Consider the following 55,059-nt stretch of genomic DNA (forward strand, 5'->3'; position numbering starts at 1 on the left):
TTTCGATCCCGCAATCGCCTCTTGCGCAATGGCTGATCTCAGGCTAACAATTTTTCATGATCAAGTCCTTGAACATTGCTGTTTGGTGGTGGGTTCGCTAAGGCGGCCTCGACCAATCGTGTCCAAAGACGACGAGTGAGCCGCCCGAAACTTCGAGGCGGCTTTTTTGTTTTATGGCCGCCTGTCGTCCGGGCCCCGATAACGGAGTGGAACAATGGTAACGATCCTGCGGGATGATGGTGCGGAAATCTACGAGACCAAGGGCGGGATATCCGTCACGCGGCAGCGGCGGGCGATTCCCTACGGCGATGCGGTCTCTTCCTATGTCGACAAGCTCGACGAGCGCCGCGGTGCGGTGTTCTCGTCGAACTACGAATATCCGGGCCGATACACGCGTTGGGATACTGCCGTCGTCGATCCGCCGCTCGGCATCTCCTCCTTCGGGCGCGACGTCTGGATCGAAGCCTTTAACGAACGTGGCGAAGTGATCCTCGGCTTCGTAACCGAGCGGCTGAAGACGGTGGCCGACCTTGTGCTCGGCGCTTCCTCTGCCCGTCGCCTCGACCTGACCGTCAAGACACCGGACCGGGTGTTCACCGAGGAAGAGCGCTCGAAGATGCCGACGGTCTTCACCGTGCTGCGCGCCGTGACCGATTTGTTCTATTCGCAGGCGGATGCGAGCCTCGGGCTTTACGGCGCCTTCGGCTACGACATCGCCTTCCAGTTCGACGCGATCGATCTGAAGCTGACGCGGCCCGCCGACCAGCGCGACATGGTGCTCTACCTGCCGGACGAGATCCTCGTCGTCGACAATTATGCCGCCAAGGCCTGGATCGACCGTTACGATTTCGAAAAAGGCGGCGTTTCGACCGAGGGCAAGGCCCAGGATATCGCGCCCGACCCCTTCCAGCATACGGATTCCATTCCGCCGAAGAGCGATCACCGGCCGGGCGAATATGCCGATCTTGTCACCAAGGCGAAGGAAAGTTTCCGCAAGGGCGACCTCTTCGAAGTCGTGCCGGGGCAGAAGTTCATGGAAGGCTGCGACAGCAAGCCTTCCGATATTTCCAGGCGGCTGAAGGCGATCAATCCGTCGCCCTATTCCTTCTTCATCAATCTCGGCCATCAGGAATATCTGGTCGGCGCCTCGCCCGAAATGTTCGTGCGCGTTTCCGGCCGCCGCATCGAGACCTGCCCGATCTCGGGCACCATCAAGCGCGGCGACGATCCGATTGCCGACAGCGAGCAGATCCTCAAGCTTTTGAATTCGAAGAAGGACGAATCCGAACTCACCATGTGCTCGGATGTCGACCGTAACGACAAGAGCCGGGTGTGCGAGCCGGGCTCGGTCAAGGTGATCGGCCGCCGGCAGATCGAGATGTATTCGCGCCTCATCCACACGGTCGACCATATCGAGGGACGGCTGCGCGACGACATGGATGCCTTCGACGGTTTTCTCAGCCATGCCTGGGCCGTCACCGTCACCGGCGCCCCGAAGCTCTGGGCGATGCGCTTCATCGAAAGCCATGAAAAGAGCCCACGGGCATGGTATGGTGGGGCGATCGGCATGGTCGGCTTCAACGGCGATATGAACACCGGCCTGACGCTCCGCACCGTGCGCATCAAGGACGGCATCGCCGAGGTGCGCGCTGGTGCTACGCTGCTGAATGATTCCATTCCAGAGGAAGAAGAAGCCGAAACCGAACTGAAGGCCTCCGCCATGCTTTCCGCCATCCGCGATGCCAAGACCGGTAATTCCGGCAAGATCCAGCGCGACGTCGCAAGCGTCGGCAAGGGTGTCAGCATCCTGTTGATCGATCATGAGGACAGCTTCGTTCACACGCTCGCCAACTATTTCCGCCAGACGGGGGCGACGGTTTCGACCGTGCGCACGCCGGTGCCGGAGGAAATCTTCGACCGTTTGAATCCCGACCTCGTCGTGCTGTCGCCTGGCCCCGGAACCCCCAAGGATTTCGACTGCAAGGCGACGATCAAGAAGGCGCGGGCGCGCAATCTGCCAATCTTCGGCGTCTGCCTCGGCCTGCAGGCGCTTGCCGAAGCCTATGGTGGGGAACTGCGCCATCTGGCCCTGCCGATGCACGGCAAGCCATCGCGCATCCGCGTGCTGGAGCCGGGCATCGTCTTCTCCGGCCTGTCGAAGGAGGTGACGGTCGGCCGCTACCACTCGATCTTCGCCGATCCTTCGACGCTGCCGCGCGAGTTCATCATCACGGCGGAAAGCGAAGACGGCACGATCATGGGCATCGAACATGAGAAGGAGCCGATCGCCGCGGTGCAGTTCCACCCCGAATCGATCATGACGCTCGGCGGCGATGCCGGCATGCGGATGATCGAGAATGTGGTGGCGCATCTGGCGCGCAAGGTGAAGACCAAAGCTGCCTGAGCGCAATTCCACCTCTCCCTTCCTGCTTTGCGGGAAGGGAAAGGCGGGTCAGCGGCGTTCACATCAGAGTTCGGTTGACTTCTTCCCGTAAATCAGAACATTTCAGGAACGATCAATCGGAGCCCGTCGCCGTGGCCAATGCTGAAAAGTTCATCATTCTCCCTTATCGTAAGAACCGCGGCAATCTCGTGCCCGGTGAAATGCGCCAGGCATCGAACTCCGTCAGCGCGGAAAAGATCGCTTCGGCGATGGCGCAGCGTTTCGTCGGCGTGGCGGCCTATGCCGTAATCGTCGATGAAGAAACCGGCGACATGTCGTCGCCGCGGTTGCTCGCGCGATATGGCGAGATTGCCGATCTCAACGCCGCCTGAGGCGCGGTTTTCAGCATGGAGACATCACTCTACCTGCCGGTCAAAGCTTTCCTGGAGGCGGCCGGTTATGTCGTCAAGGGCGAGGTCGGCGGATGCGATCTCGTGGGGTTGAGCGATGGCGAGCCGCCGGTCGTGGTGGTCTGCGAACTCAAACTCTCCTTCAACCTCGAACTGCTTCTGCAGGCGGTCGACCGGGCGGCGATGAGCGATGAGGTCTGGATCGCGGCCCGCGTTTCCGCCAAGGGGCGCGGGCGAGAGGCCGACAGACGCTACCGCGACCTCTGCCGGCGCCTCGGCATCGGCATGCTCGGCGTTTCCGATGGCGGCGAGGTCAGCGTCATCGTCAGCTCCGTCTCGCCGATGCCGCGCACCAATCCGAAGCGGCGCTCGCGCCTCGTCAAGGAGCATCAGCGCCGCCGCGGTGATCCGGCCGTCGGCGGCGGCTCGCGGGCGCCGATCATGACCTCCTATCGCCAGCAGGCGCTGTTGTGCGCCGCCGCACTCGAGCGGGGATTGGCGCGGCCGCGGGATATGAAGGCGCTTACGCCCAAGGCCGGCCCGATCCTGCGCGACAACGTCTACGGATGGTTCGAGCGCATGGAAAAAGGCGTTTATGCCCTGACGCCTGCAGGGCAGGCCGCTCTTCTACGCTGGCCGCAGCCTGTATTTTCCGACCCGCCACCTTGAAAGCTGCGCTGTAGGGAGCATCGGCGGGATCGCTCAGTATGCCGCTTTCCGACCGGACACGGCAACGCCTGTGAACGACTTGTCATTCCCCTTTGACAAATCCGCCGTCATCGCCCATATCACCCTTAACTGAACCGCCTGCGCGACATTCGCGTGGGCGGTTTTGCGTTTCAACGGCTTGAATTCTGCAATTCATTCGCAACCGCAGGGGAACGATATGAGTGACAATGGCGATCTTACGGTTCGGAAGCTGGCGATGTGGGGGATTCCGCTGTCGCTCGGTGTCATGGGCCTGAAGATGGTGGCTTGGTGGGTGACCGGATCGGTGGCGCTGCTGTCCGACGGGCTCGAATCCTCGGTCAACGTCGTTGCCGCCTTCGTCGCCTTCTTCGTCATCCGCTATGCGCAGAAGCCTGCCGATCACGACCATCCCTTCGGCCATCACAAGGCGGAATATCTGTCTGCCGTCACCGAAGGCGTGCTGATCGTCGTCGCTGCCCTGCTGATCGTCACCGAGGCGATCGGTTATCTCGCCGAGCCGCGCATGCTGGATGCACCCGTCCTCGGCCTTGCGATCAATTTCGCGGCCGGCGTCATCAACGCGATCTGGGCGCGGTTGCTGATCCGCACTGGGCGCAGGCATCGCTCGGCGGCACTGATGGCGGACGGTCAGCATATCATGTCCGATGTGGTGACCTCCATCGGCGTGCTCGTCGGCCTGCTGCTGGCGCTGGCGACAGGTTATGCGATCTTCGACCCGGTGCTTGCCATCCTCGTTGCCGTCAACATCTTGTATCAGGGCTGGAAGGTGATCTCGCAATCGATCGGCGGGCTGATGGACCAGGCGGTCGAGCCACAGGAAGAGGAGGCGATCAAGCAGGCGATCGCCACCCATGCGGCGGGCTCCATCGGCGTGCATGACCTGAAGACGAGGCGGGCGGGCACCGTCACCTTCATCGATTTTCACATGGTGGTGCCCGGCGGGATGTCCGTGCGACAGGCGCATGATATATGCGATCGCCTTGAGGATGCCATCAGGGCAGTGCACGAGGGCGCCACTATCGCAATTCACGTGGAGCCCGAGGGCGAAAAGGCTCACGGCATCCGCGTCAAAGTCGTCAAGGAGGCATGATGCCGAGTACCGATGTTTCCAGCCTGTCGATGCTGGGTCAGCAAACCGAAACCGCGCAATCGCCGGAGGAGGCGGTGCTTGAAAAAGTGCCGTCCAACCATGCCGGTACCGACTACGTTGTGCGCTTCACCGCGCCGGAATTCACCTCGCTCTGCCCGATGACCGGGCAGCCGGATTTCGCCCATATCGTCATCGACTACATTCCGGGCGAATGGCTGGTGGAATCGAAATCGCTGAAGCTCTTCCTGCATTCCTTCCGCAATCACGGCGCTTTCCACGAGGATTGTTCGATCTACATCGCCAAGCGCATCGTCGAGCTGCTCGATCCCCGGTGGCTGAGGATAGGCGCCTATTGGTATCCGCGCGGAGGCATTCCGATCGACGTCTTCTGGCAGACGGGCAGGCCGCCGGAAGGCGTGTGGCTGCCGGAGCAGGGGGTTGCCACCTATCGCGGGCGTGGGTGAGGAGCGGTCGGGCGCAGCCCGAGCAATCGATGTTTTTTCTTCAACGCAATTCCGAACGAAAAACCGCGAGGCACTTTTTCTGGAATTGCTCTCAATCGATTGCAGCGACGAACGCCCTGAACCTAAGCGAAAGGCCGGGCAACGGTGCGGCAATGTAAAACCAACCGCCGCTCGCGCCTTGGCCGTTAAACGTCAAGCATCCGTGACGTCATCTCCAGACGAGTCGTCGTTGTAATCGTCGTTATCGTCGTAGTCGGCCTGCTGCACGTTGGCGTCCTTGTCGTCACTTGCGTTGTCCGAGGCCTGGCGGGTGTCGTCGTTGCCGTAATAATTGTTGATGACGGTTTCTTCGGTCGGCGCACTGGCATTGCCGAAGGGGTTGGCGCCGAAGGGCGAGCCCCAGCCGAGCGAGGACATGTGGTTGCCGAAGATGCCGCTCAGCGAATTGGCAAGCAGCATGCCTCCGGCAACGCCCGCTGCCGTGCCGAGCGCGCCGCGCAGGAAGCTGCCGCCGGCCGATGGCGCATAGGCCTGCTGGCTCCAGGGGCCGGACGGCTGTTGCGGCGGCTGGCGGGCATCACGGTCGTAGCCACGGGGCTCGTCATAACCGCGGGAGGCCTGGCCCCATGGGCCGGGGTTGGAGGGGACAGGCGCGGGCTGCTGGGTCTGCGTATTGCCGAAGATCGAGCTCAGGAAGCCGCCGCCCTGTTCGGCCTGGTGGTGTTCACTGGCGCCGGCTTCCAGCTGGCGGATATGCTCTTCGAGTTCCTTGATATGATTGGCGGCCGCCTCCAGCCCCTTTTCCTGAACGATGACGGCCTGAGCCAGATAATAGGTGGCCGATGGCTGTTCGCGCGTTGCCTGGTCGATCAGCGCTTCAGCCTCGCGGTCGCGCGGTGTGGCCGCGGCGGTGCGCACGCGGTCGAAGAGGGCGGTCAGCAGTTGGCGTTCTTCCGGTGACATGTCCTGTCTCCTAATGATCTAGAGCGCCGCGCGTCCGATAGGACGCGCTAAGGACGCTCTATCAATTTAAAACTGCGCATAATCCTTTCCGACAATCGATTCCGATTTCGGGGTTATGCGCTGGCGGCGTTTGCCGCGTGAGGCTGAGGTAGGAACCGATTTTGGCTTTTCAAAGCCTTTCACCGTTACAATTCAGTAAGGCTTGCAGAACGGCGCGCGGCTTCTTAAGGATATCTGCATCGCTTCGGTGCCTTGTGTTTTTCCCGCATTGTTTTAGGCATTGAGTCGCACTATGTGCGAGGAACCCGAATTCATCTCCAAGAGGTTCGAATGAACGACGAAGACCAGGACGACAAGACGAAGGAACTGCCGCTCGGCAAGGAAACGGAGGCGAATCTTTTCAAGTCGCGTTCGATCTTCATCTACGGACCGATCAATCAGGAATTGGCGCAGAAGGTCTGCTCGCAGCTGGTGGCGCTTGCCGCAGCCAGTGACGAGGACATCCGCATCTATGTCAATTCGCCCGGTGGCCACGTCGAATCCGGCGATTCCATCCATGACATGATCAAGTTCATCAAGCCGAAGGTCTGGATGATCGGCACGGGCTGGGTCGCCTCGGCCGGCGCGCTGATCTATGTCGCGGTTCCGAAAGAGCGGCGCCTGTGCCTGCCGAACACGCGCTTCCTGCTGCACCAGCCCTCCGGCGGCACGCGCGGCATGGCATCCGACATCGAGATCCAGGCGCGCGAGATCATCAAGATGAATGAGCGCCTGAACAGGATCATGGCGGCGGCCACCGGCCAGCCGCTCGACAAGATCGCCAAGGATACGGATCGCGACTACTGGCTTTCTGCCGAAGAGGCGAAGGACTATGGCCTCGTTTCGCGGGTTGTGACGTCGCAGTCCGACATCTGAGCTTTCTCAGCCAAAAGCTGCCAAGAAGCCGCCCTTGCCTGCCGATCGCAGGCGAGGGCGTTTTATCTTCGGCTGGTTTGAATGAAGATGGTTATCCGCAAGGGTTGAACGGAAAGCGCTGATTCCGGACTTGCGCCTGCGGCAGCCATCATGCTCCATGCGTCACTCCTGCAGCCCACGAGTCCGCCATGCTCAAAGATTTTTCCGTCCAGGCCCTGTTCATGGGGCTGCTGACTGCCTTCGTCGGTTCCGCCAGCTCTTTTGCCGTTGTGCTGCACGGGCTGCAGGCGGTCGGCGCCACGGATGCTCAGGCGGCTTCGGGCTTGATGGCGTTGTCGATTTCCATGGGCATCTGCGCGATCGTGCTGAGCGCCGTGACCCGATTGCCGATCAGCATTGCCTGGTCGACGCCGGGCGCCGCACTGCTGGCAAGCACCGGGGCTATCGAGGGCGGCTTCAATGCGGCGGTCGGGGCATTCCTTATCGGTGCTGTATTGATCATCGTCGCGGGGCTTTTCAAGCCGCTCGGTCGGGCGGTGGCCGCCATTCCGGCGCCGCTCGCCAATGCGATGCTCGCCGGCGTGCTGATCGGCCTCTGCTTCGCGCCGGTGAAGGCAATCGGCTTCAATCCGCTGTTCGGCCTGCCGATCGTTGTCGCCTGGATCGTCGTCGGCGCCTTCAAGCGGCTCTGGGCGGTGCCGGCGGCACTCGCAGCCTTCGCGCTGGTGCTCGCCTTCGGCGTCGATATCCCCGAGGGTGCGCTCAGATCGCTGGAACAATCGCTGGTGCCGACGGCGGAGATCGTCCGGCCGGTGTTCAATCTTGCCGGCCTCGTCTCGATCGCGCTGCCGCTTTTCATCGTCACCATGGCCTCACAGAATATCCCGGGTATCGCGGTCCTGAAGGTCAATCACTACGATCCCAAGCCCGGTCCGCTCTTTGCCGTCACCGGCTTCTTCTCGCTGCTGTCGGCGCCATTCGGTGGCCACGCCGTCAATCTGGCGGCAATCACCGCGGCGATGTGTGCCGGGCAGGATGCCCATACCGATCCGAAGCGGCGCTATTGGGCGTCGCTGATCGCCGGCGTCGGTTATGTCATCCTCGGGCTGCTCGCCGGCGCGGTAACGGCCTTCGTCGCGCTCGCGCCTTCGATCCTGATCGAGGCGGTGGCGGGGCTGGCCCTGGTCGGCGCCTTCTCGTCCTCGGCAATGTCGGCGTTCCAGGTGCCGGATTCGCGCGAGGCGGCGGCGATCACCTTCCTCGTCACCGCCTCCGGCGTTTCCTTCGGCGGCATATCAGGCGCCTTCTGGGGCCTGATCGGAGGCGGGCTGATGCTCGCACTGTCGCGGCTGGTGAAGATTTGGAAAGACCGGGCTTAGTCACGATCGTGGAAATGCCGAACCACGGCGCTTTGGAATATCTCCGTGACCGCAGGCGCGCACCGCGTCAACGCTGGGCGGCGACCAAAAGCCGGGCAAGGGCTTGCCAGTTCCACTGCCCGAGGTTATAAGCGCGGCCATGAAGACCACTGGCGCCAAGATTTCCAACAGCATTGCACGCGGCCGCATCGCCCTGCGTGACAATACGCGCGCCCTGACCTCGCTTCTTCTCCTCGGCCTTACGCGCGGTTGCCGGGTCCTTTGAGGAGCGCCCGGCGGCCGAAAGCCCGCCCGGCCATCGCTCCTCGCGACTCACTTTCAAAATTGACCTAACGACCGACAAAGGTCCGCATTTGTTTATCGCCAAGCCCGACACGATCGGCTAAGAGGCGGGGCAAATGCCGGGACGAGGAGACGATACGATGGACGCGAAGACGCAATCCTCCCAGAACAAGACCACCCCCGCAAAAGGCATGCCTGACGCCGCGGTGAAATACCGGGCCTATCCGCAGGTAAACATTCCCGACCGCACATGGCCGACGAAGACCATTACCAAGGCGCCGGTCTGGTGCTCGGTCGACCTGCGCGACGGCAACCAGGCGCTGGTCGATCCGATGGGCCACGACCGCAAGGCGCGCATGTTCCAACTGCTGCTCGATATGGGTTTCAAGGAAGTCGAGATCGGCTTCCCCTCGGCTTCGCAGACCGACTTCGATTTTGCCCGCTGGTGCGTGGAGGAGGGCAATGTGCCCGCCGACGTCTCCCTGCAGGTGCTGGTGCAATGCCGCCCGGAACTCATCACCCGTACCTTCGAAGCGCTGGAAGGCGCAAACCGGCCGATCGTGCATTTCTATAACTCGACCAGCGAGCTGCAGCGCCGCGTCGTCTTCGCCAAGGATGTGCAGGGCATCAAGCAGATCGCCGTCGATGCCGCCAAGATGATCACCGATATGGCCACCAAGGCCGGCGGCGGCTACCGTTTCGAATATTCGCCAGAGAGCTTCACCGGCACCGAACTCGAGGTGGCGCTGGAAATCTGCAACGGCGTCATCGAGGTCGTCAAACCGACGCCCGATAACAAGTTGATCATCAATCTGCCGTCCACCGTCGAGATGGCGACGCCGAACGTCTATGCCGACCAGATCGAATGGATGTGCCGCAATCTCGACAATCGCGAGAACCTGATCATTTCGCTGCATCCGCATAACGACCGCGGCACGGGCATTGCCGCTGCCGAACTGGCATTGCTGGCAGGCGCCGACCGTGTCGAAGGCACGCTGTTCGGCAATGGCGAGCGCACCGGCAATGTCGACATGGTGACCATGGCGCTGAACATGTTCACCCAGGGCGTCGATCCCGGGATCGACTGCTCGAATATCGAGCGCATCAAGGAAGTGTTCGAATATTCGAACCAGATGGCGATCGGCGAGCGCCATCCTTATGTCGGCGAACTGGTCTATACCGCCTTCTCCGGCTCGCATCAGGATGCGATCAACAAGGGCATGAAGGCAGCACAGGTCGCCAACCATCCCGTATGGGAGGTCCCGTATCTGCCGATCGATCCGCGTGATGTCGGTCGTTCCTACGAGGCGATCATCCGCATCAACTCGCAATCCGGCAAGGGCGGCATTGCCTACATCCTGCAGCAGGATTACGGGCTGAACCTGCCGCGCAACCTGCAGGTCGAGTTCCGCGAGGACATTCAGCGCATTACCGACGTAGAGGGCAAGGAGCTTCCTTCGAAGCGCATTCACGATCGTTTCATCGAGCGCTACGTGACGCAGCCGAGCGCGCGCCTGAAATTCGTCGACCACCACACCTATCCCGATACTGAGCGCAAGGGCCAACGGGTCGTGGCCGCCGAGATCACCGACAATGGCGAGATCAAGCGCATCGAAGGGCGTGGCAACGGCCCGATCGACGGCTTCATCAACGCGCTGTCGCATTATCTCGGCATCGAGATGTCGGTCGAGGACTATTCCGAGCATTCGCTGCAGCACGGCTCGAATGCGGCGGCGATCTCCTATGTCGAGACCTCCTATCCCGGCGGCAAGCTCTTCGGCGCCGGCATCAATACCAACATCGTCGCGGCGTCGCTGGAGGCGATCGTCTCGGCCGCCAACCGTGTGCTCGAGGTGAAGGCCGGCAAGGCCTGATCTCAAAGGAACTCAGGCCGCGATCGTATCGGTGCGGCGCGGCCTGACGATGCAGTCGGCGATATCGCGGGCTTCGTTGCGCGCCTCGGCATGGCGCTGGCCCCATTGGCAGAGCGCCAGCAGCACCGGTTCGAGGCCGAGACCGAGTTCGGTCGCGCTGTATTCGACGCGGGCGGGGATTTCGGTAAAGATCCGGCGCGCAACCAGCCCATGTTCCTCCATTTCGCGCAGCTGCTGGATCAGCACCTTCTGGCTAATGGCAGGCATCATGCGCTTTAGCTCCGAAAGACGCTTCGGGCCGGAGAAGACGTAGTAGAGGATGACCGGCTTCCAGCGCCCTGAAATCACTTTTAGCGCGCGCTCGACCGGCAGCTCGGGGAGTCTTTTCATCGGCTCAGCCATGGTCACCTCCTGGTGGGTATGGCACGAAAGAGTGTGTATTTTTACAGGATATCCTATTGCTAAACCTGCCCCACGCCAAATCAGACGTGAGGTTCATCTGTTATGAAAGCGATCCAATTCACGCGCTTCGGTCCGCCCGAAGTCCTCGAGGTGGTGGAACTGCCGGTTCCCGAGCCGGGGCCGGGTGAGGTTCTCATCCGCGTTCATGCGGCCGGCGTGAATTTCTTCGAGGTACTGATGCGGGCCGATCGCTATGCCGTATCGCCCGACCTGCCGATGTTTCCCGGTGTCGAGGTCGCGGGTATCATCGAGCGGGCGGGGCCTGGTGCCGATCGCTCGCTCATCGGCACGCGGGTTGCCGTTCCTCTCTTTGCGATCGGCCGCGGTTCGGGCGGTTATGCCGAGTTCGTCGCGGTCGACGGCGGGGCGGTGGTGCCGCTGCCGGATGCTGTCTCCTTCACGATGGCTGTGGCGCTGATGGTGCAGGGACTGACGGCGCTGCATCTCCTGCGCAGCAGCCCCGTCAATGGCAAAATCGTCCTCGTCAATGCGGCAGCCGGCGGTGTCGGCTCGCTGCTGCTGCAGCTTGCAAGACGCGACCGCGCAAAGATGGTGATCGCGGCGGCGAGCAGCGAGGAGAAACGGGCGCTTTCCCTGTCTCTCGGCGCCGATCATGTGGTCGACTATACGGCGCCCCGCTGGCAGGAGGAGGTCAAGGGGCTGAGCGGAGGGCTCGGCGCGGATATCATCTATGAAACCGTCGGCGGCGCGGTTTCAAGGGCGACGCTCGACGCGCTGGCGCCTTGCGGCGAGCTGGTGCTGACGGCGATGGGACGATTCGGGCTTGGGGTCGCCGATATCGAGCGCATGCTTGATCAGAACCAGTCGATCAAGGGATTTTCGCTGTTGCCGCTGCTGACGCTCCAAGCTGTGCCAAAGGATTTTGGCGCGCTCTTCGATCTTGCGGCGACGGGCGCGCTGACGGTTGTCGAAGGCGGTCGCTTCCCACTGCATCGAGCCGCGGAGGCGCATCGCGTCATTGAGGAGCGGAGGGCGGTCGGAAAAGTGGTGTTGACGCCGTCAATCCAAGAAAGCGAGCCCGACGCGATGCCAAAAAACTTGGCCCCTTAAGCACCGTGCGTCCTTTCGGACGCACAAAGGACGCTCTAACAGTTTGAACCGACGCATCGTACTTTCCGAAAATCGATTCCGATTTTCGGGCGATGCGCTAGATCGCCGTGGCGATCTCCATGGCGAGCTGGCCGAGCGTTGCTTCGGCGGAGGGACCGGCCAGCACATAGGAGGTGCCGGCATTGTGCCAGGTTACCAGGCCGATCTCGTCCTTGATCGTTTCCTTGAAGTCGTCGGTCTCCGGCGGCTGCGCGTCTTTGCGGAAGCAGATGGAGATAACGTCGCCATCGGCGTTGGAATAGACGAGCTGCCCGACAGGGCGGCTGTCGCCGAGGATGACGCGCGCGCCTTGGAAGGTCCAGCCTTCGGCGCTGAGATCGGGCACGCGGAAGGGCACGCCGATCGCGGTCGTCAGCCAGCTGGAGATTTCCTCGGCTTGCGAGGCGGGCACTTCGACGAGGTGACGGGGCTGGCGGATCAGCAGGCGCTGATAGGCGGTGACGTCGCCCAACCAGTCGCTGGTATTGGCCGGCGCCGTGGCGGCGGTCGTGGTGGCGATTTCGTCGGCATCGGGGCTGGTGCCGACGAAATAGCCGATGCCGCAACCGACGACGAAGAGGATCAGAGCGGCGGCCAGCGCCTGCGGGCCGCTCGGCGCCAGTTTCACCTGCGGGCGCGTGGCACGCTGGGCGATCGGCGTCTTCGGCGGCTGCGTGCTCTTGATGGAGCGGACGAGGGCGAGCGGCACCGGCTCCTTCAGGATATCGTCGAGGCGCCGGCGGCCGAAATCGGCACCGTGGCGCAGCTTCTCATGCAGCCGGCGCGCATTCTCGTCGCTTGCCAGACGCTGCTCCAGTTCGTGCCTTTGTTCGGGCGAGACTTCGCCGTCGAGAAGGGCGGTAAGCTGGACTTCGAGCGGCAATTTCCTAAGATCGAGCAAATTCAGTACCTGTGGATCGGGTGGGTGCCGGCAAGCTCGGCAAAGTGCAGCCTTGCGGCGGCGAGCTGCGAAACGACGCTTGCCACTGGGATGCCCATAATGTCGGCCGCCTGCTGGTAGCTGTGGCCTTCGACGTCGACAAGCAGGAACATGCTGGAAACGCCATCCGGCATATCGGCGATCATGTGATGGATGGCGTCGGGATCGACGGCAGCCGAGCGTTCGCGTGCAGCCTCACGAAGATCGGTGACGTTGCCGCGGACGGAAGCCTTCGGCTTGCGCTTGCGGCTGTCGTCAGTCCATTGCTGGCGGGCAAGCGTGTAGATCCAGCTTTCCAGCCGGCCTTCGCCGCTCCATTGATGACCCTTGGCGATGGCGCGCTGACAGACGGCCTGAACGAGTTCGTCGGCCACGGAAACCTCACCCGCGAGCGTGATCGCGAAGCGGCGAAGGCGGGGCAGAAGGCCGACGAGATCACGTCGGAGATCGATGGTCGTTGCGGGTTGACGCATTGTCTATCCAAGAAGCATTCACAATGGTTTCGCGGACGAAGGGATTGCCCTCGGGCGCGAAGCCGACCTTATCGACGCCGGCGATGCATGTGCTTTATGAAACAAGTCTCCTGCACTGCGCAAGCATCCGGTCGTCTTCATCCCTCTTTCCCAAGGGAATTTCGTATTATGGCCCGCCAAGCTTGCGTCAATATGTCTTGTAGCCGTTCAAGCTTTGCAGCAGAGCCCGATAGGCCCAGGTGCCTTCGCCGCCGCGATCACGGATTTCGACGAGCTGAACGCGGGCGCCCTGAATGTCTCCCTGTTCGACCAGCGCCATGCCCATGTAGGAGCGGGCGAGGATGTAATTCTCATCCGCCTGCAGCGCCTTGCGGTAGTAGGACATGCCGAGCTCCATCCGGCCGGCCTTGCGGTTGGCGTAGCCGAGATAGTTCAGGATGCGCGGGTCGTTCTGGTTGCGGGCGAGATTGAGCACGGTGATGGCGTTGTCATATTGGCCGGCATAGGCAAATTCCCGGGCGAATTTATAGAGATCGTCGTCGTTGAAGCTGCTCTTCTTCGGGTTGACGCATTCCTTCTTGGCCTTGTCCCAGACCTTGCCGCCGGTGCAGGTCTTGGTCGTCTGCGTCTTCGGCGGCGGATTGGTGTCATCGTTGTTGTCGCCGACCGCGAAAGCGGCCGTGGCGATGCCGAAGGCAAAGCCGGCGGCGAGCGAAAATCTGGACAGGCGACGGAAAGGAGAAGTCATGGGCGGGCTCCGTTCTCAGGCGATGCTGTTGCTGGAATTGTACGCTTACCATTAAAAATACCAAGAGGGTAAGCAACCTCCACGGCAAATGTCGCGACGATGGTCTGATCTCTACGCAGATCGATTCAAGTGCTGCACAAACAGAGTCTGGAACTGGTGCTAACGCGCGAAAATATCGGCGCTTTCCGGTATCACCGCGTCGCCGGCCCTGTTGAGGCTGAAACGCTCGCCGCGGAGTTCCCAGGCACCTGGAGAGCCCTCGATGGAGAAGAGGTTATAGGCGGCAGGCGGCTTGATGCTGCCGGGTCCCTGCGACGCCGACGCGATGCCGACGACGGGCACCGGCTGCACCTGGCCGCGCAGCCAGTGTAGCGTGTTCAGGTGCGTATGGCCGTGCAGCACGAGTTCGGCGCCGCCCGTCGAAATTACGGCGGCGAAGCGGCGGATGCCGATCATCCGTTTGTAGAAGGCCGTGGCGCCGCGGATCGGCGGATGGTGGATCATGACGACGCGAAAGAGACCGGCTTCGCCGGCCGCGCGCAACATGTTGACGGTGTCGCGGGCCTGGCGCGCGCCGAAAAAGCCGGAAGCGGCAAAGGGAGGGGTGGCGACCGCCGTCGAGCAACCGACGATCGCGACTTTGTCGCGGATGCGCAGATAGGGGAAGACGTGGCGATCCTCCTGCCATTGCGGCGGGGCGAGATCGCCGCGGACATAATCGTACCAGGCGCGCATTGACTTCTCATAGGCGCCCGGCACATAGGCGTCGTGGTTGCCGGGAACGACCGAGGTGTCGGCGGGATCGCCGAGCGTGCGCAGCCAGGCGGCGGCGGCGCGGATCTCGATGCCGCTCGCCAGATTGACGAGGTCGCCGGTGACGGCCAGGTGATCGGCCTGGCGGGCGCGGATATCCTCGAGCAGCAGATCCAGCGTGCTGCCGAAAAGGTGCTTGCGTCGGTTTCGATGCCAGTTCACAAAGCCGGTTATGCGTTTTGAAAACAGCTCTTGAATGGAAAGGCGGGGCAGCGGTCCGAGGTGGACGTCGGAAATATGCGCGAGCTTGAACATGCTACGAGACATAGACCAGCTTATTGACAAATCAAACACATCCGGCGCGATGAATAGCCGAAACGGAACCATGGTGGATAAAGAGAAGCGCCCCCCTCATATCAGGCTGGCCTTGCGCCTGCTGCATGTTTATTTCTCCTTCGCCCGCGGCATGACGATGGGCGTCAGGGCCGCCTGCTTCGATGCGGACGGCCGGATTTTTCTCGTGCGTCACAGTTATATCGGTGGCTGGCATATGCCGGGCGGCGGACTGGAGCGTAACGAGACGGTAGAAGAAGCGCTGGTCAAGGAGCTACGCGAGGAGGGCAACCTCAGGATCATCGGCAAGCCGGAACTGGTCCAGGTCTACTTCAATACCACGACGACCCGGCGCGACCATGTCGTGTTCTACAGGGCGACCGTCGAGCAGACGGCGCCCCGTCCGCCGGACTGGGAAATCTCCGACAGCGGGTTCTTTTTCCTCGACAGCCTGCCCGAGGGTACGACCGAGGCGACGCATCGCCGCCTCGCCGAGCTTCGGGGCGAGCAGGAGCCCGATCACCGCTGGTAAGAAGTATCAGGCGGCATTTAGCCTGGCGCGGCCATGCGGGCTGTCGAGATCGAGCGCCGGACCGACAGGGACGATGCCGGTCGGATTGATCGTCTTGTGGCTGCGGTAATAATGCTGCTTGATGTGGTGCAGGTTCACCGTCTCGGCAACGCCCGCCGTCTGGTAGAGGTCCCTGAGATAACCGGGTAAGTTGCGGTAATCGGCGATGCGGCGGATGTTGCACTTGAAATGGCCGACATAGACGGGGTCGAAGCGCACCAGCGTGGTGAACAGGCGCCAGTCGGCCTCGGTCAATCTGTTGCCGAAGAGGTAGCGGCCCTTGCCCAAGCGTTCGTCGAGCATGTCGAGCGTTTCGAACAGCTTGCCGACGTTTTCCTCATAGGCCGCCTGGGTTGTGGCAAAACCCGCCTTGTAGACGCCGTTGTTGACGGTGTCGTAGACGGTAGTATTAAGCGCATCGATTTCGGCACGGATATCCTCGGGATAGAAATCGGCCTTCGAGCCGGTCAAGCCGTCGAAAGCGCTATTGAACATCCGGATGATCTCGGCGGATTCGTTGCTGACGATCGTGCCGGTTTTCTTGTCCCAGAGCACGGGAACGGTGACGCGGCCGGAATAGTGCGGATCGGCTCTGACATAGATCTGCCAGAGCGCGGACGCACCGAAGAGCTGGTCGCCGGTGGCGCCGTCGCCGACCTTGAACTCCCAGCCATTCTCCGCCATCAGCGGATCGACGACGGAGACCGAGATCAGCCCTTCGAGCTTCTTCAGCTTGCGGAAGATCAGCGTGCGATGCGCCCAGGGGCAGGCAAGCGAGACATAGAGGTGGTAACGCCCGGCCTCGGCCTTGAAGCCGCCGTCGCCGGAAGGGCCGGCTTCACCGTCCGACGTCACCCAGTTGCGAAACTGCGAGGGCTGCCGCTTGAAATGGCCCTTGCTCTCCTTCGTGTCGTACCAGACGTCATGCCAGACGCCATCCACCAGCATTCCCATGGTGTTCATCCCTTTGATTGCGTGTTGGAACGGAAGATATCGCAGATGGCAGGGCTTTACAGGCGGCAAAGATTGAACAGAGCGTCACGTCGTGCATTTTGCGTTGGACGACGGAAATTTTTCCTGCTATCGGCCTTTTCACGATTTTCGGACCCCTGCTTGATGTTCATTTCCAGAAACCCGCGACGACGCTGATGTTCCCGAACGCCCAAGGCGTGTTCGAGACCCATCAATCTGTCCATCCGGTTTCTGTCATCATGTACAAGCACGATCTCGTCTACCTCACCGAAGACGCGTCCCACGACGCCGCCATCGAACACATCAACGAAGAAGCCTTCGGTCCTGGCCGTTTCACGCGTGCCGCCGCGCGCATCCGCGAGCAGGGGCCGCACGATCTGTCGCTCTCCTTCATCTGCGCCGACGACGGTGAGACGATCGCCTCCGTGCGCATGACGCCGGTGCTGGCAGGCTCCGTGAAGGGGCATCTGCTCGGCCCGCTCGCCGTCCGCCCCTCCCATAAGAATCAGGGCATCGGCCGGGAGCTGGTGCGGATCGCGGTGGAGGCGGCTAGACGCAAGGGCTCGGAAGCCGTCATCCTCGTCGGCGATCCGCCCTATTACGGCCCGCTCGGCTTCGAGAAGGTCGCCTACAACGCGCTGTCCTTCCCGGGCCCCGTCGATCCCGGCCGCGTGCTCGTCGTTCCGATCGCCGAGGGCGTGCACGAACGGCTGAAGGGCATCATCGCCTGGCACGGATGATCAGAGGTTTTTGCGGAGGAAGCTGCGCGTGCGGCCTTCCGGGAAATCCTGAAGCTCCCCGAAAACCTCATAACCCTGACGCAGATAGGCTCGCAGCGCCAGCGGGCTGAAAGTGTCGATCCAGGCGCCGCGGCATCCCCGGGTTCTCGCCTCGTCTTCCGCTTTTGCGAGGATCTCGCCGGCGAGACCGGTGCCGCGCAGCGTGTCGGGAATATAAAGCATCTGGGTGAAGAGCCAGCCCCAGGCGGTAAAGCCGGAAAGACCGCCGGTCACCTTGCCGTCGGTATCGCGGATGAGGACGGCGAGCGGCCGGCGATCCGAGGGGCCGACATCGCCGGTGTTGAAGGCCGAGAGCGCATCGGTGATCGCCGCGAGTTCCTCCGGCGAGGGTGAGGCGGTCAGCTCGAATTCCGGCATGAGATTACCGTCCTTCGCGCCACCACATGGCGCCGAAGGCGAGCAGCAGGATGCCGACGCCGGCGAACCCGGCAAAGAGCGGCAGCGTGTTGATGCCCTTCAAGACCGTCTCGCTGGTCATGCGGATCATCATGCGATCATTGTCGGCGACGCGGACCTGGCCGCGCACCGGCAGGATCGGCGGGACGGAGATCGCGCCATTCGCATTGGCGACCCGGGTGACGAGACCCTTGCTTCTGTCGGCGACCGGCTGCAGCACATCGGTCGTCGAGATCATCGCCTTGAATTCCGGTGCGTCGACGGCGCCGATATGAACAAGCGTCGATAGCTTGCCGTTGCGGATTTCGAAAAGGCCGATCTCGTCCATCCTCTTCTCGGCCTTGTAGAGGCCCGGTTCGGACTGGGTGAGCGGCAGGGTTTCGGTCTTGCCGGAGGGATAACGCACGGTGGCGTTGCCGGGATTGTCGCCGATCGTCTGGCGCGTGACTTCAAGGGTCCGGCCGGAGGCGCGCGCCGTCAGCGCTTCTTCCTCGAGCGCCGGCTCCTTCATCAGCCAATGGGCGATCCGGCGATAGAGCGAAACGTTCGGACCGCCGCCTTCAAAGCCGCGCGCCCAGAGCCAGCCCTGATCGGAAAGCAGCATGGCGACGCGGCCCTGGCCGGCGCGGTTCAGCACCAGCAGCGGATGGTTGTCGGCGCCGAGCATGATCGTTTCGCCCTGCGGCCGGTCGACATCGACGCTGCGGAACCAGCGGCCCCAATGCGGCGGATCCTCGCCCGAACCATCAAGGCCGCGCGTGACGGGATGTTTGCGGCCTTCCTCGGAGAGGCGGGGATAGAAGGCCTTCTCGATCATCTGGCCGGTTGGCGTTGCCGGCAGGACCGAGGAAAGTGGCGTCAGTGCAATGGAATCGGGGCCGGCGTGCTCGGGACCGGCGGCGATCAGCAGCGCGCCGCCATTGTCGACATATTGCGCGATGTAATCGTAATAGAGCAGCGGCAGCACGCCGCGGTGCTGGTAGCGGTCGAAGATGATCAGGTCGAAATCCTTGATCTTGTCGACGAAGAGCTCACGCGTCGGGAAGGCGATCAGCGACAACTCGTTGATCGGCGTGCCGTCCTGTTTTTCCGGCGGACGCAGGATGGTGAAGTGGACGAGATCGACCGACGCGTCCGATTTCAGCAGGTTGCGCCAGGCGCGCTCGCCGGCATGCGGTTCGCCGGAGACAAGCAGGACGCGGAGATTCTGGCGGATGCCGTCGATGACATGGACGGCGCGGTTGTTGGCGGTGGTGACTTCGCCGGGAAGGGCTGCGACCGAGAATTCGAGCACGTTGCTGCCGCCACCCGGCACCTTGAAGGAGAAGGGCGTATCCTGCCCGGGGGTCGCCTGCAGGGTGGCGATCTCGTCACCATTCAGCTTCACGGTGACATCGGCTGTGCCGCCGGGGCTCGGGCCGTCGTCGAAGACGCGCAGGATCACCTGCTGCTCTTCGTTGACGATGCCGAAGCGCGGGCCCTTGATGACTTCGATGCGGCGATCGAATTCGTTGGCCTTGCCGGTGACCAGGCCATGGATCGGGGCGTCGAAACCGAGCGCCTGATTGGCGGCCGGAACATCATGAACCTCCCCGTCGGTCAGCATGATGGCGCCGCCGATGCGGGCGGGCGGAACGTCGGCGATATTGGCCGACAGGGCGTCGAACAGGCGCGTGGACGGCACGTCGGAATTGACGTCGCCTTCGACATCGACGAAGCGCGGCTCTATCTGCGGGAAGCGAGCGAGCTGTCCCTTCAGCGCCGCAAGCGCGTCGTCGGTCATCTTGACGCGATCGGTCGTCTGCTGGCTCTGGCTGCGATCGACGAGAACAGGCACGATCGTCGACAGCTGATCGCGGTCCTCCTGCAGCAGCACGGGATTGGCAAGCGCAGTCAGCATGGCGAGTGCCGCCAGCGTTCTGATCCAGGCGCCGCGAATGCCGCGCCAGATCGCGAAGGCGGCGATAACAGCGCTGACGACGGCCAGTGCGGCCAGAACCGACCAGGGCAGGAAGGGCGAAAAATCGAAGGTCATCTCATTGTCCTAACCGTTCGAGAAGGTCGGGAACATGGACCTGGTCGGTCTTGTAGTTGCCGGTCAGCATGTACATCATGATGTTGACGCCGGAACGGTAGGCATACTCGCGCTGCGTTTCATCGGACGGCACGGTCGGCAGTATCGGTACGCCGTTGTCGTCGATCGCCCAGGCGCCGGCAAGATCATTGCCGGTGATCAGGATCGGCGAAACGCCGTCGGCCGTCGCCGCCGATTTTTCGCTCGGCTCCTGGCCGCCCTGCCGCGCCTCGATCCAGAGGGGGCTGCCGGTATAACGGCCGGGAAAGCTCGAGAGGAGATAGAAGGATTTCGTCAGCACGTGGTCCGATGGCACCGGCTCCAGCGGCGGAATGTCGAGATTGGCGAGGATTGCCTGTAGCCTCTCGCCGTTGGCGCTGACATTGCCGCCATTGTCCAATGCGCTGATCTGGTCGCGCGTATCGAAAAGCACGGTGCCGCCATTGCGCATATAGGCGTCAATACGGCTGATCGCCGCCGACGATGGCATCGGCGCCGTTGCCGAAACCGGCCAGTAAATGATCGGATAAAAGGAGAGCTCGTCTTTGGTGAGGTCGATGCCCACCGGTGGCGCCGGCTCCAGCGTCGTGCGAAACGTCAGGAATTGAGTCAGGCCCTCGAGACCGCGCTCGGAAATATTGTCCACCTCCTGTTCGCCGGTGACGACGTAGGCGAGATGGGTGTTATCGAGCCTCTGCAGGATGAGGTCGTCGCCGGGCTGGGAATCGTCGGCGTGAAGTGTGCCGGGTTGCACGAGAAAGCCGGCGCTGACGGCGACCGCGATCATCGCGGCGGTGCGGACAGCCGGGCGCAATCGCGAGAATGCGCCATTCATGAAGAGGACGATCAGGCTATCGGCCAAGAGCAGCAGAAAGGCTGCGAAAAAGAGTGCGGGTTTTGCCGACCAGCTTTCGCCGCCGATCAGGCCTTCGCGCACGGCATTGGTCCCGGTTGTGTCGAGCGGCGTCAGTTCGGCGTTCTCGGGCAGCACGTTCAGGGAGGTGAAACCATCCTCCGAGCCATAGAGCCCGGGCGGATTGTCGAAATTCGCGGTCGGTTCGGCTCCGGCCTGCGGAATGAGCGGCCGCGCCGAGCCCGTCTCGGAGACGAGCGTGCCCTTGGCCGTGAGCATGCGGAATGGCGGCAGGGTTTCGGAGACACGCGCATTGCCGCGCGCCTCCGACGTCACGCCGCCCGATCGCGATATCTGCAGGAGGTGACGCAGCATGTCGACGAAGGTACCTGAGATCGGCAGATCGGACCAGGTGGCCTCGGCGGTGACATGAAACAGGACGATCTGGCCGGATGCGATCTGCTTCATCGTGACGAGCGGCGTGCCGTCAGCCAGGCTTGCCCAGGTGCGTTCGGCAAGATCGGGCGTCGGTTCGGCAAGCACCTGTCGCTTGACGACGACATCGGCGGGGCGGGCTATGCCGGCGAAAGGCCCAAAATTCGGAAATTCGGCAAGCGACTGCGGCTCGCTCCAGGACAATGTGCCGCCAAGCGCCCGTTCCCCCTGGCGCAGGATGACGGGAATCAATGGATCGTCGGCGGGGGCAGCCGCCATGCGCGGGCCGGCGAAACGCAGCAGCATGCCGCCATTCGATATCCACCGCGTCAGAGGCTCGTAGGTTTCCTCAGGCAGCCGGCCGATATCGGCCATGATGATGATGGAGGGATTGCTGGCGAGAAGTTTTGGTATCGCGACCGAAAGATCGGAATCGGCGGGCTGGATCAGATCCGCATAGGGCTGCAGTGCCCGCTGGATATAATAGAGCGGCGAGAGGAGCGGTTGGAACTCATCGCCTCCTTCACCCGACAGCAATACGACGCGGCGGCGCTTGAATGCGTCGTCGAGAAGGTGGACGGCGCCAGCCGTGGCGCCGTTGTCGACGCTGACGCGCGCGAAATCGTTGCGCATCTCGAAGGGGGCGGTGATCGAACTCGTCGCGACGCTCTGGCCGGGATGGAAATCTACCCTGCCGTTGGCAATCGAGCGGCCCTGGGTATCGACGGCGTTCAGCGCCACCGATGCGGCCTGCGAACTGTTGAGCCGCGTGACCTTGACGGTCATGGCATCAGCCGCATTGTTGGCGGCGGTGATCGCGACCGTCCTTGCGGCATCGCCCTCGATCAGGCGGAGATCGATGGGCTGGAGTTCGGCGAGTCTGCGCACCGTGGCGTCGTCGGCCTTGGCAGCGGCGCCATCGGTCAGGAAGGCGAGGGTGCCGGGCTTGATGCCGTTCAGCGCGCCGCGCAGTGCCTGGAAGGCGCGTTCGCGGTCTGGCACCAGCGGTCGCGGCTCGGCGGCGCGCAGCTTGTCTCGGGCGGCCGCGGCGGTGCCGGGCACGGCGTCGTTGGTCGGATCGGCGGTAAAGGTGATCGACACCGGCGTGCCGGCGGATTCGGCGTCGTCTATCAACGCGTCGGCGGTCTGGATGCGGCGCTCCCAGTCGGGTGCCGCCGCCCAGCTGTTGTCGACGAAGAGGACGAGCGGGCCGCCCGATGCGAGCGAACTGGTGCGCGGATTGAAAACTGGATCGGCGATCGCAAGGATGATGGCGGCGGCGAGCAGCATGCGCAGCAGCGTCAACCACCACGGGCTCTGTGCCGGCGTCTCCTCGCGCTTCAGCACGGAAGCGAGGATCTTCAGCGGCGGGAAGACCTCGGTCTTCGGGCGTGGCGGTGTCAGCCGCAGCAGCCACCAGATGACGGGCAGGGCGACGAGCGCGCCGAGAATGGCGGGATAGGCGAAAGCGAAGGGAAGGGCGTTCATAGCTGCCCTCCATGCGTCGCCTTGGCCGGCATGCCGGACAGATACATGTGCACCGCGACCAGCGCCTCGGAAGCAAGATGATCGGTGCGGTGGCTTGCGAAGGTCCAGCCGAGATGGCGTAGCGACTGGCCGAGGCTGTCCCTGCGGGCGAGGTAGGCGTTGCGATAGGCCTCGCGAATGTGTTCGGCGCGGCCGGAAACGAGCTTTGCGCCGCTCTCCGGATCGGTGAATTCGGTGCGGCCGCTATAGGGGAATATCTCTTCGGCGGGATCGGATATCTCGACCACGTGGCCGCGCAGGCCGCGGCGGGCCAGCGGCCCGAGCCGTTCCATGATTGCCGGCGCATCGTCGAGGAAGTCGCCGATGAGGACGAGATCGCTCCAACCGCGGATCATCGCCGTTTCCGGCAGACCGCCGGTCAGCGGCGTGTGCATGAGCGCGGATGCGAGGCGTTCGGCAGCGTTGCGGGCGGAGGCGGGTTCCATGATGCCGGGGCAGCCGATGCGCTCGCCGGAGCGGGCGAGGATTTCGGCAAGCGCCAGCATGATGACCAGCGCGCGGCTTTCCTTGGAGACATTGCCGTAGCTCGACTTGTACATCATCGAGGGCGACATGTCGCACCAGAGCCAGATCGTGTGCGCCGCCTCCCATTCGCGTTCGCGCACATAGGTGTGGTCGTCGCGGGCGGAGCGGCGCCAGTCGATGCGCGACAGGCTCTCGCCCTCTGAATAGGGACGGAACTGCCAGAAATTCTCGCCGATGCCGCGCTTGCGGCGGCCATGCCAGCCGGCGATCACCGTGTTGGCGATGCGCTTGGCTTCCACCAGGCAGTCCGGCACCAGGGCGGCCCGCTGCCTGGCGCGGGAAAGGGCATCGCTGCCGGGTGTCGGATTGACGATCTGTCCGATAGATGCCACGCGTCCGGCTTCCTTATCCCTTTGCCTGCTTGACCAGTCCGGCGATGACGTCGCGCACCGACATGCCTTCGGCGCGGGCGGCGAAAGTCAGCGCCATGCGGTGCTGGAGAATGGGTTCGGCGAGCGCGAAAATATCGTCCAGAGACGGTGCGAGACGGCCTTCGTAAAGGGCGCGGGCACGTGCGCAGAGCATCATTGCCTGGCCGGCGCGCGGGCCCGGACCCCAGGCGACGTTCTTGTCGGTCGAGGCATTGCCCTGTCCGGGACGGGCCGAACGCACCAGCGCCAGGATGGCGTCGACAACCGTGTCGCTCACCGGCATCTGGCGCACCAGGGTCTGGATCTCGATCAACCGCTGCGCATCGATGATGGCTTCCGGCCGGGTTTCGCCCAGGCCCGTCGTTTCGAGCAGGATCTGCCGCTCAGCGGCAAGTTCGGGATAGTTGACGTCGACCTGCAGCAGGAAGCGGTCGAGCTGGGCTTCGGGCAGGGGATAGGTGCCTTCCTGCTCGAGCGGGTTCTGGGTGGCGAGCACATGGAAGGGCGCCGGCAGGTCATAGCGCTGGCCGGCGATCGTGATGTGATATTCCTGCATGGATTGCAGAAGAGCAGATTGGGTACGCGGCGAAGCGCGGTTGATCTCGTCGGCCATCAGAAGCTGGGCGAAGACCGGGCCCTTGACGAAACGGAAGGAGCGGCGTCCACTGTCGTCCTGGTCCATCACCTCGGAGCCGAGAATATCCGAGGGCATCAGATCCGGCGTGAACTGGATGCGGTTGGCGGCAAGGCCGAGCACCTCGCCGAGTGTCGTCACCAGCCTGGTCTTGGCAAGACCGGGAACGCCGACAAGCAGGGCATGGCCACCGGAGAGCACGGCGAGGATGGTGTTTTCGACGACGCTTTCCTGACCGAAGATCACCTTCGAGACTTCCGCGCGGATGGCGGCGATATCGGAGAGCGCTTTTTCGGCGGCGGCGACGATCGCCTTTTCATCGAGGCTGGCTTCGGTCTTCATCATACCCACGGGCATCTCCAACGGCTGAAATCATTCGGCAGCGAATCGGCGGACTTATACATGTGCCTCATACTCGATAGAGTTATGGAGATGAGACGGGCTGACAAGTTCGTTGCGAATGACTATCTCGTGACTTCACTTCGTTAAGGACAAACCGGGACGGAAGAATGGCAGCCCATGAAATCAGCGGACAGGCGGATGCGGCGGGACTTGCCGCACTGATTTCGCGTGCATCTGACGAAAGTGGCGGAGAAAAACGCGGCTTACCGCCGGTCGAGCGGTGGAATCCGCCTTTTTGCGGCGATATCGACATGGAAATCAGGGCCGACGGCACCTGGTTCTACATGGGCACGCCGATCGGCCGGCCGGCGCTGGTGCGGCTGTTTTCGACGGTTTTGAGGAAGGACGATGATAAGAAGACCTATCTCGTAACTCCTGTGGAAAAGGTCGGGATAAGGGTCGTCGACGCGCCCTTCACCGCCGTGGAGATGAGCGTGACGGACCGAGAGGGTCAGCAGGTGCTGACCTTCCGTACCAATGTCGGCGATGTCGTGGAGGCGGGAGGAGACCATCGGCTGCGTTTTGCCATTGCGGACGGCAACGCCGAACTGAAACCCTATCTGCATGTGCGCGGGCGGCTGGAGGCGCTGGTGTCGCGTGCGGTGATGTATGAACTGGTCGCGCTCGGCGAGACTTTCGACGTGGGAGGGCGCGCGATGTTTGCGATCCGCTCCGCGGGCGAGGTCTTCTCGGTCATGCCGGCCGACGAACTGGATGCGCTTTCCCGATGAATGATGCAATTACCCAACGTTATCCGCTGTTCTCAGCAGCCGAATTCCGTCGCCGTGCGCTCAACCAGAATGGCGGGCCGGTCGATCATGCTTGGCGCGATCACGGGGACCATATCCTCAACCCCGATATCGTCGCCGAAGTCGAAACCTTCAAGCTGCGCGACGCCGCCGTGCTGGTGCCCGTCGTCGACGACGGCGAGGAGGCGCAGGTGATCTTCACCAAGCGCACGGCGACGCTGCGCAAACATTCCGGGCAGATCGCCTTTCCCGGCGGTTCGATCGATCCTGCAGATGTCTCGCCCGAAATGGCGGCGATCCGCGAGACGGAAGAGGAGATCGGCCTGGCCGGTTCCTTCGTCGAAACCGTCGGTCGCTTGCCGAATTATCTTGCCTCGACGGGCTTCCGCATCACGCCTGTGCTCGGCGTCGTCACGCCGGGCTTCGCGCTGACGCTGAACCCGACCGAGGTGGACGACGTGTTCGAGGTGCCGCTTTCCTTCCTGATGGATCCTGCCAATCACACCCGCGACAGGCGTGTCATCGACGGGATCGACCGACATTTCTACCGCGTGCCCTATGAAACCAGAATGATCTGGGGCATCACCGCCGGCATCGTCCGCACGCTTTACGAAAGGCTTTATGCATGACCGGCCTTGCCGACCAAGCATGGTTCCGCGACCCGGCACTCGGCCGGATCTTCGCACTTCTCAACGCCGATGGCGGGGAAGGACGGGTGGTCGGCGGCGCGGTGCGCAACAGCCTGATGGACCTGCCGGTCAGCGATGTCGACATCGCCACGACGCTCAGACCGGAGGCGGTGATCGAGCGGGCAGCGGCGGCGGGCATCAAGGCGGTACCAACCGGCCTGCAGCACGGCACAGTGACGCTCGTGATCGACGGCAAACCCTTCGAGGTGACGACGCTTCGCACCGACCTCGAGACCGACGGACGCCATGCCAAGGTTGCTTTCAGCACCGACTGGAAGGCAGATGCCGAACGGCGGGATCTGACGATCAACGCGCTTTACGCCGATGCCGACGGCGAGGTGGTGGATCTCGTCGGCGGACTTGCCGACATTAAGACGCGCAACATCCGCTTCATCGGCGATGCCGCAAGGCGTATTGCCGAAGATCATTTGCGCATCCTGCGTTTTTTCCGCTTCTTTGCCTATTACGGGTCAGGACGGCCGGACGCCGAGGGGCTGAAGGCCTGTTCCGCAGCGCGTTCAAAACTGAAGATGCTTTCGGCAGAACGCGTCTGGTCGGAATTGCGAAAGCTGCTCGGTGCTGCCGATCCTGGCCGGGCGCTACTCTGGATGCGGCAGGTGGCCGTGTTGACGGAAATCCTGCCGGAATCGGAACGATGGGGCATCGATGCGATCCCATCGCTGATCACCACCGAAAAGGCGCTCGGCTGGACGCCCGATCCGTTGCTGCGCCTTGCGGCGATCGTGCCGCCTGACGCGGCGCGCGTGGAGGCGCTTGCGGCCCGGCTCAAGCTCTCGAATGCGGAAGCGGCCACTCTCAAGGCCTGGGCAATGGCAGCGCCCGTCAATGACGAGATGTCGCCGGCCGCCTTCGAAAGGCTGCTTTACCGCAACGGCGCCGACGGCATCACGACGCGGCTGAAGCTGGCGCTTGCGGTGGCACGCGGCAAGGCTGAAGGCGATTTCGACGAAATGGCGCGGTCGGCGCGGCTCATCAAGCTGCTGGACAAGGCAATGCATTGGAAGAAGCCGCAGTTTCCGCTGAACGGCGGCGACGTGATTTCGGCGGGAGTGGCGTCCGGCCCGCGCGTCGGCGAATTGCTTGCCGGCCTGGAAAACCAGTGGGTGGAGGAAAATTTCGCCTCCGACCGGGCGGAACTGCTCGTCCGGCTGCAGGAACGCGTGCAATAGGCAAAGCGGCGTCGCATCCGTCGGATGCGGCGGCTTTGGTCGTTGGTATCGATACTCGCCCAGCTATCAGGCGGCGGTCGCTTCGTCGCGGATGCGGGCCTTGATGTTATCAACCATGTTTTCGCGTATGGTCGTTTCGCCGTGGGCCGTCTTCAGGTGCTCGACGGCGCGGCGAACCACTTCTGCGTCATTATCCGCCCGGGTGTGCCAAGCGCAGCCGGGAACGAGCGTGCCGCATTCGAAAAGTCGCATGGTTTTCTCCTCTGTCTGAAACGCAACGCCCATCGCGCTTTCACGCGATTGATGAATGTGCGGAGGAGGAGAAGGTTCCGGCCGGCATAAGATGACGACCGGAAAAGGTCTTTCAGTCGGGCATCGCCCAGGCTTTGTAGGTATCCGAAAGCTGGCCGGGCATGTTGCTGTTGGCGGCCGCGGCTTCGTTCTGCAGCTGTTCCGGTGATTTCCCGCCGGCCAGTTGCAGCTTGACCTGCTCGATGAAGCAGGACAGCGGCAAATCCGAGCCGCTCTTGGCCCGCAGTTTCTCCGCGATGCGCGTCAAAAACTCGGATGTGTCGATCGTGCGGGATGTTTCCTGGACATCCGTGGACGTAGGCGAGTCACTTTGTATCGTCATGACAATCCTCCTCCGATTGTTACGCACATACATATAAAGTTAGGACGCGCTGAATTTTCGTGAAGGTCTATCAACTCGAATTTATCGATGAGATATCACAGTCTCACGGCCAACGGACGACGGGGGGCAGCGAGGAGAGAATGGATTCCACATTGCCGCCGGTCTTCAAGCCGAAGATCGTGCCGCGATCATACAGCAGATTGAATTCGACGTAGCGGCCCCGGCGGATCAATTGTTCGTCGCGATCGGCCTCTGTCCACAACTTGTTGAAGTTGGAGCGAACGATCTTCGGATAGACCATGGCGAAGGCCCGGCCGACATCGCGCGTGAAGGCGAAATCGGCGTTCCAGCCGCCGGCTTCCTCGCTCGAATGCAGCCAGTCGTAGAAGATGCCGCCGATGCCGCGGGCCTCATTGCGGTGCTTCAGGAAGAAATATTCGTCGCACCAGGCCTTGTAGGCATCGTAATCGGCGACGGCGTGATTGCGGCAGGCGATCTCCATCGCCTTGTGGAAGAGCTGGCTGTCCTCGTCCTCCTGGGTCCGGCGGCGCGACAGCACCGGCGTCAGGTCGGCGCCGCCGCCGAACCAGCGGCTTGATGTGACCACCATGCGGGTGTTCATATGCACGGCGGGAACGTTGGGGTTCACGGGGTGGGCGATCAGCGAGATGCCCGAGGCCCAGAAACGCGGATCATCCTTGGCACCTGGTATCTGCGTCCGGAAATCCGGGGAGAATTCGCCGTGAACGGTGGAGGTGTGGACGCCGACCTTTTCGAAGACGCGGCCTTCCATCATCGACATCCGGCCACCGCCGCCGGCGCCGTTTTCGCGTGACCAGTCCTTGGCGACGAAGCGGCCGGGTTCCTGGTCGGAGAGCGGCCCTTCCAATTCGTCTTCGATGGCTTCGAAAGAGGCGCAGATCGTATCGCGCAATCCCTCGAACCAATTGCGGGCGGCAGCCTTCTTCTCTTCGATATCGTCAGGCAAGCCGATCGGCAGTTCCGGTCTTTCCATTTGCGCCTCCGGCGGTCACATCCGCTGTGGAGGCGACTCGCTCATTCTTGATTGCGCGCCATGATTAGCAGTTGGCGCAGCATCTCGCCAAGCGTGGCCAAGCACGGCTGGGCGCTTCCAAGATTCGACTCGCAAATCAAGTATTTCGATACTACCTTTTCCCAAGAGGTAGGTTAGATGAAAAAAGTTCCAGGACCTCCATCCTTCGATGGGCTGAAGCGCAGGATAGCGAGACATCGGGCGGAAAATCCTCCGCGCAAGAAGGACCATTTCGTGCGTGAGACATATTGCCTCGGCCTCATGGACGCGCGGGCCAAGGCGCGCGAATGGTTCGACGAATATCCGAAAGCCGCCTACTGGACCGAGGTGGAAAGCTGGCGCCAGCTCGACGGCGACCAGATCGAATTCACCATGCGCCGCCTGCCTTCGGCCGACTGATCGTCACTTCGCAGTGGTGCGTACGCGGCTTTCGATCAAGAGGCCGCTTTCATCCATGATTGGATGCGCGACGGAGACGATGTGGGCGTTGATGCGCTTCAGGTCGCGCAGCATGTCGAGATGCAGCGAACTCGTCTGCAGGCTGTCGGCGCGGCCATCGCGCAGACGTTCGAGGTGGCGCTCGGCAGATTGTTTTTCCATCCGGCGCACCTCGACCTTCACCTCCATCATCTGACGCGCGAGATTGAAATCGCGGGTGACGAAGATCGTCTGGGCGACGCGCAGATTGTCGATCGTCAGATCGAACAACTTGCGCAGTTCCTGATGACCGTCCTCGGAGAATTTCAGGCCAAGCGAGATCTTCTTCGTCACCTGCTCCAACAGGCCCTTCTCGATGATGTCGCCCATATGTTCGAGGTTGATCGCATAGTCGATGACGACGATCGAGCGGCGGGCGTTCTCATCGCTGAGACCCTCGCGGCCAAGTCTGGAGAGATAGACCTTCACTGCCTGCTGCAGTCGGTCGACGCGCTCTTCGAGGGCGGGGATCTCGGCAAGCTTGGATGCGTCGTTGCGCTCGAAGGCTTCGGAGACCCGGATCAGCATGCGCTCGATCAGGTCGCCGACTCCGAGCACTTCGCGGGTGGCGCTGGCGAGGGCCACGACCGGCGTCGAAAGCTCCTGCGCATCCAGATATTTCGGGGCACTGTCAGGCTCGGCCTGATCCGGCACCAGCCTGGCCATCAGGGCGGCGAGCGGCCTGGAGAATGGCCAGGCAACTGCTGCCAGCAGAAGGTTGAAGGTAAGATGCGCATCGACCGGCAGCTTGGCCGGGCCAAAGGGCAGCATCTGGATGAGTTCCGCACCGTAGCCCGCCAGCGGCAGGGCGATGAGACAGCCGAGCGTGCGGATGGCGAGATTGCCGAGAGTGACGCGCCGCGCCGAAGCCGGGCCGGATAATGTCGCGACGACAGGCGGTATCGCACCGCCGAGATTGGCGCCGAGCACGAGCACGATGACGAGTTCGGCAGAGACCACGCCGGCCGAGGCAAGCGACAGGATGAGCACCACCACCGCAAGGCTCGACGAGGACGCAAAGGCGAGTGCCGCCGAGACGATCATTGCCACGGGCAGGGCGCCGTCCAGCAGGCCGATGAAGGCCGCAAGGGCGGGAGAGGCGCGCATGGGCTCCGTCGCAAGGCCGAGAAGGTGCAGCGACAGCAGCATCAGCCCGATGCCGATCAGCGCCGTGCCGCCGCCCTGGCTGGTGCTGGAGCGGCCGCGGTAAAGCACGATGCCGGCGAGGATCAGAAGCGGGGAAAGCCATTCGATGCCGGTGGCGACGATCCAGGCTGTGATCGCGGTACCGACATTGGCGCCGAGCAGAACGATCTGCGCCATGCGCGGCTTGATCAGGTCACGTTCGACGAAGGAGGCGGTCATCAGCGCCGTTGCCGTCGAACTCTGCAGCGCGACCGTTGCAACGAGACCCGACAGGAAAGAACGAAGACTGCCGCGCGTACCGGTCGCCAGACCCGTTCTGAGGCGGGCTCCGAAGGCTCTGGATACGCCATCCTTTACCTGCGCGAGGCCGAACAGCAGCAGAGCCACGGCGCCGAACAGGTTGATCATGATGATTGTGGAGTCCATTTTGTTGTTTTTATTCTTCTTTCACAGATCTGGAGAAGTGCTGCTTTCCTCGCATAGCTATTCCAACTTATTGGAATCATGGAGGCCAATATTGAATTTTTGATTGCCCGGCTAATAAATATACGCGGGTTTCACAGATAGACAACGCTATTTTGCGACATATTCTGGAGCGGATCGGCAATTCCGCAGGCTTTGCTCCGCCGGCGCCCGCGTTCGTCAGGTCCAGACGGTTTGGCGCATTGCCTCGCCGACGATCATGGCGGCCGAAACAGCGACGTTGATCGAACGCTGGCCGTCGACCATTGGGATCAGGATGCGTGCATCGGCTGCTTCATGGACCTGATCCGGCACGCCGGCGCTTTCGCGGCCGAAGAGCAGGATATCGTCCGGGCGGAAGGCAAAATCAGTGTAGCGCTCCGCCGCCTTGGTCGAGGCGAGGATCAGGCGGCGGCCGGTGGTCAGACGCCACACTTCGAAGCGGTCCCAATTGACATGGCGGGTGAGGGCCGCGGCGGCGATATAATCCATGCCGGCCCGTTTCAGGTTGCGGTCGGACACATCGAAGCCGGCGGGCTCGATCAAATCGACCGCGAAGCCAAGGCAGGCGGCAAGGCGCAGGATCGTGCCGGTATTGCCAGGAATATCCGGCTGATAGAGTGCCAGTCTGAGTAAAGTCATGATGCGCCGTCTTTCCGCTTTCGCCGTCAAAGGCCTAATGCAACTGTGATTTCGGCGCAACAGGGCGCGTTTTGACCAGGAAACGTTCAATTTACGGCAATAGAGGGCTGGAATTTTCGCGGTTTTCGCGTTATCCATGCCTATCTTCAATCGCCAGCAGGGAGGGTCACATGAATATTTTGCTCGATATGCGCCTTCCCGCCGTGATGCCGATTAAGGCGACACGCCGCCGCTAGTGCGCATTTCTTTCTGAAATCCCCCCTTTTGATCCATTGTGCGGCTGTTTCGGCCTCGCCGCTTGAACGTTCGGTTCCCATATGTGCTTGCATGGCGCTGGGATGGCGCGAAGCCGGGAGCCGAAACGCTGACGTTTCGGAGCAATTTCATGTTTGGCTGGTTCGAACAGCGACTCAATCCCTTTCCGAGCGAGGAGCCTGTCGCCCCGCCGAAGGGTCTCTTTGCCTTCTGCTGGCATTACAGCAAGCCGGCAGCCCCCTGGCTCGGCCTGATGGCGCTGCTGACAGCGCTGATCGCCGTCGGCGAAGTGGCGCTGTTCCAGTTCCTGGGCGACATCGTCGACTGGCTGACCAATGCCGACCGCGCCACCTTCCTGCAGACGGAGGGTCACAAGCTTTTCTGGATGGCGGCGCTTGTGCTGGTCGGTCTGCCGCTGACGGCGGGGCTCGATTCTCTCATCATGCATCAGATGATGCTCGGCAATTATCCGATGATCGCACGCTGGCAGATGCACCGCTTCCTGCTGCGCCACAGCATGTCGTTCTTCGCCAACGAGTTTGCCGGGCGTGTCGCCACCAAGGTGATGCAGACGTCGCTCGCCGTGCGCGAGACGGTGATGAAGATCCTCGACGTCTTCGTCTATGTCGTGACGTACTTCCTGACGATGATCATCGTCATCGCAGCGGCCGACTGGCGGCTGATGATCCCGATCCTCGTCTGGCTCGCCGTCTATATCAGCATCGTCGCCTATTTCGTGCCACGGCTTCGCAAGATCGCGGCCGCCCAGGCGGATGCGCGCTCGATGATGACGGGGCGCGTGGTCGACAGCTATACGAATATCGCCACCGTCAAGCTGTTTTCGCATGCGGGCCGCGAGGAGGTCTATGCCAAGGAGGGCATGGATGAGTTCCTGCAGACCGTGCACAAGCAGATGCGAAAGGTGACGCTCTTCCACATCAGCGTCTATCTGAACAACTGCGTTGCGCTCTTCGTCATTTCGGGCCTGTCGATCTGGTTCTGGCTGAACGGAGCGATCTCCGTCGGTGCCATCGCCATCGCCATTGGTCTTGCCATGCGCGTCAACGGCATGTCGCAATGGATCATGTGGGAAGTCTCGGCGCTGTTCGAGAATATCGGCACGGTCTATGACGGCATGGAGATGATGAGCAAGCAACACGACATCGTCGACAAGCCGGGTGCGCCCACCTTGACGGCGAAGAAGGGCGCGATCCACTACGACCGCATCCGCTTCCACTACGGCAAGAGCAAGGGTGTCATCGACAATCTGTCGCTCGACATCAAGGCGGGCGAGAAGGTCGGCCTGGTCGGCCGCTCCGGCGCCGGTAAGACGACGCTGATGAACCTGCTGCTGCGCTTCTACGACCTGGAGGCCGGCCGCATCACCATCGACGGGCAGGACATCGCCGGCGTCTCGCAGGAAAGCCTGCGCTCGCTGATCGGCGTGGTGACGCAGGATACGTCGCTGCTGCATCGCTCGATCCGCGACAACATCGCCTATGGCCGTCCCGATGCCTCGGACGTCGAGATAATCGAGGCCGCCAAACGTGCGAATGCCTGGGAGTTCATCGAAGGCCTCGTCGACATGCAGGGCCGCGAGGGGCTCGACGCGCAGGTCGGCGAACGCGGCGTCAAGCTGTCTGGCGGTCAGCGGCAGCGCATCGCGATCGCCCGCGTTTTCCTGAAGGACGCGCCGATCCTGGTGCTCGACGAGGCAACTTCGGCGCTCGATTCGGAAGTCGAAGCGGCAATCCAGGAGAACCTCTTTGCCCTGATGGAGGGCAAGACGGTGATCGCGATCGCCCACCGGCTTTCGACGCTGACGGAGATGGACCGGCTGATCGTGCTCGACAAGGGCCGGATCATCGAGGCCGGCTCGCACAGCGAACTGATCGAGGGCGGCGGTATCTATGCCGACCTCTGGAACCGCCAGTCCGGCGGCTTCCTCTCCGATCACGCCGAGGAAGCGGAAGAGGCTGCGGAATAAGATGAAAGAGGCCCTCCCTGCGAAAGCGGGGAGGGCCTCTTGAATTCTCAGGGTCGCTTCGAATTTGCCGGCGCGGTTGCTATCCGTTCAAAGGCTGTCGGCCCAGTCGATCGCGCGGTGATGTTCGATCAGGACGATGGTGTTGGCGGCGGCGATCGTGCGCAGCGCCGTGATGCGGCGGCGCTCCTCCTGGTCGATCCAGGCGGTGATGGCCTCGGTGACGATTTCGTCGCGCGGCTGCGCCAGGTCGATGGCCAGGGCGTCCAGCCTCTCTGCAAGCGGAAGCGGAATATGCGCATCGAGCATTTTCGTTTCCATGGACCTTCTCTCCGGTGACACGCGATCGTAACGTCAGATTGTGACGGGTTCGGGGGCAGTCAATGGCGATGCCGCCGATGTTATCGTTTATTACAAAAATATAAGATTGCGTCCGCTTTTCATTCTCTTTGCCGCTCCCCTCAATCCGCCTATATCGCTTCTATGTTCCTGCGCCCCATCCTCCGCCTGTTCGAAACCTGGATCGATCCGTTCCGTCCACGCGCCAATCTCCAGCCGCCGCGCTCGACGCTCGGCTTCGTCTGGTTCTATATCGGCCAGGCGAGGATGCCGTTCATCGCCATGCTCGTTCTCGGCGGGACATCGGCGGCAATCGAGGCGGCGCTCTTCTGGTTCGTCGGCCGGCTGGTCGATATCCTCGGCAGTATCAAGCCCGGCGCCGGCTGGAGCGGACTTCTCGCAGCCCATGGCGGCGAACTGTTCGGCATGCTCGCCCTCATCGGGGTCGTGCGCTTCGTCGTCGCCTTCCTGATCGCGCTCGTCGATCAGCAGGTGATCACGCCTGGTTTCTATAATCTAGCACGCTGGCAGTCCTATCTCCATGTCTCCCGCCAGTCTTTATCGTTCTTTCAGAGCGATTTCTCCGGACGTATCGTCACCAAGGTCTGGTCGGCCGGGCAGGCAACCGGCGATCTCGTCACCTCGCTGATGGAAAGCGTCTGGTTCGTCGGCATCTATGCCGTAACGACGCTGGTGCTCGTCGCCCGGCTGGACTTCTCCCTTGCCGCCGTCGTGCTGTTCTGGCTTGGCGCCTTCAGCCTGCTTGCCCGCCACTTCGTTCCGCGAATTCGCCATCATTCCCGCGAAACGGCGGAAGCCGGATCGATGCTGAATGGCCGGATGGTCGATTCCTACAGCAACATGCAGACGCTGAAGCTGTTTGCGCGCGATGAGGAGAGCGACCGCTATATGCGGCAGGGCTTCGATATCTATCAGGATACGGTGCTGCGTTTCACGCGGTTCATCACTGGTGTCAGGGCCTCCATGGCGCTGCTCTCCGGCCTGATGATCGTGACGATGGCGGGGCTGAGCGTCGACTTGTGGCTGCGCGGCCTGGTCAGTTCCGGTGCTGTGGCATTCTCGTTGGCGCTGGTGCTCCGGCTGAATTTCCTGCTCGGACGGCTGATGACGCAGTTCAACGGCATCATGCGCAATCTCGGCACCATCCAGAACGCCGCCGAACTGATCTCGCAGCCGCTGGGGCTCGTCGACCGGGCCGATGCCAAAAACCTGGTGATCCGCCATCCCGGCATCCGCTTCGACAATGTTTCCTTCCGCTACGGCAAGGGTCATCAGCCGGTCGTCGAGAATTTCTCTCTGACCATCCGACCGGGCGAAAAGGTCGGAATCGTCGGCCGTTCGGGCGCGGGGAAGTCGACCCTGATGAACCTGCTTCTAAGGCTCTACGACATCCAGGACGGCCGCATTCTCATCGACGGCCAGGATATTGCAGCCGTGACGCAGGAATCGCTCAGGATGCAGATCGGCGTCGTCAGCCAGGACACTTCGCTGCTGCACCGTTCGGTGCGTGACAATATCCTGTTCGGACGGCCGGATGCCGGCGAGGAGGGGCTGGTCGAGGCGGCCAAGCGCGCCGAAGCCATCGACTTCATCGCCCGCCTGCAGGATCAGCAGGGCCGCAGAGGTTTCGATGCGCATGTCGGAGAGCGCGGTGTCAAACTGTCTGGCGGGCAGCGCCAGCGCATCGCCATTGCCCGCGTCATGCTGAAGGATGCCCCGATCCTTGTTCTCGACGAGGCGACGTCGGCGCTCGATTCGGAAGTGGAGGAAGCGATCCAGTCCAATCTCCACCGGATCATGGAAGGCAAGACGGTGCTTGCGATCGCCCATCGGCTGTCGACGATCGCCGCACTCGACCGGCTGATCGTCGTCGATCTCGGCCGGATCATCGAGGAGGGCAGCCATGACGAACTGCTTCGCCGCGGCGGGCTCTATGCCGAACTTTGGGCACGCCAGTCCGGCGGCTTCCTCGCGACGGACGAGGATGTGGGCTCAAGGGTCGACGACGAATTCCGCCATGAGGCCAAAATGGTTTGATCCGAAACTGTCCTCGATGCGGCGGACCGATTTCAGCCGCAGGGGCGCCCTGCTGAAGATATGATCGATCGGAATGCCCAAAGCACCGGCGCGGATTGGCCATGTCGCCGGCTCCAGCGATGCCGTGCCCAGGCCCTGGCTGCGCATGAGATACTGCACGTCGGGCGCCAGAATCGACGTATTGAAATCACCGGCAAGAACGAGCGGTCCCGGCAGGGAAGGGATAATCTCCGCGAGGTCTGCGATCTCAAGGCCGTGGAATTCGTCGTAATAGGGTTTGGTCAGGTGCGCGGCGAGGAAATTGACCTTCTGGCCGTCGAAATCGATCGTCGAGATCGTCAGCCGGTTGCGCCATAGGAGCCCGAGGCTGCGGATACGAGGTTCGATAAGCGGGCGCTTCGACAGGACCAGCGTATCGCATTGCTCCATGCCGACACCGCAGCCGATGTAATAAGGGTAGGTCTTCAACAGCCGCGGCAATTCCGACAGCAGCGGTTCGGCCTCCAGGATGTTGACGACGTCGGCGCCTGAGGCAATGGCCATGTCGGCGATCGCTGCCCCGTTCGCGAAATTATCGTTCTCGATATTGAAGGACATCAGCTTGAAGAGGACCGGGCGGCTTTGATCGACCGCGGGCTCGACGAATTCGCGCATCATCACGGCGCCGTGGACGGCAAGAACCAGCGATACGCCGAGCGTCAGAAACCCATACCAGTGCCGCTTGACGAGAAGGGCCGCGATCGAGGCGGCCGCCGCGGCCGCCGCCAGATGGAGCTGGAAGCTGTAAAAGAAGGAAAGCAGGTAGAAATCTTTGACATAGCGCAGAGAGACGATGGCGAGGACGAGGGTGGTGAGGACGCTCAATACGCAAAAAATCGTGTCTCTCATCCGCTCCGGTCCGGCTCGCTGGCGTGGTTGTGACTGCGCCTATCACGCCGGCTTTTTTGTTGCAATGCAACATAATGGCGAGCGCGTGTTTGCCTTAAAAAATTCATCCGAAATTTCCCGCGACATTGTGCCCTCATCCCCTTGTCAAGGCTGGACATAATTTGCGATCAAGCATAGAACGCGCCGGATTGCCGGGGAATCTATGGCCGAATTGTGTCCAGAGAGATTCGCCGGTAGAGGGGGTAGGGCGGAATTCCGCGAAAATTGCGCAGAGGATGTTAGCCGTGAGCGAACACGAAACGACAAGCGAGGGCATGGGCGAACCCACTCGCCGTGATTTCCTTTATCTCACCACTGGTATGGCAGGCGCCGTCGGCGCCGTTTCGGTCGCTTGGCCGTTCATCGATCAGATGCGTCCTGATGCTTCGACGCTCGCTCTCGCCTCCATCGAAGTCGACGTTGCCAGCCTCGAGCCCGGCATGTCGCTGACGGTCAAATGGCGCGGCAAGCCGATCTTCATCCGTAACCGTACCCCGGAAGAAGTGACGGCCGCAGCCGATGTTCCGCTGTCGGACCTCAAGGATCCGGTCGCGCGCAATGCAAACCTTCCTGTCGACGCTCAGGCAACGGGTGTTGACCGTTCGGGCGGCAAGGGCAAGGAAAACTGGATCGTCATGATCGGCACCTGCACACATCTCGGCTGCGTGCCGCTCGGCCAGGCCGGCGAATACAATGGTTGGTTCTGTCCCTGCCATGGCTCGGTCTACGACACGGCCGGCCGTATTCGTAAGGGTCCTGCGCCGCAGAACCTGGCGATTCCGACCTTTTCATTTTTGTCCGATACCAAAATCAAGATCGGTTGAGGGGAGACTGATTAATGAGTGGCCATTCCAGCTACGAGCCATCAACCGGCCTCGAGAAATGGGTCGATGCGCGCCTTCCGCTGCCGCGCATGGTCTATGACAGCTTCATCGCCTATCCGGTTCCGCGTAACCTGAACTATGCCTACACCTTCGGCGCCATGCTCGCCGTCATGCTGGTGGTGCAGATCCTGACGGGTGTCACGCTCGCCATGCACTACGCCGCCGACACGACGATCGCCTTCAACTCCGTTGAAAAGATCATGCGCGACGTCAACCACGGCTGGCTGCTGCGCTACATGCATGCCAACGGCGCATCCTTCTTCTTCGTTGCCGTCTACCTGCACATCGCCCGCGGTCTTTACTACGGCTCCTACAAGGCGCCGCGCGAAATCCTCTGGATCCTTGGCGTGGTCATCTACCTCCTGATGATGGCGACCGGTTTCATGGGCTACGTCCTGCCCTGGGGCCAGATGTCCTTCTGGGGTGCGACGGTCATTACCGGCTTCTTCTCGGCTTTCCCGCTGGTCGGCGAATGGATCCAGCAGTTCCTGCTCGGCGGCTTTGCCGTCGACCAGCCGACGCTGAACCGCTTCTTCTCGCTGCACTACCTGCTGCCCTTCATGATCGCCGGCGTCGTCGTCCTGCACATCTGGGCGCTGCATGTCGTCGGCCAGACCAACCCGACGGGCGTCGAGGTCAAGACGAAGACCGACACGGTTCGCTTCACGCCCTATGCGACGATGAAGGATGCGCTCGGCGTTTCGGTCTTCCTGCTGGTCTATGCCTATTTCGTCTTCTACCTGCCGAACTTCCTCGGCCATGCCGACAACTACATCCCGGCTGACCCGTTGAAGACGCCGGCCCACATCGTTCCGGAATGGTACTTCCTGCCCTTCTACGCGATGCTGCGCTCGATCACCTTCAATATCGGCCCGATCGACTCCAAGCTCGGCGGCGTGCTGGTGATGTTCGGCGCGATCATCGTGCTGTTCTTCCTGCCGTGGCTCGATACCTCGAAGGTCCGTTCGGCCGTCTACCGCCCCTGGTACAAGCTGTTCTACTGGCTGTTCGTGATCAATGCGATCATCCTCGGCTGGCTCGGTTCGCAGCCGGCGGAAGGGCTGTTCACCACGATCTCGCAGATCTGCACACTCCTCTACTTCGCTTTCTTCCTGGTCGCGATGCCAGTTCTAGGCCTGGTGGAAACGCCGCGCCGTATCCCGAACTCGATCACCGAAGCGGTGCTCGAAAAGCGCAACAAGACAGCTGCCGCCAGTGCAGCGGCCAATGCGTAAGCGCGCGACGGAAGGGAATAGAAATATGAAAACGCTTGTTGCAAGCATTCTGCCGCTCGCCGTCGCTGTCGTTCTCGGCAGCGCAGCCTTCGCCGAGGAAGCGGCGCCCGCGAATGGAGCAGCACCTGCCCATCACGAGGAAGGCGCGACGCCGCACTATCCGCTGAAGGAGCCGAAAGAGGAGGAATGGAGCTTTGCCGGACCGTTCGGTCATTACGACAAGGCTCAGCTTCAGCGCGGCCTCAAAGTCTATACCGAAGTCTGTTCCGCCTGCCATTCGATGAACCTTGTGCCTTTCCGCATGCTCGACGAGCTCGGTTATTCCGAGGCGCAGGTGAAGGCTTTCGCCGCGAATTACGAGGTCCAGGATGGCCCGAACGCCGCCGGCGAGATGTTTACCCGCAAGGCGGTCCCTTCCGATCACTTCCCGTCGCCTTTCCCCAATGCGGAAGCGGCGGCTGCTTCCAACAATGGCGCGGCTCCGCCCGACTTTTCGTTGATCGCAAAGGCCCGCGAGGTCGAGCGCGGTTTCCCGCAATTCGTCTTCGATATCTTCACCCAATATCAGGAAAGCGGACCGGACTACATCCACTCGCTGCTGACCGGCTATGAAGAGCCGCCGGCCGGTTTCCAGGTGCCTCAGGGTGGACATTATAACCCTTATTTCCATGCCGCCGCCGTCCTCGCCATGCCGAAGCCGCTCTCCGACGGCCAGGTGACCTATGACGACGGCGCGCCGGCGACCGTCGAGCAGTATTCCAGGGACGTTTCCGCCTTCCTGATGTGGGCCGCCGAGCCGCATCTCGAAGAGCGCAAGCGCACCGGCTTCATGGTCATGATCTTCCTGGCGATCTTCACGGTGCTGATCTACCTGACGAAGCGCTCGGTTTACGCCAACAAGGAACACTGAGCGTTCCCTACCGGAATTCGAAAGGCGGCTTGCAGGCCGCCTTTTTTGTTGGTTCCATTCCTGTCAATTGATAGGGTGCGGCCAGTTTCATGCGCTCGCAGATATGGATTTTCCATGGACAATACGACTTCGGAGCTCGCAGCCAGCATCCGCTCCATTCCCGACTATCCCAAGCCGGGCATCATCTTCCGTGACATCACCACGCTGCTCGGCAACCCCCGCGCTTTCCGCCGAGCAGTCGACGAACTCGTGCAGCCCTATGCGGGCATGAAGATCGACAAGATCGCCGGCATGGAGGCGCGCGGCTTCATCCTCGGCGGCGCGGTGGCGCACCAGCTTTCCTCGGGCTTTGTGCCGATCCGCAAGAAGGGCAAGCTGCCGCACGAGACCGTGCGCATCGCCTACAGCCTGGAATATGGCGTCGACGAGATGGAGATGCATCGCGATGCGGTGCAGCCCGGCGAGAAGGTGATCCTGGTCGACGACCTGATCGCTACCGGCGGCACGGCGGTGGGTGCCACGAAGCTGCTGCGCCAAATCGGCGCCGAAGTGGTCGGCGCCTGCTTCGTCATCGATCTGCCGGATCTCGGCGGCCGCAAGAAGCTGGAAGAGCTCGGCGTCGTCGTGCACACGCTGGTCGAATTCTCCGGTCACTGAGTCTGTGGCTACTATGCGGCAGCGTCAGTCGAATTCGAGCACGCTGCTTTCGAAGCGGATTACGGCATCGCCGTTTTGATCGACGCCCTCGCAGAGGATGGTGTTGAGGTGCCAGCCCGGCCGCGACGCGAGCGGCCGGCTGGCGAGGAAGGCGACGGAATAGGTGACGACGTCGCCTGCGAAGACCGGCCGCAGCCATTGCAACTTCTGGAAGCCGGGCGAGGGGCCGAGGTTCGGCGACGTCAGGCCCTCCTGCGCGAGTGCGGCGCTCTGCCTTTCCCAAAAGGCGAGGAAGGTCCGCATCCAGGCGGCCGTGGTGTGCCAGCCCGAAGCGCAGAGGCCGCCGAAGAGCGTGTCTTTGGCGGCTTCCTTGTCGATGTGGAAACGCTGCGGATCGTAGCGCGTCGCGAAACGGATGATGTTTTCTTCGGTAAAGGCGTAGCTGCCGATCTCGACCTTCTCGCCGACGGCGTAAAGTTCCGACATTCTCATGCTGACAGCTCCGAGGTGGGACGCATACGGATCATCACCGAATTCTCCGAGACGCAGACGAGTTCGCCGCGCTGGTTTCCGACCTCATGACGAAACTTGACGATGCCCATTCCGGCGCGCGAGCGCATCGGCCGGGCTTCGAGGACGGTCGAATGGCCAGACAGCGTGTCGCCGGCAAGCACCGGCTTGCGCCATTCCATCAGATCGACGCCCGGTGCACCCTCGCAGAGCGAATGCAGCACATAGCTGTCGGCCATCATGCGCATGAACATCGAAGAGGTGTGCCATCCGGACGCGGCGAGCCCCCCGAGAATGCTGGCGCGGCCGGCCGCCTCATCGAGATGCATCGGCTGCGGGTCGAATTCGCTTGCGAACTCAATGATTTCCTCAGCGATCACCAGCTTCGGGCCGAGCGCGAAGCGGCGGCCGGGCTGGAAATCCTCGAAGGAAAGCTTTTCTGCCGACATTCGCTCCTCCCGCCATATGCAGCGCACAATGCTTACAATAGCATCCGCGCGGGCTCAATGATTCCGGGGAGATAAACCGGCATGACGGAACTGAGGTCGATACTCGACGAGGCGGGGCGCCAGGGACTGATTTCGCCGGAGGCCGGAGAGCGGCTTCTGCCGTTTCTGATCGCGCACGGTGTGGCCGTCGCCGAGGCGCAGCCGGTAATGGCGGCTGAAGGACAGGCCTGGTCGGATACGGAGACGCCGCGTTTCGTGCGCGGCTTCCACGACGTGCTGATCACCATCGGCGTCGTCGTGGCGCTCGGCGGCCTCTGGGGGCTTGCGCCGCTTTACGCGGTGCCGCCCGCTATCCTCGTGCTTTCGGAAATTCTCGTGCGGCGTCAGCGGCTCGCCCTGCCGGCCGTCGGCTTGACGATCGCGCTGTTCTGCTGGACATTTTTGCTGATGTCCCGTGTCTTTACGCCGTGGACCTTCGAGATAGGGGCGGACCTCACGCAGTTCATTGCCGGCTTCCCGATCCTTCTCGGCATCTACTATGCCCGCTATCGCGTGCCCTTGACGCTGGCGCTCGCCATCATGTCGATACTTGCCCTGGTGCTCACCCTGCTTTTACGTTTAGCGCAATGGCTAAGCGGCAATCCCGCATTTTTCGTCGACCATCTTGCCCTGCTGGCTGCGGTGTCCCTCGTCTGCGCGCTCGGCCTCTTCGCGATGGCGCTCTATTTCGATCTCGGCGACCGGCTGCGCCGGACGACGCGCTCGGATATTGCTTTCTGGCTGCATCTCGGTGCGGCGCCGGCGCTGCTCTACAGCACCGTTTCTCTGCTGTCTCTAGGAGAAGGCGGCCGTATCTTCGACCTGGCGAACATGTCGGCCCAGACCCCCGTGGTCGTCGCGACCGTGGCGGCGCTGATGCTGATCGGTCTGATCATCGATCGCCGCGCTTTCGTCACCTCGGGGCTGCTATCACTCGGTGTTGCGATCTTCAGCGTCTTCCGGCACGGAAGCGCGACTGTCGACACCTACATCTTCACGACGCTGATCGTCGTGGGCGCGATCGTTCTCATTATCGGAACAGGCTGGATGCCACTGCGACGGCTGGTGCTGCGGGCACTGCCCCCGGCAATCGCAAACAGGCTGCCGCCTGGTTAAGGCGGCAGCATTTCTTATTTAGGTGTTGAAGCGGAAATGGATGACGTCGCCGTCCTGGACGACGTATTCCTTGCCTTCGTCACGCGCCTTGCCGGCATCCTTGGCGCCGACTTCGCCGTTGTATTTGATGTAATCGTCATAGGCGATGGTGTTGGCGCGGATGAAGCCGCGTTCGAAATCCGAATGGATAACGCCGGCGGCCTGCGGCGCCTTGGTGCCGCGCTCGATCGTCCAGGCCCGCGTTTCCTTCGGGCCGACGGTGAAATAGGTGATGAGGTGGAGCAGCTTGTAGCCGGCGCGGATCAGCCGGTCGAGGCCCGCCTCGTCAAGGTCGAGGGCGGAGAGGAATTCCTTGGCTTCATCCTCGGGAAGCTGGGCGACCTCGGCCTCGATCGCCGCCGAGATGACGACGGTTTCGGCACCCTGTTCCCGAGCCATAACGGCGACAGCCTCGGTGAATTCATTGCCTGTCGAAGCCTCGGCCTCAGCGACGTTGCAGACATAGAGGACCGGATGCGAGGTCAGAAGGTTGAGGCCCTTGAGGATGGCGATTTCCTCGGCATCGAGCGTCGACAGCAGCGTGCGTACCGGCTTGCCCTCGTTGAGCAGTTTCAGCGAGGCTTCCATGATCGGCAGCATCGCCGTCGAATCCTTGTCCTTGCTGGTGGCGCGCTTGCGCGTCTGCTCGGTGCGGCGCTCCAGGCTTTCGAGATCGGCGAGCATCAGCTCCGTCTCGATCGTCTCGGCATCGGCGACGGGATTGATGCGGCCTTCGACATGGGTGATGTCGCTGTCTTCGAAGCAGCGCAGCACGTGGACGATGGCATCGACCTCGCGGATATTGGCGAGGAACTGGTTGCCGAGACCTTCACCCTTCGAGGCGCCGCGCACAAGGCCGGCAATGTCGACGAAGGAGATGCGGGTCGGGATCAGTTCCTTCGACTTGGCGATGTCGGCAAGCTTGCGCATGCGCGGATCGGGCACGGCGACTTCGCCGGTGTTCGGCTCGATGGTGCAGAAGGGATAGTTTGCCGCTTGCGCAGCCGCCGTCTTGGTGAGCGCGTTGAAGAGGGTCGATTTGCCGACGTTCGGCAGACCGACGATGCCGCATTTGAAGCCCATGGCTAAAACCTGCTGTTCTTGAATTCCTTGCTGGTGCCTATGGGATAAAGGAGCAATATGGTCAAGTCTTAGAGAGCTTTTACCGCTGCTCACTTGCCGATGGATCGGTGCTGGCCTATTTTTGAATGCGACTGAGATTTTCGACGCATTGCGGATTTCACCAGAATGCCAGGTCACTCCCACGCAGATGCAATTGCTTCTCTCTGCGCCGAAGCCGGGGACTAGATCCTGCCTGTTTGAGGCCGGGAGCTGTGGCGGCTGACCGTCGAAAATTCGTCATCGACACTGATTAGCTGGTTTGAACATTCCTGACCCCATGTCATCAACGGCTGGATTTTTCCGATGAGTGACAATGACATTGCCCTGAAACCGAAGACCAAGGTGAGGCCGAAGCTGGATAAGCCGAAGCTCTACAAGGTCATTCTCGTTAATGACGATTATACGCCGCGCGAATTCGTCATCGTGATCTTGAAGGCCGTGTTCCGCATGAGCGAGGAGACGGGCTACCGGGTGATGATAACAGCGCACAAGCTCGGTTCCTGCGTGGTCGTGGTCTGCGCCAGGGATATCGCCGAGACCAAGGCCAAGGAGGGCATCGACCTTGCCAAGGGCATGGGCTTTCCACTGATGTTCACAACGGAGCCGGAAGAATAGATGCTGCGGATTCAGGTTCTGCGGATCTGATAGCCGGTCTTGTCCTGCACGAAGCCGCAATTCTCGTAGAAGCGCAGGGTCGCCGGGTTTTTCGAGCCGGTGAGCAGCATCACCTTGTAGCAGCCAGCTTTCCAGGCCTCCGTCACGGCATGGCCGATGACGGCGCCGGCATAACCGCGCCGACGGTGATCGGCGTGGGTGACGACGTTTTCAATCAGGGCATAGGAGGCGCCGTTCCGCGTCAGGTTCGGCACGACGATCAGCGTGACGGTGGCCGCAGCGAGATCGCCGGCAAAGCCGATGAAGAGGGTCATGCCGGGTTGGGCGAGGATGGCGGAGAAGCGCTCTTCGGCCATGGCCTTGTCGAGAACCGGATCGGTCGAATTCAAATGCTGGTAGAGGGTGATCAGCCCGGGAAGATCGCCGACGGCGGCCGGGCGGATGGCGAAATCCTGGTCCTGGTCGTGATCCGTCACCGGCCTCATTCCCCCTTGTTGCCGAACATCTTCTTCAACATGTCGGCCATCGGGCCGCTGGCCGGCAGCTTCGGCTGATTGTGGTTGCGAGCCTGATGGATATGCGACTGGCCGGCCGGCTTCTTTTCGGTATTCTTGTTTTCCTTCCGCGGCTTCTCTTCCTCGGCCTTGCTGCCGAGCGCCAGCGCGATCTTGTTCATCAGCTGCGAATCCTCGTTTCGCACCAGCATGTCGGCATTGTCGGCGAGGGTGTCGAGAAGCGGCTCCAGCCAGACCTTGTCGGCCTTGGCGAAATCGCCGAGCACGTGGTTCTGCACCATTTCCTTGACGCCCGGATGGCCGATGCCGAGGCGCAGCCGTCGGTACTCCCGGCCGCAATGGGCGTCCAGCGACCTGATGCCGTTATGGCCGCCATGGCCGCCGCCGGTCTTAAGCCGCGCCTTGCCCGGGGGAAGATCGAGTTCGTCGTAGATCGCGACGAGGTCGGCGGGCTGGAGCTTGTAGAAGCGCATCGCCTCGCCGACGGATTCGCCGGAGAGATTCATGAAGGTCTGCGGCTTGATCAGCAGCACCTTCTTGCCGCCGATCTCGCCCTCGGCGATCTCGGCCCTGAATTTCTTCGACCAGGGCGAGAAGCTGTGGCGCCGATGAATGGCGTCGACGGCCATGAAGCCGATATTGTGGCGGTTGCCGGCGTATTTGCCGCCAGGATTGCCGAGACCCGCGATGATCAGCATGGTCTGTTTTTCCTTGCTAGAATTTCCCGCCGTTCACCACCTGTAAATGACCGCAAAGTCAAGCGGAAAGGGCAATATCCGTCGCAGTCACTGCGACAGATTCATGCCGTATTTCAGGAAGATCTGCTTCTGGTCGCCATCGGCGATCAGCTTGTCGAGGGCAGCTTGCATCTTGACGAGCAGATCGTCCGGAAAGCTCTTCTCGCAGGCGATGCTCATCGGCTGGGCGGAGAGCACGGTCACCATCTCCACCGGCTGGTCGGCCTTCAGCTTTTCGAAATAGAGTTCGGAGATCGGCATCATGTCGATGCGTCCGCCGAGCAGCTTGCGCAGCGTCGCGTTGAAGTCGCTGGCGACATCGAGCTTGGTGAAGCCTTTCTCTTTCAGGATCGTCTCGGTGTAATCCTCACGCTGAGTGCCGACCGTATATTTCTTTGCCTCTTCCAGATTGTTGGCGATGACGCCCGAGCCCTTGCGGGTGATCAGGATGTTGCGGTCGATGAGCAGCGGCTCGACCCATTTGAACAGCGGGTCGCGTGCGCCGTTGTGGGCGGTTGCGAAGACACAGGTCATCGGCGCCGTGCGGGCAAGGCCGAAAGCGCGCGCCCAGGGCATGATCTCGATCGTGTAGTCGACGCCGATCGCGGCCATCACCTTTTCGACCTGCTCGACGGTGGCGCCCTTGATCTCCTTGCCTTCGCGATAATTGAAGGGGGCATAGTCCTCAGTCGTGAAGGTCACGGTTTGCGCATGAGCGGCGCAGGGCAGCGCCAGGCATGCGAGAAGCAGGAGCTTTTTCATCATATCATCTCCTTCGTTCTTCATTCACGAGGCGCGTGCCACGGCCGATTGTGAGCCTACCAGTTGCTCGATGAGCGCGGTTGCATGCTGCGGACGATGGAAGAGGTAGCCCTGGCCGTAGTCAAGCCCCATCTGATGGAGCGTGCGGCATTCCTCTTCGGTCTCGATGCCCTCGGCAATGACGGTGCAGTTCATTTTGTGCGAAAGCGTGGTGATGCCTTCGATCAGCATGCGGCTCTTCTGGCGTACGTCGTCGTCGCCGTCGTTGATCGCACGGGTGAAGGACTGGTCGATCTTGATGATGTCGACGGGGAAGCGGTTGAGGTAGCTCAGCGACGAATAGCCGGTCCCGAAGTCGTCGAGCGCGATGCGGCAGCCGAAGCGACGGAGTTCCGTGACGATCATGCGGATCTGCGGGTTGTCGTGCATCAGCACGGCTTCGGTGATTTCGACGACAATGCGCTCAGGACGGATGCCGTGGCGGCCGACAATGGCGGCAAGACGGGCCGGCAGCGCCGGCTCGAACTGCAGCGGCGAGAAGTTGATGGCGAGATAGGTATCCTGCATGCCCGATATGCGGGAAATCTTCGCGAGGTTGGCGATCGCCTTTTCCATGATGACGTTGCCGACCCGGACGATCTTTGCCGTCTCCTCGGCGACGCTGATGATCTCGGCCGGCGGCATCAAGCCCTTCTGCGGATGGTTGAGGCGCATCAGCGCCTCGAAACCGGCAATGCCGCGGCCGTTCAGGTTGACGATCGGTTGCAGGAAGGCCTCGAACCAGTTGTCGACGAGGCCGGCTTCGATATTGGCCTCGATCTCGGCGCGGCTGCGGGCCCGGTCGAGCATGGCGTTGTCGAAGAGCTGCGCGCCGTTCTTGCCGTCGCGTTTCTTGGCATACATCGCCATGTCGGATTTCTGCAGCAGTTCGGCCGCGGTCGCCGCATGGTGCGGATAGATGGCGATGCCGACGGAAGCGCTCAGATGCATGTCCGGGGTGAAGGGCGTTTCGAAGATCGAGGCGATCTGTTCGCACATCACCTTGGCGCGTTTTGCGGCGTCCTTGGCCGGCAGCAGGATGGCAAATTCGTCGCCGCCGAGACGGGCCGCTTCGTCGGAGGGGGCAAGATGGGTCTTCAGACGCTCGACGAGTTCGATCAGCGCCATGTCGCCGGCGGCATGGCCCATATTGTCGTTGATCCACTTGAAGCGGTCGAGATCGACGAAGAGACAGGCGAGTTCCTGGCCGGCGGCGTCGGCGGCGGCGATCTTGTTGTCGAGGACGGCTTCGAAGCCCTGGCGATTGAGAAGGCCAGTCAGGTGATCGGTGATTGCCTGGCGGTGGTTGCGGTCCTCGGAGGCCTTGAGTTCGGTCACATCGGTCATGACCGAGAGCGACAGGCGGTCATGAGCGCCGGCTCCCGCTTCCGATTCCATGATGAGGACGTCCATAGTGCGGCCGTCCAGGCAGACAAACTTGACGGTGACGGTCATGCCGCTTTCGGCCAGCCGGCGCTTGACGAATTTGTCGCGGGTGTTTGATGTGACGAGATCGGCGAAGTTGCGGCCGATAACGGCGGCGCGGTTATACCCAGTGGCCAGCAACCAGTAATCGCTGACGGCGGTGATGCGATCCTCCTCGTCGAGCGAGAAGAGCATGGCGGGCGTCAGATTGTAGATGTCGGTGGCGCGGCGGTGGGCAAGCTTCAGCTCCTTTTCCTCGCTTTCAAGCTTGGTCTGCATCTCGTTGAAGCTGCGGGCCAACCGTCCCATCTCATCATTCGACTGCCAGTCGACATGATGGCGGGAGCCCAGCTGGCGGGTGGCCTCGATCGCCGCCGTCAGCCGCATCAGCGGCTGGATCACGAAGAAACGGTTGCCGATCAGCGCCGTGCCGAAAACGGTCAGGACCGCGAAAATGAAGATCGAGATGAAGACGACTTCTTCCTGCTTCAGGCCGGAAAACAGGCCGAGTGCGGGATAATAGACGCTGATGCTGCCGAGATTCTTCGGACCGTCGACGGTGTTGTAGATGATGGCGCGCGACACCTGCACGAGCTGGCCGTCGAAGGAGCGCGGAATGGTGGACTGGCTGACGTCGAGCTGGCCTGACTGATCCCGCACCTCGACCTTGACGATGGCGCCCTGGGAAACGACCGTCGCGCTGATCTGGGTGACGCTGTCCTCATCGAGGTCCCACAGGGGTTTGGCCAGCGCCTGGGCATTGGCGACAAGAAGAACGGAGATATGGTCGCGTATTTCCTTATCGGCCCGTTCCGAGGAAAGAAAAAGGAAGAGAACAAAAAGCGGAGCGACAAAAACAAGCAGCGCACCGCAAACTATCGCAAAAAATCTGTTCTCAACGGAATTGTTCATGGTTCCGTTTACTCCCCCAGGCCGGCCATATTTCCTGTCGCGCGTCAAGGCGGGCTTCTTCGCAGCTGACGAAGCATGCTTTCACGAATTTGTTAAATGTTGCTGAAACGGGGCAGTTGCCGGCAATGAAAAGCCCGCTTTCCAGGGGAAAGCGGGCCATATGCTTTACAAATTGGTCGAAGCGATCAGGCTTCGGCTTCGCCTTCGGCAGCAGTCTCGTCGATGCCGGCAGCCGGGGCAATGATGGTCGCGATCGTGAAGTCGCGGTCGATGACCGGGGTGACGCCCTTCGGCAGGGTGACTTCCGAAATATGGATGCTGTCGCCGATCTTCTTGCCGCTGAGGTCGACATTGAAGAATTCCGGGATCGCATCGGCCGGGCAATGAACTTCGACTTCATGGCGAACGATGTTCAGAACGCCGCCGACCTTGATGCCCGGGGATTTCGCTTCGTTGACGAAGTGAACCGGGATTTCGACGCTCACCTGGGTGTTACCGGAGACGCGCAGGAAATCGACATGCATCGTGAAGTCGCGGACCGGATCGAGCTGATAGTCCTTCGGCAGAACCTTGTACTTCTTGCCGCCGACTTCGATCGTCGCCACGGTGGTCATGAAACCACCGGCATGAATGCGCTTCGTCACCTCATTGGTGTTGAGAGCGATGGCAATGGGGGCCTGCTTGTCACCATAGATGACAGCGGGAATCAAACCGTTGCGGCGAAGTTCACGGGCGGACCCCTTACCAACCCGTTCGCGCGCCTCGGCCTTGAGCTCGTAAGTTTCCTGGCTCATGGCTATTCCTTTCGAGGTTATTTGGAGAGTTCGGCGGGCGGGCAATGCCTTGCTCCGTCGAACCGGAGGCGGGTATAACCCAACCTCATCCGCGTTGCCTCCAAGGGTGTCTACGCGGACCGGTGGCCTATATTATAAGTCGATCGGAAACGCAAGTTGCGGTTTCAGGCTGTTTTCCGGCGAAATACGCGCTTCGGCAAGCCGAAACCGCAGCCGACTTCGCAGCGATCGTATTCCCGGTCCAGCAAGCGGCAAAATTCAGCATTCCCGCTGCGGCCGAGGTTGACATCGGCGCGCTTCACCTCTTTGGATGCCGCATTCAAAAAGCGGCTGAGGAGAAATCGGACTATGCGTCTTAAACTTGTCACGGCAACGAGCTTGCTGGCACTTTGCCTTGTCACTACGGCCCAGGGTGTCGAGATCAATCAGGGCGGCGCCGACGCGCTCAAAGGTACCCTGACGAAGCTGCTTCCGGAGGATCTGGCAAAGAGCGGCCTGATCACCGTCAATCCGGCAGGCACGCGCTACGAGATCATCTACGATCTGGCGAAGCTGCTTGCCAAGGCCGATCCCGCGACATTCGCGATCAACGGGCTGGCGCCGTTCTCGACGTTCGCTACACCGCTCGATAGCGGGCTTTGGAATATCGAAGGCGACAACAAGTTCAACGTCTCCGGCCATTTCAAAGGCAAGGACGAGAAGCCGACGGATTTCTCCTATTCTATCGCATCGCTTGTTTACAGCGGCGTCTTCGATCCTGCGATTAGCTATCTGCGCTCCGCCACTTCTACGGCCAAGGACATCAAGCTCACCAGCAAGTCCGAGACTGAGGAAGTCAGCGCCAGCATCGCCAGCATGGATCAAAAGCTGAGTTCGACGGACAGCGCAGGCGGCAACGGGCGTATCGATCTTACGGGCAGCGGTTCGATGTCGGCTTTCGTCGAGCAGATTTCCGGCGCGCAAATGCCGCCCGTTGAAATCCGTGCCGACTCGGTCGATGTCGAGGCCAAGGTGAACGGCCTGCCGGCGAAGCAGATCCGCGAGATGGTCTTCTTCATTCTCGATCATGTCGAGGAGAAGGAGTTGAGCCCCGAAAACAGCGACAGGATCAAGGGAATCCTCAAGGAAGCCTTCCCGCTTCTGGCCTCGTTCAGCGAGACGATCGGGGTCAACAATTTGACCGTCAGCACCCAGGTGGGCAGCGGCGGCGTCAAGGCCTTCGGTTATAACGTCGCCATCGATGGGCCGACCAACGCGATGCGCTTCGGCTTCGGCATGAATGCGCAGGAGATCAGCTTCGACAGCCCGCTGATGCCGGCAAGCTATTCGCCTTTCCTGCCGACCAGCTTCGATCTGCAGCTCGCCATGCCGAATCTGGACTTCGCAAGTTTCGGCGACGCCTTGATGGCGATGGATTTCAATGAGAAGGCGCCGGAGACGAGCGGTGAGGAGATGGGCAAGAAGCTCTTCCGCGATGGTCGGCTCACCGTCGAGTTTCCGAAGATCAGCGCCAAGTCGGATGTCTATGACATCGACATGACAGGCAAGATCGAGGGGCGCGTCGATACCCAGAAGGACTATTCGATGGAGGCGACGATCCTCGCCCGCGATCTCGACAAGACGATCGCCGCGGTTCAGGAGCTTGCCAAGACCGATCCCGATCTCAACCAGGTCTCCTTCGGCATCATGATGGTGAAGGGCTTCGCCAAGACCGATGCGGATGGACGCTCGCGGTGGGACATCAGCGTCAGCCGCGATGGTGCGGTCGCCGTCAACGGCCAGCAGATCAAGGGGCCGGATGGTCCGGATCAGGATCAAGATCAAGGGCTGGAGCCAGATCAGGAGCAGGAACCGGATCAGGGTCAGGATGCGGTACCTGCGCCGCCGCAGCAGCCTTGAGCGTTATCAATTGGGATCAGACATGAAGAGGCCGGCCTTGTGCCGGCCTCTTTGTTTTAAGTCACACGCTTCACCGAGGCCAACGATCGGGACGACGATTTATTCTGGGCTTTCGCTGTCAACGAAGGCGGCTCCGCGACGATCAACGGCCAGCAGTTGACGCGGCTCGGAGGGCCTGCCCGGCAATAGCTTGGTCCATCTGATGCAGAAATTAAAAAGAGCCGGTCGATGCCGGCTCTTTTTTTGTTGAAGAGGCTGGTTAATCGAAGCGGCCGGTCAATCGAAGAGGCTGGAGACGGACTCTTCCTGGGCCGTTCGGCTGATGGCTTCGCCGATCAGCGGCGCCGTCGTCACGATGCGGATATTGTGGGCCGAGAGCACGGCGGTGGTCGGCTGGATCGAATCCGTGATGACGAGTTCGCGCAGCTTCGAGGAGGTCACGCGGGTGACTGCGCCGCCCGAGAGAACGCCGTGGGTGATATAGGCGGTGACGCTGGATGCGCCCTTGGCCAGCATCGCGTCGGCCGCGTTGCAGAGCGTTCCGCCGGAATCGACGATGTCGTCGATCAGCAGGCAGTCCTTGCCGGCAATGTCGCCGATGATGTTCATGACTTCGGATTCACCCGGCCGATCGCGACGCTTGTCGACGATGGCCAGAAGACAGTCCAGCCGTTTGGCGAGCGCGCGGGCGCGAACCACGCCGCCGACGTCAGGCGAGACGACCACGACGTTGCTGAGATCATAGTGGCTCTTGATGTCGCGGGTCAGCACCGGCAGCGCAAAGAGGTTGTCTGTGGGTATGTCGAAGAAGCCCTGGATCTGACCTGCGTGGAGATCGAGCGTCATGACGCGGTCGGCGCCGGCTTCGGTGATCAGGTTTGCCACCAGTTTGGCGGAGATCGGCGTACGGCCGGAAGCGCGGCGGTCCTGACGCGCATAACCGAAATAGGGAAGCACGGCAGTGATGCGACGGGCTGACGAACGACGCATCGCATCGATCATGATCAGCAGTTCCATCAGGTGGTCGTTGGCCGGGAAGGCAGTCGGCTGCACGAGGAAAACGTCCTCACCGCGGACATTTTCCTGGATTTCCACAAAGATTTCCTGATCGGCAAACCTTCGGACGCTGGCTCTCCCCAAGGGAACATTGAGATAGGTGCAGATCGCTTCGGCGAGTTGCCGGTTCGAATTGCCTGCGAAAACCTTCATTTTGGTCCGCCTGTTATGCGCTGATAGCCGCGCTTTTTAGTCAGCTTCCCGATGAATGCAAGGGCAAAGGTGCCACAGGCTTTCATATTTGCAAAAAGTTTGTGACTAACCGCCCTGAGTCTGCCGCCAGGAGGAGAATTCCGCGATGGTTTTCGAGGCGATCTGCTGCATGACCGAGGCCGGAACCCCTGCCCAGGGATCGGCCGCGGCCGCCGGCACGCTTTCCTGCCCCTGGATGCGGTGCAGGCGACCTCCGGCACTGTCGAGAATGTCCCAGACATAGACCACTGTGACCTTGCCGTCGTCGCTGAAGGCTGAGAGATAGCCCTTGAGGATGTAATCACTGCTCGCATCGGTCGAGCTCTTGATGGAAAGGCCGTGTGCGCGCGCCTCGGCGCCGAGCTGACGTGAGAGCGGGGTCACGGCCTGCACCGGCGCGCCGATGATCGGCAGGAAGCGTACGGTATTGCCGCGGCCGGAGGAGGAACTGGGCGGCAGGGCCGCGGTCTGCTGTGGCTGTTGCGCCTCGGCCGGCTGAGCCGGCTGTGCGGGAAGCCCGCCATTGGCCGCCGCCGGTGGCAGCGATTGCCCCTCGATCGGAGTAGAGGCGGCCGGCGAGGAGCCGCTCCGCGACAGGGCGTCTGCCTGCTGCTGCATCGTCGTCGGCGGCGCGCCGCTGCCGGGCCGATAGGCCTGCTGCGACTGATTATAGGCTGGATGGTAGCCGCCCTGCTGCGCACTTGCCGCGAAACCCGGCTGGCGGGTACCCGCCAAACGCTCGGCTTCGCTCTGCGACACCGGGCTCGACGATGTCGCCCCGGAAGAATCGCCGATATCGACCTGCGGCGTCAGTGCATCGGTGGTATTGCAAGCGGTCAGCAGAGCTGTGACGAACAGGAGCGTGGGCACAATCGCAGCTCGCGTCATCCCTTGATCCGTCCTTCCCACAATTGCAATCAGCCCCACCCGAATTTATGCGGGCGGGGATGGTCGTCTGTCAATTCCGGATTCTCACCGGTCAGAGGCCGATGAAGTCGAGCGGATGGCGGGACAGCGGGCGCGGTGCATCCGCTGTCGTCAGATAGGTCTGGCCGAGCGTCATCGCCGTGCCCGTGTCGGAATCGGCGATGATCATATGCACGAAGAGCGACATGTTCGGCTCGATCGGCTGCGGATTGCCGACATGGAACATCTGGTGCTCCATCCAGGACGGCGAGAAGCGGGCGCCGAGCGAATAACCACAGGCATTCAGCCGGTGGCGAGCCAGGCCGCGCTCATCGATGATCCTGGCATGCATGTCGAAGACATCGCCGAAGGTATGGCCGGGCTTCAGCACGGTCTCAATCGCCTCGATGGTCTCGCGGCAGGCGTTGTAAAGCTCGCGATGGCGGTGTGTCGGCTCGCCGACGACGATCGTGCGCATCATGGCGGCGTGGTAATGCGCATAGGCGCCGGCCCATTCGAGCGTCAGCTGGTCGTTGGCGTCGAGCTTGCGGCGGCCGGCCTTGTAGCGGCAGAGCAGGGCGTCGGCGCCAGAACCGATGATGAACTCGTTGGCGGGATAGTCGCCGCCGCCGGAAAAGATCGCGCCCTGCATGGCGGCGAGGATATCGGCCTCGTCGGCGCCGGGCTTCGTCAACCGGATTGCGGCATCGAGCGCATCGTCGGCCAGAACGGCGGCGCGCTCGACATAGGCGACCTCGGTCGGGCTCTT

Annotated in this window: 54 protein-coding genes and 1 pseudogene (1 of these 55 running past the window's edge); 25 read left to right on the forward strand and 30 right to left on the reverse strand. The window is 61.9% G+C overall.

Going from position 1 to position 55,059, the window contains the following annotated elements; all coding sequences use genetic code 11:
• The first annotated feature begins 214 nt into the window (after window positions 1-214).
• From FHT69_RS01825 to queF, 5 genes are all read left to right on the forward strand, one after another.
• Entirely contained in the window at window positions 215-2,404 is a 2,190-nt protein-coding gene (locus tag FHT69_RS01825; protein ID WP_183904836.1) for an anthranilate synthase, read from the forward strand.
• A 131-nt stretch (window positions 2,405-2,535) separates the two neighbouring features.
• Window positions 2,536-2,775: a hypothetical protein gene (locus FHT69_RS01830; RefSeq protein ID WP_047611312.1), complete on the forward strand. Its 240-nt coding sequence runs from the start codon at window positions 2,536-2,538 to the stop codon at window positions 2,773-2,775.
• A gap of 15 nt (window positions 2,776-2,790) precedes the next feature.
• Window positions 2,791-3,462, forward strand: coding sequence for a DUF2161 domain-containing phosphodiesterase (locus tag FHT69_RS01835; RefSeq protein WP_183904837.1), 672 nt, complete (start codon window positions 2,791-2,793; stop codon window positions 3,460-3,462).
• A gap of 217 nt (window positions 3,463-3,679) precedes the next feature.
• Window positions 3,680-4,594, forward strand: a complete 915-nt coding sequence (gene emfA / locus FHT69_RS01840) for a CDF family cation efflux transporter EmfA (protein ID WP_047611305.1) — start codon at window positions 3,680-3,682, stop codon at window positions 4,592-4,594.
• Complete coding sequence (gene queF, locus FHT69_RS01845) at window positions 4,594-5,058, forward strand: preQ(1) synthase (protein ID WP_029867919.1); 465 nt, start codon at window positions 4,594-4,596, stop codon at window positions 5,056-5,058. Before emfA ends, queF begins: the two co-directional genes overlap by 1 nt.
• A gap of 192 nt (window positions 5,059-5,250) precedes the next feature.
• Here queF and FHT69_RS01850 read toward each other — a convergent pair whose 3' ends face one another.
• Window positions 5,251-6,021 (reverse strand): DUF2076 domain-containing protein, encoded by a 771-nt coding sequence (locus tag FHT69_RS01850; protein WP_047611302.1) that lies wholly within the window; start codon window positions 6,019-6,021, stop codon window positions 5,251-5,253.
• 330 nt (window positions 6,022-6,351) lie between these two features.
• Between FHT69_RS01850 and FHT69_RS01855 the strand changes: the two genes are divergently transcribed.
• From FHT69_RS01855 to leuA, 4 genes are all read left to right on the forward strand, one after another.
• Complete coding sequence (locus FHT69_RS01855; RefSeq protein WP_029867921.1) at window positions 6,352-6,936, forward strand: ATP-dependent Clp protease proteolytic subunit; 585 nt, start codon at window positions 6,352-6,354, stop codon at window positions 6,934-6,936.
• A gap of 188 nt (window positions 6,937-7,124) precedes the next feature.
• Window positions 7,125-8,315, forward strand: coding sequence for a benzoate/H(+) symporter BenE family transporter (locus FHT69_RS01860; RefSeq protein WP_183904838.1), 1,191 nt, complete (start codon window positions 7,125-7,127; stop codon window positions 8,313-8,315).
• 139 nt (window positions 8,316-8,454) lie between these two features.
• Window positions 8,455-8,580, forward strand: coding sequence for a hypothetical protein (locus tag FHT69_RS34510; RefSeq protein ID WP_254959063.1), 126 nt, complete (start codon window positions 8,455-8,457; stop codon window positions 8,578-8,580).
• 157 nt (window positions 8,581-8,737) lie between these two features.
• Window positions 8,738-10,471: a 2-isopropylmalate synthase gene (leuA, locus tag FHT69_RS01865; RefSeq protein WP_029867923.1), complete on the forward strand. Its 1,734-nt coding sequence runs from the start codon at window positions 8,738-8,740 to the stop codon at window positions 10,469-10,471.
• Between the two features lie 12 nt (window positions 10,472-10,483).
• On the opposite strand, the pseudogene FHT69_RS01870 reads toward leuA, so the two are convergent.
• Window positions 10,484-10,970 (reverse strand): annotated as a pseudogene (locus FHT69_RS01870) (winged helix-turn-helix transcriptional regulator).
• A gap of 5 nt (window positions 10,971-10,975) precedes the next feature.
• Between FHT69_RS01870 and FHT69_RS01875 the strand changes: the two are divergent.
• Window positions 10,976-12,004: a zinc-binding alcohol dehydrogenase family protein gene (locus FHT69_RS01875; RefSeq protein ID WP_052215152.1), complete on the forward strand. Its 1,029-nt coding sequence runs from the start codon at window positions 10,976-10,978 to the stop codon at window positions 12,002-12,004.
• A gap of 97 nt (window positions 12,005-12,101) precedes the next feature.
• Here FHT69_RS01875 and FHT69_RS01880 read toward each other — a convergent pair whose 3' ends face one another.
• From FHT69_RS01880 to FHT69_RS01895, 4 genes are all read right to left on the reverse strand, one after another.
• Window positions 12,102-12,944 carry an anti-sigma factor family protein gene (locus tag FHT69_RS01880; RefSeq protein WP_029867926.1) on the reverse strand — a complete coding sequence of 281 codons (843 nt, stop codon included), beginning with the start codon at window positions 12,942-12,944 and terminating at the stop codon, window positions 12,102-12,104.
• A 2-nt stretch (window positions 12,945-12,946) separates the two neighbouring features.
• Complete coding sequence (locus tag FHT69_RS01885) at window positions 12,947-13,456, reverse strand: RNA polymerase sigma factor (protein ID WP_029867927.1); 510 nt, start codon at window positions 13,454-13,456, stop codon at window positions 12,947-12,949.
• Window positions 13,457-13,643: 187 nt separating this feature from the next.
• Window positions 13,644-14,204: a tetratricopeptide repeat protein gene (locus FHT69_RS01890; RefSeq protein WP_029867928.1), complete on the reverse strand. Its 561-nt coding sequence runs from the start codon at window positions 14,202-14,204 to the stop codon at window positions 13,644-13,646.
• Between the two features lie 159 nt (window positions 14,205-14,363).
• A complete protein-coding gene (locus FHT69_RS01895; RefSeq protein ID WP_029867929.1) occupies window positions 14,364-15,272 on the reverse strand; it encodes a metallophosphoesterase family protein in 909 nt (302 codons plus the stop codon).
• Between the two features lie 70 nt (window positions 15,273-15,342).
• Between FHT69_RS01895 and FHT69_RS01900 the strand changes: the two genes are divergently transcribed.
• Window positions 15,343-15,822 (forward strand): NUDIX domain-containing protein, encoded by a 480-nt coding sequence (locus tag FHT69_RS01900; RefSeq protein ID WP_029867931.1) that lies wholly within the window; start codon window positions 15,343-15,345, stop codon window positions 15,820-15,822.
• A 6-nt stretch (window positions 15,823-15,828) separates the two neighbouring features.
• Here FHT69_RS01900 and FHT69_RS01905 read toward each other — a convergent pair whose 3' ends face one another.
• Window positions 15,829-16,815 (reverse strand): glutathione S-transferase family protein, encoded by a 987-nt coding sequence (locus FHT69_RS01905; protein WP_183904839.1) that lies wholly within the window; start codon window positions 16,813-16,815, stop codon window positions 15,829-15,831.
• Between the two features lie 194 nt (window positions 16,816-17,009).
• On the opposite strand from FHT69_RS01905, the gene FHT69_RS01910 reads away from it, so the two are divergent.
• Window positions 17,010-17,573 carry a GNAT family N-acetyltransferase gene (locus FHT69_RS01910; protein WP_080759849.1) on the forward strand — a complete coding sequence of 188 codons (564 nt, stop codon included), beginning with the start codon at window positions 17,010-17,012 and terminating at the stop codon, window positions 17,571-17,573.
• Here the strand turns inward: FHT69_RS01910 and FHT69_RS01915 are convergent, their stop codons facing one another.
• The 5 genes from FHT69_RS01915 to FHT69_RS01935 are packed head-to-tail and all read right to left on the reverse strand — an operon-like array spanning window position 17,574 to window position 24,820.
• Window positions 17,574-17,990 carry a GNAT family N-acetyltransferase gene (locus FHT69_RS01915; protein ID WP_029867935.1) on the reverse strand — a complete coding sequence of 139 codons (417 nt, stop codon included), beginning with the start codon at window positions 17,988-17,990 and terminating at the stop codon, window positions 17,574-17,576.
• Between the two features lie 4 nt (window positions 17,991-17,994).
• Window positions 17,995-20,064, reverse strand: a complete 2,070-nt coding sequence (locus FHT69_RS01920) for a hypothetical protein (protein WP_063474519.1) — start codon at window positions 20,062-20,064, stop codon at window positions 17,995-17,997.
• Window position 20,065: 1 nt separating this feature from the next.
• On the reverse strand, window positions 20,066-22,879 hold the full coding sequence (locus FHT69_RS01925; protein WP_183904840.1) for a DUF4159 domain-containing protein: 2,814 nt from the start codon (window positions 22,877-22,879) through the stop codon (window positions 20,066-20,068).
• Window positions 22,876-23,796, reverse strand: coding sequence for a DUF58 domain-containing protein (locus FHT69_RS01930; protein WP_028757019.1), 921 nt, complete (start codon window positions 23,794-23,796; stop codon window positions 22,876-22,878). The genes FHT69_RS01925 and FHT69_RS01930 overlap by 4 nt, the downstream gene beginning before the upstream one ends.
• 13 nt (window positions 23,797-23,809) lie before the next feature.
• Window positions 23,810-24,820 carry an AAA family ATPase gene (locus tag FHT69_RS01935; protein WP_183904841.1) on the reverse strand — a complete coding sequence of 337 codons (1,011 nt, stop codon included), beginning with the start codon at window positions 24,818-24,820 and terminating at the stop codon, window positions 23,810-23,812.
• 158 nt (window positions 24,821-24,978) lie between these two features.
• On the opposite strand from FHT69_RS01935, the gene FHT69_RS01940 reads away from it, so the two are divergent.
• Genes FHT69_RS01940 through FHT69_RS01950 form a run of 3 tightly spaced genes read left to right on the forward strand, consistent with a single transcriptional unit; the run spans window position 24,979 to window position 27,499 of the window.
• On the forward strand, window positions 24,979-25,602 hold the full coding sequence (locus FHT69_RS01940; RefSeq protein ID WP_183904842.1) for a DUF1285 domain-containing protein: 624 nt from the start codon (window positions 24,979-24,981) through the stop codon (window positions 25,600-25,602).
• Window positions 25,599-26,249, forward strand: coding sequence for a CoA pyrophosphatase (locus FHT69_RS01945; RefSeq protein ID WP_028757009.1), 651 nt, complete (start codon window positions 25,599-25,601; stop codon window positions 26,247-26,249). Before FHT69_RS01940 ends, FHT69_RS01945 begins: the two co-directional genes overlap by 4 nt.
• Window positions 26,246-27,499 carry a CCA tRNA nucleotidyltransferase gene (locus tag FHT69_RS01950; RefSeq protein WP_183904843.1) on the forward strand — a complete coding sequence of 418 codons (1,254 nt, stop codon included), beginning with the start codon at window positions 26,246-26,248 and terminating at the stop codon, window positions 27,497-27,499. The genes FHT69_RS01945 and FHT69_RS01950 overlap by 4 nt, the downstream gene beginning before the upstream one ends.
• A 66-nt stretch (window positions 27,500-27,565) precedes the next feature.
• On the opposite strand, the gene FHT69_RS01955 is transcribed toward FHT69_RS01950, so the two are convergent.
• The 3 genes from FHT69_RS01955 to hemF form a co-directional block, all read right to left on the reverse strand.
• A complete protein-coding gene (locus tag FHT69_RS01955; protein ID WP_010029983.1) occupies window positions 27,566-27,751 on the reverse strand; it encodes a DUF1059 domain-containing protein in 186 nt (61 codons plus the stop codon).
• A gap of 112 nt (window positions 27,752-27,863) precedes the next feature.
• Window positions 27,864-28,133, reverse strand: coding sequence for a hypothetical protein (locus FHT69_RS01960; protein ID WP_183904844.1), 270 nt, complete (start codon window positions 28,131-28,133; stop codon window positions 27,864-27,866).
• 103 nt (window positions 28,134-28,236) lie between these two features.
• Window positions 28,237-29,148, reverse strand: coding sequence for an oxygen-dependent coproporphyrinogen oxidase (gene hemF, locus FHT69_RS01965; protein WP_028757012.1), 912 nt, complete (start codon window positions 29,146-29,148; stop codon window positions 28,237-28,239).
• Between the two features lie 177 nt (window positions 29,149-29,325).
• On the opposite strand from hemF, the gene FHT69_RS01970 reads away from it, so the two are divergent.
• On the forward strand, window positions 29,326-29,586 hold the full coding sequence (locus FHT69_RS01970; protein WP_017965345.1) for a hypothetical protein: 261 nt from the start codon (window positions 29,326-29,328) through the stop codon (window positions 29,584-29,586).
• 3 nt (window positions 29,587-29,589) lie between these two features.
• Here FHT69_RS01970 and FHT69_RS01975 read toward each other — a convergent pair whose 3' ends face one another.
• Both FHT69_RS01975 and FHT69_RS01980 read right to left on the reverse strand, forming a co-directional pair.
• On the reverse strand, window positions 29,590-31,236 hold the full coding sequence (locus tag FHT69_RS01975) for a Na/Pi cotransporter family protein (protein WP_183904845.1): 1,647 nt from the start codon (window positions 31,234-31,236) through the stop codon (window positions 29,590-29,592).
• A 216-nt stretch (window positions 31,237-31,452) separates the two neighbouring features.
• Window positions 31,453-31,914: a tRNA (cytidine(34)-2'-O)-methyltransferase gene (locus FHT69_RS01980; RefSeq protein WP_183904846.1), complete on the reverse strand. Its 462-nt coding sequence runs from the start codon at window positions 31,912-31,914 to the stop codon at window positions 31,453-31,455.
• A gap of 385 nt (window positions 31,915-32,299) precedes the next feature.
• Between FHT69_RS01980 and FHT69_RS01985 the strand changes: the two genes are divergently transcribed.
• Window positions 32,300-34,156, forward strand: a complete 1,857-nt coding sequence (locus FHT69_RS01985; RefSeq protein WP_028757015.1) for an ABC transporter ATP-binding protein — start codon at window positions 32,300-32,302, stop codon at window positions 34,154-34,156.
• Between the two features lie 87 nt (window positions 34,157-34,243).
• Here FHT69_RS01985 and FHT69_RS01990 read toward each other — a convergent pair whose 3' ends face one another.
• Window positions 34,244-34,474, reverse strand: a complete 231-nt coding sequence (locus FHT69_RS01990) for a CopG family ribbon-helix-helix protein (RefSeq protein WP_028757016.1) — start codon at window positions 34,472-34,474, stop codon at window positions 34,244-34,246.
• Window positions 34,475-34,636: 162 nt separating this feature from the next.
• Between FHT69_RS01990 and FHT69_RS01995 the strand changes: the two genes are divergently transcribed.
• Window positions 34,637-36,550 (forward strand): ABC transporter ATP-binding protein, encoded by a 1,914-nt coding sequence (locus FHT69_RS01995; protein WP_097542077.1) that lies wholly within the window; start codon window positions 34,637-34,639, stop codon window positions 36,548-36,550.
• Here the strand turns inward: FHT69_RS01995 and FHT69_RS02000 are convergent.
• Window positions 36,506-37,438 (reverse strand): endonuclease/exonuclease/phosphatase family protein, encoded by a 933-nt coding sequence (locus tag FHT69_RS02000; protein WP_097542078.1) that lies wholly within the window; start codon window positions 37,436-37,438, stop codon window positions 36,506-36,508. The genes FHT69_RS01995 and FHT69_RS02000 overlap by 45 nt on opposite strands.
• Before the next feature lie 284 nt (window positions 37,439-37,722).
• Here FHT69_RS02000 and petA point away from each other — a divergent pair, with 284 nt between their 5' ends.
• From petA to FHT69_RS02020, 4 genes are all read left to right on the forward strand, one after another.
• Entirely contained in the window at window positions 37,723-38,301 is a 579-nt protein-coding gene (gene petA, locus FHT69_RS02005) for a ubiquinol-cytochrome c reductase iron-sulfur subunit (RefSeq protein WP_063474524.1), read from the forward strand.
• 14 nt (window positions 38,302-38,315) lie between these two features.
• Window positions 38,316-39,596, forward strand: a complete 1,281-nt coding sequence (locus tag FHT69_RS02010; protein WP_047611266.1) for a cytochrome b — start codon at window positions 38,316-38,318, stop codon at window positions 39,594-39,596.
• 25 nt (window positions 39,597-39,621) lie between these two features.
• Window positions 39,622-40,506, forward strand: coding sequence for a cytochrome c1 (locus FHT69_RS02015; protein ID WP_047611264.1), 885 nt, complete (start codon window positions 39,622-39,624; stop codon window positions 40,504-40,506).
• Between the two features lie 114 nt (window positions 40,507-40,620).
• Window positions 40,621-41,163 carry an adenine phosphoribosyltransferase gene (locus tag FHT69_RS02020; RefSeq protein ID WP_018243044.1) on the forward strand — a complete coding sequence of 181 codons (543 nt, stop codon included), beginning with the start codon at window positions 40,621-40,623 and terminating at the stop codon, window positions 41,161-41,163.
• A gap of 24 nt (window positions 41,164-41,187) precedes the next feature.
• On the opposite strand, the gene FHT69_RS02025 is transcribed toward FHT69_RS02020, so the two are convergent.
• On the reverse strand, window positions 41,188-41,655 hold the full coding sequence (locus FHT69_RS02025; RefSeq protein WP_063474525.1) for a MaoC family dehydratase: 468 nt from the start codon (window positions 41,653-41,655) through the stop codon (window positions 41,188-41,190).
• Window positions 41,652-42,122: a MaoC family dehydratase gene (locus tag FHT69_RS02030; RefSeq protein WP_063474526.1), complete on the reverse strand. Its 471-nt coding sequence runs from the start codon at window positions 42,120-42,122 to the stop codon at window positions 41,652-41,654. The genes FHT69_RS02025 and FHT69_RS02030 overlap by 4 nt, the downstream gene beginning before the upstream one ends.
• A gap of 81 nt (window positions 42,123-42,203) precedes the next feature.
• Here FHT69_RS02030 and FHT69_RS02035 point away from each other — a divergent pair, with 81 nt between their 5' ends.
• Window positions 42,204-43,277: a hypothetical protein gene (locus FHT69_RS02035; RefSeq protein ID WP_183904847.1), complete on the forward strand. Its 1,074-nt coding sequence runs from the start codon at window positions 42,204-42,206 to the stop codon at window positions 43,275-43,277.
• An 18-nt stretch (window positions 43,278-43,295) separates the two neighbouring features.
• On the opposite strand, the gene ychF is transcribed toward FHT69_RS02035, so the two are convergent.
• Window positions 43,296-44,399 carry a redox-regulated ATPase YchF gene (gene ychF, locus FHT69_RS02040; protein WP_183904848.1) on the reverse strand — a complete coding sequence of 368 codons (1,104 nt, stop codon included), beginning with the start codon at window positions 44,397-44,399 and terminating at the stop codon, window positions 43,296-43,298.
• Between the two features lie 342 nt (window positions 44,400-44,741).
• On the opposite strand from ychF, the gene clpS reads away from it, so the two are divergent.
• On the forward strand, window positions 44,742-45,053 hold the full coding sequence (gene clpS, locus FHT69_RS02045) for an ATP-dependent Clp protease adapter ClpS (RefSeq protein ID WP_047611252.1): 312 nt from the start codon (window positions 44,742-44,744) through the stop codon (window positions 45,051-45,053).
• An 11-nt stretch (window positions 45,054-45,064) separates the two neighbouring features.
• Here clpS and FHT69_RS02050 read toward each other — a convergent pair whose 3' ends face one another.
• The 5 genes from FHT69_RS02050 to FHT69_RS02070 all read right to left on the reverse strand — a co-directional run bounded on the left by FHT69_RS02050 (window position 45,065) and on the right by FHT69_RS02070 (window position 50,237).
• On the reverse strand, window positions 45,065-45,529 hold the full coding sequence (locus tag FHT69_RS02050; RefSeq protein WP_409527522.1) for an N-acetyltransferase family protein: 465 nt from the start codon (window positions 45,527-45,529) through the stop codon (window positions 45,065-45,067).
• Between the two features lie 5 nt (window positions 45,530-45,534).
• On the reverse strand, window positions 45,535-46,266 hold the full coding sequence (gene pth / locus FHT69_RS02055) for an aminoacyl-tRNA hydrolase (protein WP_183904849.1): 732 nt from the start codon (window positions 46,264-46,266) through the stop codon (window positions 45,535-45,537).
• An 87-nt stretch (window positions 46,267-46,353) separates the two neighbouring features.
• The gene (locus tag FHT69_RS02060) at window positions 46,354-47,067 is read right to left on the reverse strand and encodes a substrate-binding periplasmic protein (protein WP_047611786.1); all 714 of its coding nucleotides are present in this window, start codon (window positions 47,065-47,067) and stop codon (window positions 46,354-46,356) included.
• Between the two features lie 24 nt (window positions 47,068-47,091).
• Window positions 47,092-49,443, reverse strand: coding sequence for an EAL domain-containing protein (locus tag FHT69_RS02065; protein WP_047611242.1), 2,352 nt, complete (start codon window positions 49,441-49,443; stop codon window positions 47,092-47,094).
• Window positions 49,444-49,628: 185 nt separating this feature from the next.
• The gene (locus tag FHT69_RS02070) at window positions 49,629-50,237 is read right to left on the reverse strand and encodes a 50S ribosomal protein L25/general stress protein Ctc (protein WP_047611239.1); all 609 of its coding nucleotides are present in this window, start codon (window positions 50,235-50,237) and stop codon (window positions 49,629-49,631) included.
• 348 nt (window positions 50,238-50,585) lie between these two features.
• Here FHT69_RS02070 and FHT69_RS02075 point away from each other — a divergent pair, with 348 nt between their 5' ends.
• On the forward strand, window positions 50,586-52,136 hold the full coding sequence (locus tag FHT69_RS02075) for a hypothetical protein (protein ID WP_047614279.1): 1,551 nt from the start codon (window positions 50,586-50,588) through the stop codon (window positions 52,134-52,136).
• A gap of 276 nt (window positions 52,137-52,412) precedes the next feature.
• Here the strand turns inward: FHT69_RS02075 and FHT69_RS02080 are convergent, their stop codons facing one another.
• The 3 genes from FHT69_RS02080 to FHT69_RS02090 all read right to left on the reverse strand — a co-directional run.
• On the reverse strand, window positions 52,413-53,345 hold the full coding sequence (locus FHT69_RS02080; protein ID WP_047611235.1) for a ribose-phosphate pyrophosphokinase: 933 nt from the start codon (window positions 53,343-53,345) through the stop codon (window positions 52,413-52,415).
• A 105-nt stretch (window positions 53,346-53,450) separates the two neighbouring features.
• Window positions 53,451-54,272: a hypothetical protein gene (locus FHT69_RS02085; RefSeq protein ID WP_047611232.1), complete on the reverse strand. Its 822-nt coding sequence runs from the start codon at window positions 54,270-54,272 to the stop codon at window positions 53,451-53,453.
• A gap of 91 nt (window positions 54,273-54,363) precedes the next feature.
• Window positions 54,364-55,059, reverse strand: partial view of a M24 family metallopeptidase gene (locus FHT69_RS02090; protein WP_047611230.1) — the 3' portion only. Its footprint extends 456 nt past the window's final position; only the last 696 of its 1,152 coding nucleotides appear in the window; its start codon lies beyond the right edge, outside the window; the stop codon is at window positions 54,364-54,366.

It is taken from the genome of Rhizobium sp. BK008 (genome assembly GCF_014197345.1).
Classification (GTDB): domain Bacteria; phylum Pseudomonadota; class Alphaproteobacteria; order Rhizobiales; family Rhizobiaceae; genus Rhizobium; species Rhizobium anhuiense.

Excerpts from the sequence above, each read along its gene's own strand:
- FHT69_RS01825 (WP_183904836.1), top strand. The coding sequence starts at position 215 with ATGGTAACGATCCTGCGGGATGATGGTGCGGAAATCTACGAGACCAAG.
- FHT69_RS01835 (WP_183904837.1), top strand. The coding sequence starts at position 2,791 with ATGGAGACATCACTCTACCTGCCGGTCAAAGCTTTCCTGGAGGCGGCC.
- emfA (WP_047611305.1), top strand. The coding sequence starts at position 3,680 with ATGAGTGACAATGGCGATCTTACGGTTCGGAAGCTGGCGATGTGGGGG.
- queF (WP_029867919.1), top strand. The coding sequence starts at position 4,594 with ATGCCGAGTACCGATGTTTCCAGCCTGTCGATGCTGGGTCAGCAAACC.
- FHT69_RS01850 (WP_047611302.1), bottom strand. The coding sequence starts at position 6,021 with ATGTCACCGGAAGAACGCCAACTGCTGACCGCCCTCTTCGACCGCGTG.
- FHT69_RS01855 (WP_029867921.1), top strand. The coding sequence starts at position 6,352 with ATGAACGACGAAGACCAGGACGACAAGACGAAGGAACTGCCGCTCGGC.
- FHT69_RS01860 (WP_183904838.1), top strand. The coding sequence starts at position 7,125 with ATGCTCAAAGATTTTTCCGTCCAGGCCCTGTTCATGGGGCTGCTGACT.
- FHT69_RS34510 (WP_254959063.1), top strand. The coding sequence starts at position 8,455 with ATGAAGACCACTGGCGCCAAGATTTCCAACAGCATTGCACGCGGCCGC.
- leuA (WP_029867923.1), top strand. The coding sequence starts at position 8,738 with ATGGACGCGAAGACGCAATCCTCCCAGAACAAGACCACCCCCGCAAAA.
- FHT69_RS01875 (WP_052215152.1), top strand. The coding sequence starts at position 10,976 with ATGAAAGCGATCCAATTCACGCGCTTCGGTCCGCCCGAAGTCCTCGAG.
- FHT69_RS01885 (WP_029867927.1), bottom strand. The coding sequence starts at position 13,456 with ATGCGTCAACCCGCAACGACCATCGATCTCCGACGTGATCTCGTCGGC.
- FHT69_RS01890 (WP_029867928.1), bottom strand. The coding sequence starts at position 14,204 with ATGACTTCTCCTTTCCGTCGCCTGTCCAGATTTTCGCTCGCCGCCGGC.
- FHT69_RS01895 (WP_029867929.1), bottom strand. The coding sequence starts at position 15,272 with ATGTTCAAGCTCGCGCATATTTCCGACGTCCACCTCGGACCGCTGCCC.
- FHT69_RS01900 (WP_029867931.1), top strand. The coding sequence starts at position 15,343 with ATGGTGGATAAAGAGAAGCGCCCCCCTCATATCAGGCTGGCCTTGCGC.
- FHT69_RS01905 (WP_183904839.1), bottom strand. The coding sequence starts at position 16,815 with ATGGGAATGCTGGTGGATGGCGTCTGGCATGACGTCTGGTACGACACG.
- FHT69_RS01910 (WP_080759849.1), top strand. The coding sequence starts at position 17,010 with ATGTTCCCGAACGCCCAAGGCGTGTTCGAGACCCATCAATCTGTCCAT.
- FHT69_RS01915 (WP_029867935.1), bottom strand. The coding sequence starts at position 17,990 with ATGCCGGAATTCGAGCTGACCGCCTCACCCTCGCCGGAGGAACTCGCG.
- FHT69_RS01920 (WP_063474519.1), bottom strand. The coding sequence starts at position 20,064 with ATGACCTTCGATTTTTCGCCCTTCCTGCCCTGGTCGGTTCTGGCCGCA.
- FHT69_RS01925 (WP_183904840.1), bottom strand. The coding sequence starts at position 22,879 with ATGAACGCCCTTCCCTTCGCTTTCGCCTATCCCGCCATTCTCGGCGCG.
- FHT69_RS01940 (WP_183904842.1), top strand. The coding sequence starts at position 24,979 with ATGGCAGCCCATGAAATCAGCGGACAGGCGGATGCGGCGGGACTTGCC.
- FHT69_RS01945 (WP_028757009.1), top strand. The coding sequence starts at position 25,599 with ATGAATGATGCAATTACCCAACGTTATCCGCTGTTCTCAGCAGCCGAA.
- FHT69_RS01950 (WP_183904843.1), top strand. The coding sequence starts at position 26,246 with ATGACCGGCCTTGCCGACCAAGCATGGTTCCGCGACCCGGCACTCGGC.
- FHT69_RS01955 (WP_010029983.1), bottom strand. The coding sequence starts at position 27,751 with ATGCGACTTTTCGAATGCGGCACGCTCGTTCCCGGCTGCGCTTGGCAC.
- FHT69_RS01960 (WP_183904844.1), bottom strand. The coding sequence starts at position 28,133 with ATGACGATACAAAGTGACTCGCCTACGTCCACGGATGTCCAGGAAACA.
- hemF (WP_028757012.1), bottom strand. The coding sequence starts at position 29,148 with ATGGAAAGACCGGAACTGCCGATCGGCTTGCCTGACGATATCGAAGAG.
- FHT69_RS01970 (WP_017965345.1), top strand. The coding sequence starts at position 29,326 with ATGAAAAAAGTTCCAGGACCTCCATCCTTCGATGGGCTGAAGCGCAGG.
- FHT69_RS01975 (WP_183904845.1), bottom strand. The coding sequence starts at position 31,236 with ATGGACTCCACAATCATCATGATCAACCTGTTCGGCGCCGTGGCTCTG.
- FHT69_RS01980 (WP_183904846.1), bottom strand. The coding sequence starts at position 31,914 with ATGACTTTACTCAGACTGGCACTCTATCAGCCGGATATTCCTGGCAAT.
- FHT69_RS01985 (WP_028757015.1), top strand. The coding sequence starts at position 32,300 with ATGTTTGGCTGGTTCGAACAGCGACTCAATCCCTTTCCGAGCGAGGAG.
- FHT69_RS01990 (WP_028757016.1), bottom strand. The coding sequence starts at position 34,474 with ATGGAAACGAAAATGCTCGATGCGCATATTCCGCTTCCGCTTGCAGAG.
- FHT69_RS01995 (WP_097542077.1), top strand. The coding sequence starts at position 34,637 with ATGTTCCTGCGCCCCATCCTCCGCCTGTTCGAAACCTGGATCGATCCG.
- FHT69_RS02000 (WP_097542078.1), bottom strand. The coding sequence starts at position 37,438 with ATGAGAGACACGATTTTTTGCGTATTGAGCGTCCTCACCACCCTCGTC.
- FHT69_RS02010 (WP_047611266.1), top strand. The coding sequence starts at position 38,316 with ATGAGTGGCCATTCCAGCTACGAGCCATCAACCGGCCTCGAGAAATGG.
- FHT69_RS02015 (WP_047611264.1), top strand. The coding sequence starts at position 39,622 with ATGAAAACGCTTGTTGCAAGCATTCTGCCGCTCGCCGTCGCTGTCGTT.
- FHT69_RS02020 (WP_018243044.1), top strand. The coding sequence starts at position 40,621 with ATGGACAATACGACTTCGGAGCTCGCAGCCAGCATCCGCTCCATTCCC.
- FHT69_RS02025 (WP_063474525.1), bottom strand. The coding sequence starts at position 41,655 with ATGAGAATGTCGGAACTTTACGCCGTCGGCGAGAAGGTCGAGATCGGC.
- FHT69_RS02030 (WP_063474526.1), bottom strand. The coding sequence starts at position 42,122 with ATGTCGGCAGAAAAGCTTTCCTTCGAGGATTTCCAGCCCGGCCGCCGC.
- FHT69_RS02035 (WP_183904847.1), top strand. The coding sequence starts at position 42,204 with ATGACGGAACTGAGGTCGATACTCGACGAGGCGGGGCGCCAGGGACTG.
- ychF (WP_183904848.1), bottom strand. The coding sequence starts at position 44,399 with ATGGGCTTCAAATGCGGCATCGTCGGTCTGCCGAACGTCGGCAAATCG.
- clpS (WP_047611252.1), top strand. The coding sequence starts at position 44,742 with ATGAGTGACAATGACATTGCCCTGAAACCGAAGACCAAGGTGAGGCCG.
- pth (WP_183904849.1), bottom strand. The coding sequence starts at position 46,266 with ATGCTGATCATCGCGGGTCTCGGCAATCCTGGCGGCAAATACGCCGGC.
- FHT69_RS02060 (WP_047611786.1), bottom strand. The coding sequence starts at position 47,067 with ATGAAAAAGCTCCTGCTTCTCGCATGCCTGGCGCTGCCCTGCGCCGCT.
- FHT69_RS02065 (WP_047611242.1), bottom strand. The coding sequence starts at position 49,443 with ATGAACAATTCCGTTGAGAACAGATTTTTTGCGATAGTTTGCGGTGCG.
- FHT69_RS02070 (WP_047611239.1), bottom strand. The coding sequence starts at position 50,237 with ATGAGCCAGGAAACTTACGAGCTCAAGGCCGAGGCGCGCGAACGGGTT.
- FHT69_RS02075 (WP_047614279.1), top strand. The coding sequence starts at position 50,586 with ATGCGTCTTAAACTTGTCACGGCAACGAGCTTGCTGGCACTTTGCCTT.
- FHT69_RS02080 (WP_047611235.1), bottom strand. The coding sequence starts at position 53,345 with ATGAAGGTTTTCGCAGGCAATTCGAACCGGCAACTCGCCGAAGCGATC.
- FHT69_RS02085 (WP_047611232.1), bottom strand. The coding sequence starts at position 54,272 with ATGACGCGAGCTGCGATTGTGCCCACGCTCCTGTTCGTCACAGCTCTG.